Origin of the sequence: Alistipes sp. An31A (assembly GCF_002159425.1) — a bacterium.
Lineage (GTDB): Bacteria > Bacteroidota > Bacteroidia > Bacteroidales > Rikenellaceae > Alistipes > Alistipes excrementigallinarum.
The window spans coordinates 230687-288357 of the sequence record NZ_NFIO01000001.1 but is presented as its reverse complement, the minus strand read 5'-3'; the positions used below and the strand labels follow the sequence as shown (position 1 = coordinate 288357).

The 57671-nt window shown below is 61.8% G+C and carries 49 protein-coding genes and 5 tRNA genes (2 of these 54 running past the window's edge); 20 read left to right on the top strand and 34 right to left on the bottom strand.

Features of this window, described 5'->3' with window-relative positions; translation table 11 throughout:
* Positions 1-639, top strand: partial view of an L-serine ammonia-lyase, iron-sulfur-dependent, subunit alpha gene (locus B5F90_RS01300; RefSeq protein ID WP_087360283.1) — the 3' portion only. It extends 567 nt beyond the left edge of the window; 639 of the gene's 1206 nt are visible here — the last part of the coding sequence; its start codon lies off the left edge, out of view; its stop codon occupies positions 637-639.
* Between the two features lie 292 nt (positions 640-931).
* On the opposite strand, the gene rpoC is transcribed toward B5F90_RS01300, so the two are convergent.
* The 16 genes from rpoC to B5F90_RS01220 all read right to left on the bottom strand — a co-directional run bounded on the left by rpoC (position 932) and on the right by B5F90_RS01220 (position 17416).
* Positions 932-5197 (bottom strand): DNA-directed RNA polymerase subunit beta', encoded by a 4266-nt coding sequence (rpoC, locus tag B5F90_RS01295; RefSeq protein ID WP_087360279.1) that lies wholly within the window; start codon positions 5195-5197, stop codon positions 932-934.
* Positions 5198-5234: 37 nt separating this feature from the next.
* A complete protein-coding gene (rpoB, locus tag B5F90_RS01290; RefSeq protein ID WP_087360276.1) occupies positions 5235-9095 on the bottom strand; it encodes a DNA-directed RNA polymerase subunit beta in 3861 nt (1286 codons plus the stop codon).
* A gap of 239 nt (positions 9096-9334) precedes the next feature.
* Complete coding sequence (rplL, locus tag B5F90_RS01285) at positions 9335-9712, bottom strand: 50S ribosomal protein L7/L12 (protein ID WP_087360273.1); 378 nt, start codon at positions 9710-9712, stop codon at positions 9335-9337.
* A gap of 43 nt (positions 9713-9755) precedes the next feature.
* Entirely contained in the window at positions 9756-10280 is a 525-nt protein-coding gene (rplJ, locus tag B5F90_RS01280; RefSeq protein WP_087360271.1) for a 50S ribosomal protein L10, read from the bottom strand.
* Positions 10281-10296: 16 nt separating this feature from the next.
* Positions 10297-10995 carry a 50S ribosomal protein L1 gene (gene rplA / locus B5F90_RS01275; RefSeq protein ID WP_087360268.1) on the bottom strand — a complete coding sequence of 233 codons (699 nt, stop codon included), beginning with the start codon at positions 10993-10995 and terminating at the stop codon, positions 10297-10299.
* Positions 10996-11008: 13 nt separating this feature from the next.
* Entirely contained in the window at positions 11009-11449 is a 441-nt protein-coding gene (gene rplK, locus B5F90_RS01270) for a 50S ribosomal protein L11 (protein WP_087360266.1), read from the bottom strand.
* 16 nt (positions 11450-11465) lie between these two features.
* On the bottom strand, positions 11466-12026 hold the full coding sequence (gene nusG / locus B5F90_RS01265) for a transcription termination/antitermination protein NusG (protein ID WP_087360263.1): 561 nt from the start codon (positions 12024-12026) through the stop codon (positions 11466-11468).
* Between the two features lie 20 nt (positions 12027-12046).
* Positions 12047-12244: a preprotein translocase subunit SecE gene (gene secE, locus B5F90_RS01260; RefSeq protein WP_087360261.1), complete on the bottom strand. Its 198-nt coding sequence runs from the start codon at positions 12242-12244 to the stop codon at positions 12047-12049.
* 23 nt (positions 12245-12267) lie between these two features.
* Positions 12268-12338, bottom strand: a tRNA-Trp gene (locus B5F90_RS01255).
* A gap of 53 nt (positions 12339-12391) precedes the next feature.
* Positions 12392-13579 carry an elongation factor Tu gene (gene tuf, locus B5F90_RS01250; protein ID WP_087360258.1) on the bottom strand — a complete coding sequence of 396 codons (1188 nt, stop codon included), beginning with the start codon at positions 13577-13579 and terminating at the stop codon, positions 12392-12394.
* Positions 13580-13695: 116 nt separating this feature from the next.
* Positions 13696-13768: transfer RNA gene (locus tag B5F90_RS01245), tRNA-Gly, on the bottom strand.
* Positions 13769-13878: 110 nt separating this feature from the next.
* A tRNA-Tyr gene (locus tag B5F90_RS01240) sits at positions 13879-13961 on the bottom strand.
* 64 nt (positions 13962-14025) lie between these two features.
* Positions 14026-14099: transfer RNA gene (locus B5F90_RS01235), tRNA-Thr, on the bottom strand.
* 430 nt (positions 14100-14529) lie between these two features.
* The gene (locus tag B5F90_RS01230) at positions 14530-15258 is read right to left on the bottom strand and encodes an AraC family transcriptional regulator (protein WP_087360255.1); all 729 of its coding nucleotides are present in this window, start codon (positions 15256-15258) and stop codon (positions 14530-14532) included.
* 759 nt (positions 15259-16017) lie between these two features.
* Positions 16018-16878, bottom strand: a complete 861-nt coding sequence (locus tag B5F90_RS01225; protein ID WP_087360252.1) for a hypothetical protein — start codon at positions 16876-16878, stop codon at positions 16018-16020.
* A 268-nt stretch (positions 16879-17146) separates the two neighbouring features.
* Complete coding sequence (locus B5F90_RS01220) at positions 17147-17416, bottom strand: type B 50S ribosomal protein L31 (protein ID WP_087263064.1); 270 nt, start codon at positions 17414-17416, stop codon at positions 17147-17149.
* Positions 17417-17724: 308 nt separating this feature from the next.
* On the opposite strand from B5F90_RS01220, the gene B5F90_RS01210 reads away from it, so the two are divergent.
* Positions 17725-17798, top strand: a tRNA-Ile gene (locus B5F90_RS01210).
* 243 nt (positions 17799-18041) lie between these two features.
* The gene (locus B5F90_RS01205) at positions 18042-18413 is read left to right on the top strand and encodes a DUF3127 domain-containing protein (RefSeq protein WP_087360246.1); all 372 of its coding nucleotides are present in this window, start codon (positions 18042-18044) and stop codon (positions 18411-18413) included.
* 310 nt (positions 18414-18723) lie between these two features.
* Here B5F90_RS01205 and B5F90_RS01200 read toward each other — a convergent pair whose 3' ends face one another.
* The 4 genes from B5F90_RS01200 to B5F90_RS01185 form a co-directional block, all read right to left on the bottom strand.
* Positions 18724-19851, bottom strand: a complete 1128-nt coding sequence (locus B5F90_RS01200; RefSeq protein ID WP_087360243.1) for an FKBP-type peptidyl-prolyl cis-trans isomerase N-terminal domain-containing protein — start codon at positions 19849-19851, stop codon at positions 18724-18726.
* Positions 19852-19935: 84 nt separating this feature from the next.
* Positions 19936-20646, bottom strand: a complete 711-nt coding sequence (locus tag B5F90_RS01195) for an FKBP-type peptidyl-prolyl cis-trans isomerase (RefSeq protein WP_087360240.1) — start codon at positions 20644-20646, stop codon at positions 19936-19938.
* A 56-nt stretch (positions 20647-20702) separates the two neighbouring features.
* On the bottom strand, positions 20703-22091 hold the full coding sequence (gene nhaA, locus B5F90_RS01190; RefSeq protein WP_087360237.1) for a Na+/H+ antiporter NhaA: 1389 nt from the start codon (positions 22089-22091) through the stop codon (positions 20703-20705).
* 182 nt (positions 22092-22273) lie between these two features.
* Positions 22274-23323 carry an agmatinase family protein gene (locus tag B5F90_RS01185; RefSeq protein ID WP_087360234.1) on the bottom strand — a complete coding sequence of 350 codons (1050 nt, stop codon included), beginning with the start codon at positions 23321-23323 and terminating at the stop codon, positions 22274-22276.
* A gap of 90 nt (positions 23324-23413) precedes the next feature.
* Between B5F90_RS01185 and B5F90_RS01180 the strand changes: the two genes are divergently transcribed.
* The 8 genes from B5F90_RS01180 (at position 23414) to B5F90_RS01145 (ending at position 30169) form a co-directional block, all read left to right on the top strand.
* Entirely contained in the window at positions 23414-24409 is a 996-nt protein-coding gene (locus B5F90_RS01180; RefSeq protein WP_087360647.1) for a 4-phosphoerythronate dehydrogenase, read from the top strand.
* A 64-nt stretch (positions 24410-24473) separates the two neighbouring features.
* A complete protein-coding gene (locus B5F90_RS01175) occupies positions 24474-25529 on the top strand; it encodes a quinone-dependent dihydroorotate dehydrogenase (RefSeq protein ID WP_087360645.1) in 1056 nt (351 codons plus the stop codon).
* A gap of 9 nt (positions 25530-25538) precedes the next feature.
* A complete protein-coding gene (locus tag B5F90_RS01170; protein ID WP_087360231.1) occupies positions 25539-26822 on the top strand; it encodes a competence/damage-inducible protein A in 1284 nt (427 codons plus the stop codon).
* Between the two features lie 139 nt (positions 26823-26961).
* On the top strand, positions 26962-27195 hold the full coding sequence (gene rpmB, locus B5F90_RS01165; RefSeq protein ID WP_087360228.1) for a 50S ribosomal protein L28: 234 nt from the start codon (positions 26962-26964) through the stop codon (positions 27193-27195).
* 16 nt (positions 27196-27211) lie between these two features.
* The gene (gene rpmG, locus B5F90_RS01160; protein WP_087263103.1) at positions 27212-27394 is read left to right on the top strand and encodes a 50S ribosomal protein L33; all 183 of its coding nucleotides are present in this window, start codon (positions 27212-27214) and stop codon (positions 27392-27394) included.
* A gap of 13 nt (positions 27395-27407) precedes the next feature.
* On the top strand, positions 27408-27566 hold the full coding sequence (locus B5F90_RS01155; RefSeq protein ID WP_087360225.1) for a DUF4295 domain-containing protein: 159 nt from the start codon (positions 27408-27410) through the stop codon (positions 27564-27566).
* 138 nt (positions 27567-27704) lie between these two features.
* On the top strand, positions 27705-29084 hold the full coding sequence (locus B5F90_RS01150; RefSeq protein WP_087360222.1) for a hypothetical protein: 1380 nt from the start codon (positions 27705-27707) through the stop codon (positions 29082-29084).
* The gene (locus tag B5F90_RS01145; RefSeq protein WP_087360219.1) at positions 29081-30169 is read left to right on the top strand and encodes a trypsin-like peptidase domain-containing protein; all 1089 of its coding nucleotides are present in this window, start codon (positions 29081-29083) and stop codon (positions 30167-30169) included. The genes B5F90_RS01150 and B5F90_RS01145 overlap by 4 nt, the downstream gene beginning before the upstream one ends.
* A gap of 105 nt (positions 30170-30274) precedes the next feature.
* On the opposite strand, the gene B5F90_RS10955 is transcribed toward B5F90_RS01145, so the two are convergent.
* The gene (locus tag B5F90_RS10955; protein ID WP_162607733.1) at positions 30275-31357 is read right to left on the bottom strand and encodes a hypothetical protein; all 1083 of its coding nucleotides are present in this window, start codon (positions 31355-31357) and stop codon (positions 30275-30277) included.
* A 153-nt stretch (positions 31358-31510) separates the two neighbouring features.
* On the opposite strand from B5F90_RS10955, the gene ftsY reads away from it, so the two are divergent.
* The 5 genes from ftsY (at position 31511) to rny (ending at position 36590) form a co-directional block, all read left to right on the top strand.
* Positions 31511-32524, top strand: a complete 1014-nt coding sequence (gene ftsY / locus B5F90_RS01135) for a signal recognition particle-docking protein FtsY (RefSeq protein ID WP_087360213.1) — start codon at positions 31511-31513, stop codon at positions 32522-32524.
* Between the two features lie 49 nt (positions 32525-32573).
* Complete coding sequence (rimO, locus tag B5F90_RS01130; protein ID WP_087360210.1) at positions 32574-33872, top strand: 30S ribosomal protein S12 methylthiotransferase RimO; 1299 nt, start codon at positions 32574-32576, stop codon at positions 33870-33872.
* Between the two features lie 65 nt (positions 33873-33937).
* Positions 33938-34261, top strand: coding sequence for a hypothetical protein (locus B5F90_RS01125; RefSeq protein ID WP_087360207.1), 324 nt, complete (start codon positions 33938-33940; stop codon positions 34259-34261).
* A 3-nt stretch (positions 34262-34264) separates the two neighbouring features.
* Positions 34265-34570: a cell division protein ZapA gene (locus tag B5F90_RS01120; protein WP_087360204.1), complete on the top strand. Its 306-nt coding sequence runs from the start codon at positions 34265-34267 to the stop codon at positions 34568-34570.
* A gap of 472 nt (positions 34571-35042) precedes the next feature.
* On the top strand, positions 35043-36590 hold the full coding sequence (gene rny / locus B5F90_RS01115; RefSeq protein ID WP_087360201.1) for a ribonuclease Y: 1548 nt from the start codon (positions 35043-35045) through the stop codon (positions 36588-36590).
* Positions 36591-36850: 260 nt separating this feature from the next.
* Here the strand turns inward: rny and B5F90_RS01110 are convergent, their stop codons facing one another.
* From B5F90_RS01110 to B5F90_RS01100, 3 genes are read right to left on the bottom strand one after another with little or no spacing between them, the layout of a single operon-like run.
* Positions 36851-37585 carry a DUF6064 family protein gene (locus B5F90_RS01110; RefSeq protein WP_087360198.1) on the bottom strand — a complete coding sequence of 245 codons (735 nt, stop codon included), beginning with the start codon at positions 37583-37585 and terminating at the stop codon, positions 36851-36853.
* A complete protein-coding gene (locus tag B5F90_RS01105; protein WP_087360195.1) occupies positions 37582-38085 on the bottom strand; it encodes a threonine/serine exporter family protein in 504 nt (167 codons plus the stop codon). The genes B5F90_RS01110 and B5F90_RS01105 overlap by 4 nt, the downstream gene beginning before the upstream one ends.
* Positions 38082-38849 carry a threonine/serine exporter family protein gene (locus tag B5F90_RS01100; RefSeq protein ID WP_087360192.1) on the bottom strand — a complete coding sequence of 256 codons (768 nt, stop codon included), beginning with the start codon at positions 38847-38849 and terminating at the stop codon, positions 38082-38084. Before B5F90_RS01100 ends, B5F90_RS01105 begins: the two co-directional genes overlap by 4 nt.
* A 137-nt stretch (positions 38850-38986) precedes the next feature.
* On the opposite strand from B5F90_RS01100, the gene B5F90_RS01095 reads away from it, so the two are divergent.
* Positions 38987-39616, top strand: coding sequence for an HD domain-containing protein (locus B5F90_RS01095; RefSeq protein WP_087360189.1), 630 nt, complete (start codon positions 38987-38989; stop codon positions 39614-39616).
* Between the two features lie 275 nt (positions 39617-39891).
* Here the strand turns inward: B5F90_RS01095 and gcvT are convergent, their stop codons facing one another.
* Together gcvT and B5F90_RS01085 are read right to left on the bottom strand one after the other, a co-directional pair.
* Entirely contained in the window at positions 39892-40992 is a 1101-nt protein-coding gene (gcvT, locus tag B5F90_RS01090; protein ID WP_087360186.1) for a glycine cleavage system aminomethyltransferase GcvT, read from the bottom strand.
* A 160-nt stretch (positions 40993-41152) separates the two neighbouring features.
* Positions 41153-42361, bottom strand: coding sequence for a hypothetical protein (locus B5F90_RS01085; RefSeq protein WP_087360183.1), 1209 nt, complete (start codon positions 42359-42361; stop codon positions 41153-41155).
* 198 nt (positions 42362-42559) lie between these two features.
* Between B5F90_RS01085 and B5F90_RS01080 the strand changes: the two genes are divergently transcribed.
* From B5F90_RS01080 to B5F90_RS01070, 3 genes are all read left to right on the top strand, one after another.
* A complete protein-coding gene (locus tag B5F90_RS01080; protein WP_087360180.1) occupies positions 42560-45547 on the top strand; it encodes a PEP/pyruvate-binding domain-containing protein in 2988 nt (995 codons plus the stop codon).
* 93 nt (positions 45548-45640) lie between these two features.
* Complete coding sequence (gene gdhA / locus B5F90_RS01075) at positions 45641-46978, top strand: NADP-specific glutamate dehydrogenase (RefSeq protein ID WP_087360177.1); 1338 nt, start codon at positions 45641-45643, stop codon at positions 46976-46978.
* 340 nt (positions 46979-47318) lie between these two features.
* Entirely contained in the window at positions 47319-47906 is a 588-nt protein-coding gene (locus B5F90_RS01070; protein WP_087360175.1) for a DUF4840 domain-containing protein, read from the top strand.
* Positions 47907-48027: 121 nt separating this feature from the next.
* Here B5F90_RS01070 and B5F90_RS11095 read toward each other — a convergent pair whose 3' ends face one another.
* The 8 genes from B5F90_RS11095 to B5F90_RS01035 all read right to left on the bottom strand — a co-directional run.
* Positions 48028-48273, bottom strand: a complete 246-nt coding sequence (locus B5F90_RS11095; protein WP_239307712.1) for a hypothetical protein — start codon at positions 48271-48273, stop codon at positions 48028-48030.
* A complete protein-coding gene (locus B5F90_RS01065) occupies positions 48270-49181 on the bottom strand; it encodes a phosphatase PAP2 family protein (protein ID WP_239307711.1) in 912 nt (303 codons plus the stop codon). Before B5F90_RS01065 ends, B5F90_RS11095 begins: the two co-directional genes overlap by 4 nt.
* Before the next feature lie 248 nt (positions 49182-49429).
* Complete coding sequence (locus tag B5F90_RS01060) at positions 49430-52012, bottom strand: calcium-translocating P-type ATPase, PMCA-type (RefSeq protein ID WP_087360172.1); 2583 nt, start codon at positions 52010-52012, stop codon at positions 49430-49432.
* Positions 52013-52034: 22 nt separating this feature from the next.
* Positions 52035-53477: a rod shape-determining protein RodA gene (gene rodA / locus B5F90_RS01055; RefSeq protein ID WP_087360169.1), complete on the bottom strand. Its 1443-nt coding sequence runs from the start codon at positions 53475-53477 to the stop codon at positions 52035-52037.
* A complete protein-coding gene (locus tag B5F90_RS01050; RefSeq protein ID WP_087360166.1) occupies positions 53467-55293 on the bottom strand; it encodes a penicillin-binding transpeptidase domain-containing protein in 1827 nt (608 codons plus the stop codon). The genes rodA and B5F90_RS01050 overlap by 11 nt, the downstream gene beginning before the upstream one ends.
* Positions 55290-55808, bottom strand: a complete 519-nt coding sequence (locus B5F90_RS01045; RefSeq protein WP_087360164.1) for a rod shape-determining protein MreD — start codon at positions 55806-55808, stop codon at positions 55290-55292. The genes B5F90_RS01050 and B5F90_RS01045 overlap by 4 nt, the downstream gene beginning before the upstream one ends.
* A 2-nt stretch (positions 55809-55810) precedes the next feature.
* On the bottom strand, positions 55811-56674 hold the full coding sequence (mreC, locus tag B5F90_RS01040; RefSeq protein WP_087360161.1) for a rod shape-determining protein MreC: 864 nt from the start codon (positions 56672-56674) through the stop codon (positions 55811-55813).
* A gap of 179 nt (positions 56675-56853) precedes the next feature.
* On the bottom strand, positions 56854-57671 hold the 3' portion of the coding sequence (locus B5F90_RS01035) for a rod shape-determining protein (RefSeq protein WP_087360158.1). The gene runs 202 nt beyond the window's last position; the window shows 818 of its 1020 coding nt (coding positions 203-1020); its start codon lies off the right edge, out of view — the gene reads right to left on this strand; the stop codon is at positions 56854-56856.

The following is a 57671-nucleotide window of genomic DNA, read 5'->3' as shown; positions in this document are numbered from 1 at the left end:
AAGGCGAGCACCTACTGGGTCAAGTCGAAGAGTTACACCGACTCGCTCAAGTCGCGGGCAAAAATCTACGCCTATGCGCTGGCCACCTCCGAGGAGAATGCCGCCGGCGGTACGGTTGTCACGGCTCCGACGTGCGGCTCGAGCGGCGTCGTTCCGGCGGTGCTCTACCACCTGGCCACCTCGCGCGACTTCCTGCGCATCCGCATCCTGCGGGCGCTGGCCACGGCGGGGCTCTTCGGCAACATCGCCAAGACGAACTCCTCCATCTCGGGCGCCGAGGTAGGGTGTCAGGGCGAGGTGGGCGTCGCCTGCGCCATGGCTGCGGCTGCGGCCTGCCAGCTCTTCGGCGGCACCCCTTCGCAAATCGAGTATGCCGCCGAGATGGGGCTCGAACACCACCTCGGACTGACGTGCGACCCCGTCTGCGGACTGGTGCAGGTCCCCTGCATCGAACGCAACGCCATTGCGGCGGCCCGCGCTCTGGATGCCAACATCTACGCCACGCTCTCCGACGGAGCCCATCTGGTCAGCTACGACAAGGTGGTCGAGGTGATGAACGAGACGGGCCACAACCTGCCGAGCCTCTACCGCGAGACCTCCGAAGGGGGCCTTGCCAAGCGCTACTACGAGCGCATATAGGCGCCGCGGCACATTCCGGGCAGGGGGGCCAAGTCCTATCCTGTCCTCTCCGAGCCCGCACCGGACGCCCTGTCCGAATTCTCCGCGGCGGCTCCCGGGTGATTCCCGAGCCACCTACGGACGACTCCCGAACAACTCCCGGGCAACCCTACCCCCCTCCAAGCCAAGCCCTCTGCGGTCCGCCACGCATTGCATAACGCCACAAAAAAAGCCTCCTCCCCGGACGGGGAGGAGGCTTTTTCTAAGCCCTGCGGGCTGCGGTCCCCGAAGGAACCGCCCCGCTCGCGTATGGTTAGCGCTGCGACTGCTGCTGCAGATTCTCGAGGTCGGATTTCAGACCCACCACGAGGTTGTCGTACTCGCGCAGACCCGTACCGCCCGGAATCAGGTGACCGCAAATCACGTTCTCCTTCAGATTCTCCAGCGGGTCGACCTTCGCCTGGATGGCGGCCTCGTTGAGCACCTTGGTCGTCTCCTGGAACGAAGCGGCCGAGATGAAACTCGAGGTCTGCAGTGCGGCGCGGGTGATACCCTGTAGCACCTGCGTCGAGGTTGCGGGAACGATGTCGCGCACCTGAACGAGCTTCAGGTCGCGGCGCTTGAGGCTCGAGTTCTCGTCACGCAGCTTGCGCAGCGAGATAATCTGTCCCGGCTGCAGCGACGTCGAGTCGCCGGCATCCGTAACCACCACCTTGTCGTAGAGCTCGTCGTTCACATCCATGAACTCCCACTTGTCGACAATCTGGTCCTCGAAGAAGCGCGTGTCTCCCGGGTCGATAATCTTCACCTTCGACATCATCTGACGTACGATGACCTCGAAGTGCTTGTCGTTGATTTTCACACCCTGCATGCGGTAGACCTCCTGCACCTCGTTGACGATGTACTCCTGCACACGCGTCGGGCCGAGGATGTTGAGGATGTCCGACGGAGTGATGGCACCGTCCGAAAGCGGGCTGCCGGCCTTCACGTAGTCGTTCTCCTGCACGATAATCTGACGCGACAGGGGCACCAGATAGCGCTTCACGTCACCCTGCTTCGAGGTGATGATGATTTCGCGGTTACCGCGCTTGATTTTGCCGAAGGTTACCTCACCGTCAATCTCCGACACGATGGCGGGATTCGACGGGTTGCGCGCCTCGAAGAGCTCCGTAACACGCGGCAGACCACCGGTGATGTCGCCGCCCGACTTACCGATTGCACGCGGAATCTTGATGAGGATTTCGCCCGTCTTGATTTTGGCGTTGTCCTTCACCACGACGTGGGCCGATACCGGGAGGTTGTACTGCTTGACCTCCTCGCCCTCCTTATTGACAATCTTGATGACGGGGTTCTTCGTCTTGTCCTTCGACTCGATGACCACCTTCTCCGAAAGGCCCGTCTGCTCGTCACGCTCGTCGCGGTAGGTCACACCCTCGATGATGTTCTCGTAGACGGCACGACCGTCGTACTCCGAGATAATCACGGCGTTGTAGGGGTCCCACTCGCAAATCATGTCGCCCTTCTTCACCTCGGCGCCGTCCGCCATGAAGAGCGTCGCACCGTAGGGAAGGTTGTGCGTATAGAGAACGATGTTGGTCTTCGGGTCGACGATGCGGAACTCCGACTGACGCGAGATGACGATGTCAACCGGCTCGCCGGCAGCATTCTTGCCCTTGACCGTACGCAACTCGTCGATTTCCAGACGACCCACGTACTTCGAAACGACGTTGGTCTCGACGGCAGTACCACCGGCCACACCACCGACGTGGAACGTACGCAGAGTCAGCTGCGTACCCGGCTCGCCGATGGACTGTGCCGCGATGACGCCGACCACCTCGCCCTTCTGTACCATGCGGGCCGTGGCCAGGTTGCGGCCGTAGCACTTGGCGCAGACGCCGTGGCGCGACTCGCAGGTGAGCACCGAGCGGATTTCAACCGACTCGAGCGGCGACTTCTCGATTGCCTCGGCAATATCCTCGGTAATCTCCTCGCCGGCCTTGCAGAGCACCTCGCCCGTCAGGGGGTGGATGACGTCGTTAAGCGCCGTACGGCCCAGAATGCGGTCGTAGAGCGTCTGTACCACGTCGTCGTTGCGCTTGATGGCCGTAGCCGTCAGACCACGCAGCGTACCGCAGTCCTCCTCGTTGATAATCACGTCCTGAGCCACGTCGACCAGACGGCGCGTCAGATAACCGGCGTCGGCCGTCTTCAGGGCGGTATCGGCAAGACCCTTTCGGGCACCGTGCGTCGAGATGAAGTACTCGAGCACCGACAGACCCTCCTTGAAGTTCGAGAGAATCGGGTTCTCGATGACCTGCTGGCCACCCTCGACGCCCGACTTCTGCGGCTTGGCCATCAGACCACGCATACCGCTCAGCTGACGAATCTGCTCCTTCGAACCACGGGCTCCCGAGTCGAGCATCATGTAGACCGGGTTGAAACCGTCCTCGTCCTTGACCAGCGTATCAATCACGGCCTTCGTCAGCTTGGTGTTGATGTTGGTCCAGACGTCGATAATCTGGTTGTATCGCTCGTTGTTGGTAATCAGACCCATGTTGTAGTCCTCCATGATGGCGTCGGCACGCTCGTAACCCTCGGCCACGAGCTTCTGCTTCTCCTCGGGGATGATGACCGCGTCGAGGTTGAACGACAGACCGCCCTTGAAGGCCATGCGGTAACCCATGTCCTTGATGTCGTCGAGGAAGTTGGCCACCTTGTCGGCACCGGCCTTCTTCATCACCACGGCGATGATGTCACGCAGCGAGCGCTTGGTCAGAATCTCGTTGATGTAACCCACCTCCTTGGGAACCACCTGGTTGAAGAGGATGCGGCCGATGGTCGTCTCCTTGAGCACGCGCACGGGGTTTCCGTGCTCGTCCAGGTCGTCCACCATGCACTTGACCACGGCGTGCAGGTCGGCGCGCTTCTCGTTGTAGGCGATAATCGCCTCCTCGGGACCGTAGAAGACATGTCCCTCGCCCTTGACGCCCTTGCGCGGCTTGGTGATGTAGTACAGACCGAGGACCATGTCCTGCGACGGCACCGTGATGGGGGCGCCGTTGGCCGGGTTGAGGACGTTGTGCGAACCGAGCATCAGCAGCTGCGCCTCCAGAATGGCGGCGTTGCCCAGCGGCAGGTGCACGGCCATCTGGTCACCGTCGAAGTCGGCGTTGAAGGCCGTACATGCCAGCGGGTGGAGCTGCATGGCCTTACCCTCGATGAGCTTGGGCTGGAAGGCCTGGATACCGAGGCGGTGCAGCGTCGGGGCACGGTTCATCAGCACGGGGTGACCCTTGATGACGTTCTCGAGGATGCCCCAGATGACGGGGTCCTTGCGGTCGATTATCTTCTTGGCCGACTTCACCGTCTTGACGATGCCGCGCTCGATGAGCTTGCGGATGACAAACGGCTTGTAGAGCTCGGCGGCCATATCCTTCGGGATACCCATCTCGTGCATCTTCAGCTCGGGGCCGACGACGATGACCGAACGGGCCGAGTAGTCGACACGCTTACCGAGCAGGTTCTGACGGAAGCGGCCCTGCTTGCCCTTGAGCGAGTCGGAGAGCGACTTGAGCGGGCGGTTCGACTCGTTCTTCACGGCGTTCGACTTGCGCGAGTTGTCGAAGAGCGAATCGACGGCCTCCTGCAGCATGCGCTTCTCGTTGCGCAGAATCACCTCCGGGGCCTTGATTTCAATCAGGCGCTTGAGTCGGTTGTTGCGGATGATGACGCGACGGTAGAGGTCGTTCAGGTCCGACGTGGCGAAGCGGCCGCCGTCGAGCGGCACCAGCGGGCGCAGTTCGGGCGGAATGACCGGGATGACGCTCAGCACCATCCACTCGGGCTTGTTCTTGCCGTTCGAGGCTCGGAACGACTCAATCACGTTGAGGCACTTGAGCGCCTCGGACTTGCGCTGCTGCGAGGTCTCGGTCGAGGCCTTGTGGCGCAGGGCGTACGACATCGAGTCGAGGTCGACCTGCTTCAGAAGCGTATAGATGGCTTCGGCACCCATCTGGGCGACGAACTTGTTGGGGTCGCTGTCGTCAAGCGCCTGGTTGCCCTTGGGCAGGGCGGCCAGGATGTCGAGGTACTCCTTCTCCGAGAGGGTCTGAAGCCGCTCGATGCCCTGCTCGGCAGCGACACCGGGGTTGATGACGACGTAGCGCTCGTAGTAGATAATCGTCTCCAGCTTCTTGGAGGGGATGCCCAGCAGGTAGCCGATTTTCGAAGGCAACGAACGGAAGTACCAGATGTGCACCACGGGAACGACCAGCGAGATGTGGCCCATGCGCTCGCGGCGCACCTTCTTCTCGGTCACCTCCACACCGCAACGGTCGCAGACGATGCCCTTGTAGCGGATGCGCTTGTACTTGCCGCAGTGGCACTCGTAGTCCTTCACCGGGCCGAAGATGCGCTCGCAGAAAAGACCGTCGCGCTCGGGCTTGTAGGTACGATAGTTAATGGTCTCGGGCTTGAGCACCTCACCGCTCGACTGGGCCAGAATCTCTTCGGGAGAGGCCAGGCCGATGGAGATGCGGCTGTAACCATTGTTCGTCTTGTTGTCTTTGGTAAATGACATATTGTGTTCGTTTTTCTTATCTTCCTAATTATACCTCTTACTCGAGTTTGACGGAGAGCGCCAGACCGCGAAGCTCGTGCAGCAGCACGTTCATTGCCTCGGGGATACCCGGCTTGGGCAGGTTCTCGCCCTTGACAATCGCCTCGTAGGCCTTTGCACGGCCCGTCACGTCGTCGGACTTGATGGTCAGAATCTCCTGCAGAATGTTGGCGGCACCGAAGCCCTCGAGTGCCCAGACCTCCATCTCACCGAAACGCTGACCGCCGAACTGCGCCTTACCGCCGAGCGGCTGCTGCGTGATAAGCGAGTAGGGACCAATCGAACGGGCATGCATCTTGTCGTCAATCATGTGGCCCAGCTTGAGCATGTAGATGACGCCCACCGTAGCCGGCTGGTCGAACTTCTCGCCCGTGCCGCCGTCGTAGAGGTAGGTGCGGCCGCTGTGCGGAAGACCCGCCTTGGCCGTGTACTCGTTGATTTGCTCGAGCGAAGCACCGTCGAAAATCGGCGTGGCGAACTTCAGACCCAGCTCGCGGCCAGCCCATCCGAGCACCGTCTCGTAAATCTGGCCCAGGTTCATTCGCGAAGGCACACCCAGCGGGTTGAGGCAGATGTCGACAATCGAACCGTCCTCGAGGAAGGGCATGTCCTCGTCGCGGACAATCTTCGCCACGATACCCTTGTTACCGTGACGACCGGCCATCTTGTCACCCACCTTCAGCTTGCGCTTCTTGGCGATGTAGACCTTCGCCATCTGGATGACACCCGTCTGCGGCAGCTCGTCGCCGTTGGTCAGGTTGTACTTCTCGCGCTTGATGGCCGCGTCGGCCTTCTTCCACTCGATGGTATAATTGTTAATCGTGGTCTCGATGAGCGAGTCGATGTGCGCATCGCCCGTCCACTTGCACGAACCGAGGTTGAGGTAGCCCGTCATGACGCCGGTCTTCTCGTCCGACGACTTGTGGGCCAGCTCCTCGAGCAGCTTCTGCGAGAACTTCGTGCCGGCGGGATAGAGCTCCACGCCGAAGTAGTCGGTGATGCCCGTCGTGGTCTTGCCCTGGAGCAGCGTCCAGAGCTTCGATACGAGCAGCTTGGTCAGGTCGGCAACCTGCCCGGCGAACTTCTCGTCGAGCTTCTCGAGCTGCAGCTTCTCGGCGTTCTTGCTCTTCTTGCCGTCCTTGCCGGCGCGGCTGTAGAGCTTCGTGTCAATCACCACGCCGTGCAGCGAGGGCTGCGCCTTGAGCGAGGCATCCTTCACGTCGCCGGCCTTGTCGCCGAAGATGGCGCGCAGGAGCTTCTCCTCGGGCGAGGGGTCGCTCTCGCCCTTCGGGGTAATCTTGCCGATGAGGATGTCTCCCGGGTGGATGTTGGCACCCACGCGGACGATACCGTTGGCATCGAGGTCCTTGGTGGCATCCTCCGAGACGTTCGGAATATCCGACGTGAGCTCCTCGACGCCGCGCTTCGTATCGCGCACCTCCATGATGTACTCGTCGACGTGTACCGACGTGAAGATATCCTCGCGCTGGATGCGCTCCGAAATCACGATGGCATCCTCGAAGTTGTATCCCTTCCAGGGCATGAAGGCCACCTTCAGGTTGCGGCCCAGAGCCAACTCGCCGGCCTGCGTCGAGTAACCCTCGGTCAGAATCTGACCCTTGGTCACATGGTCGCCCGTGAGCACCGTCGGCTTGAGCGTAATCGAGGTGTTCTGGTTCGTGCGGCGGTAGCGCGGCAGCTCGTAGGTGGTCACCTCGGGGGCGAACGAAGCGATGATTTCATCCTCCGTACGCTCGTACTTGACCTGAATCTTCGTCGCATCGGCGAAGACAACCTCGCCCTCGCCCTCGGCGACAATCTGGATGCGGCTGTCGGAAATCATGTCCTTCTCGATGCCCGTACCGACGATGGGCGCCTCGCACGTGATGAGCGGCACGGCCTGGCGCATCATGTTCGAGCCCATCAGCGCACGGTTGGCGTCGTCGTGCTCGAGGAACGGGATGAGGCTGGCGGCAATCGAGGCAATCTGGTTGGGCGCCACGTCCATCAGGTTCACCTCCTTGTCCGTCACCACGGGGAAGTCGGCACCCTGACGCGCCTTGATGCGGTCGGGCTGCAGGAAGTGCCCCTCGTCGTCGATGGGCATGTTCGACTGCGCAATAATCTTACCCCCCTCCTCTTCGGCGGAGTAGTAGCGGATGTGCGAGTTGTCCATGTCGATGACGCCGTCGGTAACCGTACGGTAGGGCGTCTCGATGAATCCCATGGGCGAAATCTTCGCATAGACGCAGAGCGACGAAATCAGACCGATGTTCGGGCCTTCGGGCGACTCAATCGGGCAGAGACGTCCGTAGTGCGTATAGTGTACGTCGCGCACCTCGAATCCGGCGCGGTCACGCGACAGACCGCCGGGGCCGAGGGCCGAGAGACGACGCTTGTGGGTAATCTCGGCCAGCGGGTTAATCTGGTCCATGAACTGCGAGAGCTGCGAGGTGCCGAAGAAGGAGTTGATGACCGACGACAGCGTCTTTGCGTTAATCAGGTCCACCGGCGTGAATACCTCGTTGTCACGTACGTTCATGCGCTCGCGAATCGTACGCGCCATGCGCACGAAGCCGACCGAGAACTGGTTCGAAAGCTGCTCGCCCACCGTACGTACGCGGCGGTTCGAGAGGTGGTCGATATCGTCCACGTCGGCCTTCGAGTTGATGAGCTGAATCAGGTACTTGATGATGGCGATGATGTCCTCGCGCGTCAGCGTGCGGATGGCCGGGTCGATATCCAGGTTCAGCTTCTTGTTGATGCGGTAGCGACCTACGTCGCCCAAATCGTAACGCTTGTCCGAGAAGAAGAGCTTCTCGATGACGTCGCGCGCCGTTGCCTCATCGGGCGGCTCCGAAGCGCGCAGCTGCCGGTAGATGTAGACGACAGCCTCCTTTTCGGAGTTGCAGGGGTCTTTCTGCAGGGTATTGTAAATAATCGAGAAGTCGATGCCCGACTGATTCTCCTTGTGGAGCAGAATCGTCTTGGCGCCGCTTTCGATAATCTGGTCGATATGCTCCTCCTCGAGCACCGTCTCGCGGTCCACGATGACGTTGTTACGCTCGATGGAGACCACCTCGCCGGTATCCTCGTCGACGAAGTCCTCGACCCAGGTCGAGAGCACGCGTGCGGCCAGCTTGCGGCCTACGGCCTTCTTCAGGTTGGCCTTCGTTACCTTCACCTCGTCCGCCAGGTCGAAAATCTCGAGAATCTGCTGGTCGGCCTCGTAACCGATGGCACGCAGAAGCGTCGTTACGGGCAGCTTCTTCTTGCGGTCGATGTAGGCGTACATCACGTTGTTGATGTCCGTGGCGAACTCAATCCACGACCCCTTGAAGGGGATGATACGGGCCGAATAGAGCTTCGTACCGTTGGTATGCATGCTCTGTCCGAAGAAAACGCCGGGGGAACGGTGCAGCTGCGACACAATGACACGCTCGGCTCCGTTGATGACGAACGTACCGCGTTCGGTCATGTAGGGAATCGTACCGAAATAGACGTCCTGTACGACCACACCGAAATCCTCATGCTCGTCGTCCGTGCAGTAGAGCTTGAGTTTGGCCTTCAGGGGGACGCTGTATGTCAGGCCGCGTTCGAGACACTCCTCGATGGAGTAGCGCGGCGGGTCGATATAGTAGTCGATGAACTCCAGAACGAAGTTGTTCCGGGTATCCGTAATGGGGAAATTTTCCTGAAAGACCTTGTAGAGTCCCTCATTCTTACGGTTTTCGGCCGTAGTGTCCATCTGGAAAAAGTCCCGGAATGATTTGAGCTGTACCTCCAGCAGGTCCGGATAGGGCACCCGGTTCTTGACTGTCGAAAAGCTGATTCTTGGTTGTTGTTTTGCTGCGGACATCGGTAAAATCCAAATTAGTTGAAGTGTAAGTACGCGCGAGTGAGTTACGCTCCCGAAACGGGACTGCTTTATCCCGCTAATGCCCCCAGTGTAACGACATTACATCCCTGAGAGCATTCAAATTCCAAAAACCGGACACAGCTCAGCGGCACTTCCGGTCTTTAGAGCAAAAAGGCATAGAGCTTACAGCGAATGTAAGCCCTATACCTGCATTGACTGAACAGTCGTAAGCGGCAATGCTACTTAACCTCAACTTCAGCACCTGCCTCCTCGAGCTGAGCCTTAATCTGCTCGGCCTCCTCCTTGGAGACACCCTCCTTAACGGCCTTGGGAGCACCGTCAACGAGTGCCTTTGCATCGCCCAGCGACAGGCCGGCGATATCCTTAACGGCCTTGATAACCTGGAGCTTAGCCTGACCGGCGTTCTTCAGGATAACGTCGAACGACGTCTTCTCAGCTGCAGCAGCCTCGCCTGCGCCAGCAGCGGGAGCAGCAACAGCAACAGCTGCAGCAGCGGGCTCAATTCCGTACTCCTCCTTGAGGATAGTAGCCAGTTCGTTTACCTCCTTAACTGTCAAATTTACCAATTCTTCAGCCAGTTTCTTTACATCTGCCATAGTTGTAATTCTTATTAGATTTTGTTTTTAATTCTTGTTGTGATTAGTTGTTTCGCGATTCGAGCGTCTTCACGAGGCCCGCAATCTTTTGACCTGCATTACCCTGCAATGCAGAAATAACATTCTTGGCCGGGGACTGCAGCAGAGCGACGATATCGCCGATAAGCTCTTCCCGACTCTTGATGTTGCACAGTGTTTCGAGCTGCTCGTCGCCAATGTACACGCATCCCTCGGCGTAAGCCGCCTTCAGGACGGGCTTGTCGGCCTTCTTGCGGAACTCCTTGATGAGGACCGCGGGGGCCTTGGCCACCTCCGTGAACATAATCGACGTGGAACCCTCCAATACCTTCACCAAATCGGCATCAGCCTTCTCCACCTTCTCGAGCGCCTTGGCAAGAAGCGTGTTCTTGACAACGACGAGCTTCACGTTGCTCTCGAAGCACTTGCGACGGAGCGAAGCGGTCTGCTCGGCATTCAGCGCCTCGATGTTGGTGATGTAAAAGTGAGGATACGCCTGGAGCTGCTCGGTAAGGCTGTTAATAACAACCAGTTTTTCTTCCTTTGTCATCTCTTACTCTCCTCCTTTATTTGGTTTCAACTGACTTGGCATCAATCTGCACACCGGGACTCATGGTCGTCGAAAGATAGATACTCTTCACATAAGAACCTTTGGCAGCAGCTGGCTTGAGCTTGATAATCGTGCTCAGCACCTCCTTCGCATTTTCAGCGATTTGCTCGGCCGAGAACGAAATCTTGCCTACCGACGTGTGGATGATACCGAACTTGTCGACCTTGAAGTCGATTTTACCGGCCTTCACCTCACCAACGGCCTTGCCGACCTCCATGGTCACCGTACCCGTCTTGGGGTTAGGCATCAGTCCGCGGGGACCCAGGATACGACCCAGGGCGCCGACCTTGCCCATCACGTTGGGCGTACATACGATGACATCGACGTCGGTCCAACCCGACTTGATTTTGTCTACATACTCATCCAGACCTACGTAGTCTGCTCCGGCAGCCTTAGCCTCGGCCTCCTTCTCGGGGGTGCAGAGCACGAGCACGCGCACCTGCTTGCCCGTTCCGTGGGGAAGCGTTACGACACCGCGCACCATCTGGTTGGCCTTGCGGGGGTCCACACCCAGACGAACGTCGATATCAACCGAAGCGTCGAATTTCGTAAACGTGATTTCCTTCAGAAGAGCGGCAGCCTCCGGAAGTTTGTAAGCCTTACCGGCTTCCACCTTTGCGTAGGCGATTTTTTGATTTTTTGTCAACTTACTCATCTTCGTAAATCAATTACAGATTAGGAAATTCTCCCACTACGCTGATACCCATACTGCGCGCAGTACCGGCAACCATACGCATAGCAGACTCAAGCGTGAAGCAGTTCATGTCGGGCATCTTGTCCTGAGCAATCTCCTTGATTTGGTCCCATGTTACCTGACCAACCTTGTCGCGGTTAGGCTGCGCGGAACCGCTCTTGAGCTTGGCTGCTTCCTTGAGCTGAATGGCTACGGGCGGTTGTTTAACAACGAAGTCGAACGACTTGTCCGTGTAAACCGTGATGATAACCGGAAGAACCTTACCAGCCTTGTCCTGAGTACGGGCGTTGAATTGCTTGCAGAAGTCCATGATATTGACTCCCTTGGAACCCAAAGCCGGACCTACCGGGGGCGAAGGATTGGCAGCACCACCTTTAATCTGCAGTTTGATAAATGCAGCAACCTCTTTTGCCATAATTTTCCTTGGTTAATTATTCTTTTTCTACTTGAGTGAAACTCAACTCCATAGGAGTTTTGCGCCCGAATATCTTCACCGATACCGTGAGTTTCTTGCGCTCGTTGTCGACAGTCTCAATGGTACCTTGGAAGCTTGAGAAAGGACCGTCCGTAACCTTGACGGTCTCGCCGACACAGAAGGGTGTTTCGCTCTCCTCCTCCATGGTGCTCAGCTCGTCGACACGGCCCAAGATGCGCGCCACCTCCTGTGGACGAAGAGGCGTGGCAATCATCTTGCGGCTGTCTTCCTTCGTATCGCCGAGGAAGCCGAGCACGTTGGGAGTATTGCGAATTATAATCGGAATCTGACCTACAAACGCTGCTTCAATCAACACGTAACCCGGATAAGAAACCTTCTCCTTCGAAACTTTCTTTCCGTTGCGAATCGTGTATACCTTTTCCGTGGGAATCAGCACCTGGGAGATGTAATCCTCCAGGTGGTTGTGACGAATTTCGGCCTCGATGTACTCCTTGACCTTATTCTCCTTGCCACCGATGGCCCGAACCACGTACCACTGTTTCTTAATCTCGCTCATCGTTCAGCACTCAACACGGATTAACGACCAAGATTTGCCAGGGTCTTGTAGATGACAGCCATCAGATTCTCGAACGACAGGTCCATCGCCAAAACGATGATAGCGAAGATGACCGAAGCCACCATCACTACGACCGTCGAACTCTGAAGCTGCGGAAACGTGGGCCACGTCACCTTGTGCACAAGCTCGTTGTAGGATTCTTTTACGTAGTTGAACATAACTTTCGTCTCGATTTTTATAGCAGGAGCAGAGAGATTCGAACTCCCATCAACGGTTTTGGAGACCGCTATTCTACCCTTGAACTATGCTCCTAAGATGAGGAGCGGTGCGGTTGAACACCGCTCCTCTTATGGTAGATTCGTAAATTACTTGATAATCTTCAGAATCTGACCGGCACCTACCGTACGGCCACCCTCGCGGATTGCGAAACGCAGACCCTCGTTCAGGGCGACAGGGTAGATAAGCTTAACGGTGATGGTTACGTGGTCACCCGGCATAACCATGTCGACACCTGCAGGCAGATGAACCTCACCCGTTACGTCCATCGTACGCAGATAGAACTGGGGACGATAGTTGTTGTGGAACGGCGTGTGACGGCCACCCTCCTCCTTCTTCAGGATGTAGACCTCAGCCTCGAACTCGGTGTGCGGCGTAATCGAACCCGGCTTGGCAACGACCATACCACGCTTAACCTCCTTCTTGTCGATACCACGGAGCAGCAGACCTACGTTGTCACCGGCCTCGCCCTCGTCGAGCAGCTTGCGGAACATCTCCACACCGGTGCAGGTCGAAGTCAGCGTCTTCTCCTCCAGACCGATAATCTCAACGGGGTCACCCACGTGGATAACGCCGGTCTCGATACGGCCCGTTACAACGGTACCACGGCCGGTAATCGAGAATACGTCCTCGATAGGCATCAGGAAGGGCTTCTCGTTGTCGCGCTGCGGAACGGGGATGTACTCGTCTACGGCATCCATCAGCTCCATAATCTTTGCCTCCCACTTCGGCTCGCCGTTCAGGGCGCCCAGAGCGGAACCGCGGATTACAGGGGCGTTGTCGCCATCGTAGTCGTACTTCGAGAGCAGGTCACGAACCTCCATCTCAACGAGGTCGAGCATCTCGGGGTCGTCCACCATGTCGCACTTGTTCAGGAAAACGACAATCTTCGGCACGTTCACCTGACGGGCGAGCAGCACGTGCTCGTTGGTCTGGGGCATCGGGCCGTCCGTAGCGGCAACTACCAGGATGGCACCGTCCATCTGAGCGGCACCCGTAACCATGTTCTTCACATAGTCGGCGTGTCCCGGGCAGTCCACGTGAGCATAGTGACGCTTTGCCGTCTGATACTCAACGTGCGCAGTGTTAATCGTGATACCACGCTCCTTCTCCTCGGGTGCGTTGTCAATCGAGTCGAACGAACGGAGCTCCGAGAGGCCCTGCTTGGCCAGAACAGTCGTGATAGCAGCGGTAAGGGTGGTCTTACCGTGGTCAACGTGTCCGATGGTACCGATGTTCACATGCGGTTTCGAACGGTCGAATTTTTCTTTTGCCATAGTATTAAGTATTTAAAGTATTGTTAAACTTTACTCAAAGTTTTAAGTTCATCCAACAGCCAGCGCGCAACACAAGCAACCGTTCAGTTCCCTGCATCACACGCGCTGCATCGGAGAGCGGAAGACGAGGCTCAAACTCGCGACCCTTAGCTTGGAAGGCTAATGCTCTATCAACTGAGCTACTTCCGCAAAAATATACCGTATCAGAGTCCCTATCCTTCCGACGTCGTCCGGCCAGCGGACCGGCACCTTCGGGATTATGCAACTCCAACCGGCACTCTTTCTTTTCTTCTTTTTTGTGGGAAGTGATGGATTCGAACCACCGAAGGCGTAAGCCAGCAGATTTACAGTCTGCCCCATTTGGCCACTCTGGTAACTTCCCTTGTTTGCGTCCCTCGCGGAACATGCGCCTGCCCTTTTGCTCGGAATCTCTGCGCATCGGACTGAGCCGATGGAGGGATTCGAACCCCCGACCAGCTGATTACAAATCAGCTGCTCTGGCCAACTGAGCTACATCGGCAGAATCGACCTTTTGGACTGCAAAAATAGGTATAAAAAATAGATTCACCAAATTCTCGATAAACTATTTTTTAACTTTTTCGCTCTTCAAAGAACTCGATTCGGCGCCTCGCTCTGTGAGGTCGAATCGGGTGCAAAGATAGGAAAAGTTTTGGACATCGCAACAGGTTGAGCAAAAAATATCGTCCAAAGCGACCTTCCGGCGCATAAAAAGGCAAATCGGGGCACCGAGCGGAAAAATCCGCTGCCGATACCTTAATATATAAGGCCGAAGCGGGTCGGAAACACCCTCGCCCCCTTGCACGGACAGACGCATCCCGGCTGCCGAAAAAAGTGCTCCGGCAGACACGGAGGTCCGCCGGAGCATCTCAAGCCCGAATCGGCGACGAGGCCGGAAGCGTACGACATACAGCCGGACAGACCGGAGTACCTTACCGCCGCTTCATCTCGGCAATCAACTGAGCGGGAGTCGCCTGCAGGTAGTTCTTGCAGAAGCGGCTGAACTGCGTATAGTGACGAAACTTGTATTTCTCCATCAGCGCCTTCGTGCTGTCCTCCCCGTCACGGATATCGGCATAAATCTTCAGCGCCTTCTGACGCATCATCCAGTGGTAGACGCTGTCGTTGAAGTGCTCGGCAAAGCGCCGCTTGAAGACCGAGAGGCTCATTCCGGCCAGCGACGCGAGGTCCGTAACGCCCTGCGCACGCTCGTAGTTGTTGCAGACGAAGGCCCGGAAGTTGTCCTGGGGCTGAATCATCCGCTGGAAGAAATAGGCCAGCTCGGAGGGGGTATGAAGCACTCTGAAGAGCATGAAGAGTTCGCTCACCTTCAACCGGTGGAAGCGCTCGCATTGGGCCAGGGCCGGGAAGTCGAACATGTCGGACAAAAGCCGTTCGACCGCCGGATGGAGTGCCAGCGTGGGCACGGCATCGGTCGGCACGTCGGGGTAACCGGCTACCTGCAGTCCGAAGATATCGGGCTCGCAGATTTCAGCCCTGGGCTCAAGCGAAAGGATAATGACCTCGCTCTGCTCATGGGCCGTGACGACATACTCCTCGCTGCGGGCCAGACAGGCGCACTGCTTCGAGGTGACAAACTTCGTACCCTGCGGCTGGCTGACAAGCAACGTGCCGGTGCGTACAAAAAGAATACGGACCATGCGGCCCGCAGCGAAGGTGACACCTTCGCCCGAAAGAAACGAACGCCGGACAAAGCGACAATATATCGCATCGCCGACCCTACGGAACGGAACCGGAAACGTAGGACAACTGCTACAATCCGCAGGACAATTCTCCTTCAAAGCCGACTCCACAAACTGCGGTTGGGGTTGTAGTTCCATAAAAACAAAAAAATAATGCTACCGAAATCTCGGCCGTCCAAAAGTACGCAAAAAAATTAAAAAACGAAGCGTCCAAGTGGAATATAACGCTATTTTTATGCAGCGATGGAAACAAAAAACACCCTTCAGGTAATTTTCCGTTCCCTCCATACAAGGCAATCGGACATTCATCCATTCAGCCCAGAGACGATTCACTGCCGCTTCGACCCCATCCGGAGGGCCTCCCGGGGACACCGAAGAGTCAGGGAGGAGACATCGAGCCGAAATATAGTCGATTCGGAAACACACCGAGTCGATTTTGTCGTCGATGCATGCCCCTGGCACTCCATACCGCACCGGATACCACCCCGGTCGGGCAAGCCCCTTTCAACGGGCAGTTTCCCCTTTCAACGGGCAGCCCCCCCTTCCGACCGTCATGGAACCGGACCTTCCGGACCTCACAGGAAGAGCGACACGTCCCGGATAAGCACGTCGGCTCCCGACCGAATTACCGTTCGGGCAGCGTACATGCCGGAGCCGGCAGCAACGGCCATAACGGATGCGGCCGGGGATAAAGTCCCCGGCCGCCCCCTACTCAGGTTATTTGTAGCTTACAATCAGAACTTTCGAAGAACCCCAGAACTGCTCCGGGTCAAGTATCACCAGCTTTTCGACCACCTTGTCGGCATTGGTCTGCAGTTCGTAGGAACCGGCCGGATGGTTCGTCACCAGCTCGACCTTCTTGTGTCCGATGGCGATTTCGCGCAGCTCGCGGGCGTCAACCTGGTTGAAGAGCTCAGCGGGAGCATCTCCGCGGGCCACCAGCGTACGGCCGATGAAGCCCTGCTTCTCGACCACGCCCGCATCGAGCAGATTCTTCTGCGAATCGACGATGTAGCGCACGGCACTCATGCGGTTCTCAAGTTCGGTCTTCTCGTTCGAGAGGCTGTCGACACGGGCCGTCTGCTCGGCCACCTGTTCGTGGAGCGACTCCACCTCGATGCCCATCTTCGAGAGGTCCTCCTTCAGGCGAGCTACCTCGCCGTCCTTGTCCACCAGCTGGGTATTGAGGTCGACAATCATCTTCTCGAGGCCGCTGATGCGCAGGTTGGCCTTGCGCAGCTGGGCGGCGGAGTGCTGCAGCGAAGCTATCTTCTTGCGGTTATCCTGCAGCAGGCGGTCGATGGCCGCGATGTCGTTGTTGATTTCCTCGACCGGACGCTTCCGGCTCTCGATGTCGCTTTCGCTCACCGTGAGGAGATTTTCACGGGTCTTGATGGCGGCAAGATTCTCCGATATGGCGTTGATGTCCTCGAACACGGCCTTGATGATGGAGTCCTTCGAGCTGACCACCGTCCGCAGAGAGTCGCGCTGACCCTCAATCTTATCGGCCGTACCGCGGCTGACGCACGATGCAAGGGCAAAGATGACGCCCAGCATCACAAAGACTAATCTTCTCATAACTTTTTCAATTTAAGCATCAAAAATGTTATTGCTTGCCGTCTCCAAATATAGGAAGAAAATCGGTGTGATATACACCCGCACCTCAAAAAAACGCTCTTTTCAGGCCATTTTTCATACTAAAGCCGAACTTTCCCGCCTCTCTACTGCCGAAACCGGCGCCGAACAACTCCTGACGGGGGCACCGTGCACCCCGCCGCGACATCTGAAGCACGAAAAACCGCACCCCCAGAAGGGAGTGCGGTTTTTCGTGGACGTCGGACAAGCACTACTTGTTGGCGTTCTTCTTATCGTAGCGTTTTGCGTAGCGGCTCATAAACTTATCGACGCGACCAGCGGTGTCAACCAACTTCATCTTACCGGTGTAGAACGGGTGCGACGTGTTGGAAATTTCCATCTTATACACGGGATAGGTTTCGCCGTTCACCTCGATGGTCTCTTTTGTCGAAACGGCGGACCGACACAAAAACACGTGGTCGTTGGACATGTCCTTGAAGGCCACTAAACGATAATTCTCCGGATGAATACCCTTTTTCATTGTCGTTGTTTTTGTATTAAACAATTAGCTTAAGCGCGACAAAGGTACAAATTAATTCGCAACATCCAACACCCGGCCCGAAAAAAACGACGATTTTTCCTCCGCCACAGCCCTTTCCAACGACAAAAACCCCTCCGTCCGGGGCTCCTGCGCCCGGGGAGGGCGCAGCCAGAAATCCGGGCGCCGCCCCGCGCGGAACCGGAACGCGCACCCCGTGCAGCCGGCATACAGCCCCTCCCTAAGGAGACTTTGCCGCCGCGGCATTGGAATTCGGGAAAATTTTTCCTATCTTTGTCCCCGCAAACCGAGGACCCATAGCTCAGTCGGTTAGAGCAGCGGACTCATAATCCGAAGGTCGTGGGATCATGCCCCTCTGGGTCCACCGCCGGCAGCCGGAATCACACGATTCCGGCTGTCGTTGTCTTCACCCCCGCCCGCATCCGGACCGTACGGCTCACCCAAAGGCTCCGCACCCACCGCAGACGCCGCCACGTCCCCACCAGAGACCCACCTCAACCGGCCCGGCCCTGTGGCGATGCAAGCGGCGGAAAAAAGTGAAGTGCGGGCTTTTTTTTGCCCCGACTTTACACTATCTTTGCATCACACTAAAAAACAAACCCCAACCATGGAATTCGAAGGAACGGTCTACAAAATAATGCCCGTGACCAAGGGCACCTCCGCACGCGGCGAGTGGCAGCGTCAGGATGTGGTCTTCGACGCCAACGAAGGCTCCTTTACGCGCAAAATCTGCGTAACCTTTTTCAACAAGCCCGATGAGGTGGCCAAGCTCCGCGAGGGTGCCGCCTACACGGTCTCGGTAAACATCGAGTCGCGCGAATACAACGGCCGCTGGTATACCGACGTGCGCGCCTGGCGGATTCAGCCCAAGGCTGCGCAGGCACCCGAGATGCCGCCCATGCCCGACATGCCGCCGATTGCCGAAGAGCCCTCCTACGCCTCGACCCCGGCATCCGAAGTGGATGACCTCCCCTTCTGAGCCGCAGCGCATCTGCAGCGCACCGCAACCGACACACGACGAAAAAGCCCCGACGAAGCCAGCTTCGCGGGGCTTTTTTCGTGGGCAGCGGTCGGCACCGGAGGCCGCCCGCTGCTCACCCTCCACACCGTTCAACATCTCCCCAATGCCTGCCTCAGGCCACCTTCCGCACCGTTCGACCAATTCCGAAGTCCCTCCGCAACTTCCTCCCAACCGTTCGGCCGCCCGCAAAAAAAGGGTCGCCCCCTCACGGGAGCGACCCTCGTCTTCTTGCGGAACCGACAGCGGGTTCCGGACCTTCATCCGTCCGTTATCTCTTCCCTACGGCTGCGGGCTTCACATCCATCTTGAGCGAGTCGTTCTTGAGCGAATCCACCGGAGCGGGAGCCACGTAGGGCTTCACGTCGATGAGCTCCACCTCGAATTCGAGTGCCTCGTTGCCCTCGATTTCACGACCCATGCCGCGGGGACCGTATGCCAGGTCGGAGGGAATCCACAGATGGATTTTGCCGCCCTTGCCCACGAGCTTCATACCCTCGGTCCAGCCGGGAATCACACGGTTGAGCGCGAACTCAACGGGCTCGTTCTTGTCATAGGAGTCCGGATTGCGCTTCTTGAGCATCTCCTGACGCTCGGCGGGAAGGTTCTCGAAAATCGACGAGTCGAAGACCTCACCGTTGCGCTTGCGGCCCGTGTACTGCACCTTCACCACGTCGCGCGAGTCCTTGGGCATGACCGTTTCGTCGCCCATCTTCTCCACCTTGTAGAGCAGGCCCGACTCGGTCTTCTGGACGCCCGACTTCTTCTCAATCTCGGAGAGCCACTGCTCCGAAGCGGCCTTGTTCTCGGCCGGACGCTTTACCATGAAGTAGTACTGCAGGTAGCGGCCCACCTCTTCCTCGGTCATCTTGGCGTTGTCGTCACGCACGTTCTGCATCGCCTCCGAAATCCAAACCAGCTGGATGGGGAGCTTGCTCTCCTTGATGTTGAAGCCGATGTCGTTACCGAAGGCGTACGAAATCTCGGTGCGCTCCTCCTCGCTCTCGAACATCGAGGGGTCGGCGTCGGGATACTCGACCTTCGTCGAATCGCCCCCGGCCAGACGGATGCTGTCGGCCTTGGCACGCTCCTTGGCAATGGCCTGCATGCGCTCGGGGCGTTTCTCCATGAAGTAGGTCTGCAGCTGCTTGATGGCATCGTCGTGGCTGAGCGACGACTTGCCCAGCGCGCTCTCCTGAAGCGCCTTGTCGAGGGCCTTGTAGTCGAACGGAACGTCGCGCAGCTGGTACTTCATGCCCAGGCCGATGTTGGCACCCAGAGCATACGACAGCGAGTCGAACTCCGACAGGCTGCCCATCGTTACGCCGCTTTTGTCTCCGCCGCACGCAACGAGCATCGCAGCGCCGGCAAGCGCTGCTGCAAAAATGGTCTTTTTCATGATTTGTACGTATTATCGTTTTTCAACTGTATCCTGTTTACATCCGCGCGCAAAGTTATAAAAATATCGGCACAACGGTTCACATTAACGGTTTAAATTCGAACGGCGCATCCGATTGGCGTAGCGGTCGACCTTCAGAAGCTCGATTTCGTAGTAGAGCGTCTGGTTGGGCTTCACGCCCAGCGAGTCGCACCCCGCGGCTCCGTAGGCGGCCGACGAGGGCATCCACGCCTTGATGCGGCCCCCCTCGCCCAGCAGCTTCAGGCTCTCGCTCAGGCCCTCGGTTAGGTCGCGCAGCTCGGTGCGCACCGTATCGCCCCGCTCGTAGGAGGAGTAGAGCTCCTCGCCGTCGGCCGTGCGCAGCAGGTAGCGGAACACCACCGAATCGCGCTCGTTGACGGGCGTACGCTCGGCATCGCCCACATCCTCGACCGTATAGGTCACACCCGAAGTGGTCCGGGCGTAGGCGCGGTTCGACTTGCGGATATCCTCGAGGAACTGCTCCTCGTAGGCGCGCGCCTTCTCGGGCAGCGCATAGTTGACATAGCTCAGGAAGAAGGTCTCCGCCTCGTCGGCCGTCAGCCGCGTCTTGCCGCGGAAGTGGTCGCGGATACCCTGGCATACGGCCTCGACGTTGAGCGTCGAGTCCATCCGCATCAGGTTCATCCCCACGTTCATGCCGATGACATAGGCCACCGAGTCGAGGTCGTTGTGCAGCTTCACGCTGCCGCCCTTGTTTTTCGAGCAGGCGGCCAGAGCAAGCGCCGCCAGTGCAATCACTAAAGTTTTCTTCATTTTTCCGTTATCGAAACGGGCGTACACCCTTTATATTATGTCGTAGTTGCGCATTCCTATGCCGTCCGCTGCTTTCCGTGCGCCGAGAAGAGCAGGATGAGCAGGCTGCCCAGAATGGCGGCAGCCGTCGACCCCATCAGGATGGCGATTTTGCCGCGGTCGACAAGCTCCAGGTTGGTAAAGGCGAGCGAATCGACGAAGAGCGACATCGTGAAGCCGATTCCGCCCAGGCAGGCCACGGCCAGCAGCATCCGCCACGAAGCCCCCTCGGGCATGGTGGCCAGCCCCGACTTCACGGCGCCCCAGCTGGCCAGGAAGATGCCGAGCGGCTTGCCCACCAGCAGGCCGAAGAAGACGCCCAGCCCCACGGCCCCCGCATCGGGCGAGGCGGCGAAGATGTCGAGGTACTCCACCGAGACAGGCACGCCAGCGTTGGCCAGCGCGAAGATGGGCATGATGAGGAAGGTCACGTAGGGGCTCAGCGCATGTTCGAGCCGGTGGCTCAGCCCCACCGAGTTGGCCGCCACGTGGCGCATCTGCCTCATGTAGTAGCGCTGCTCCGAGTTGGGGAATTCGTCGCCGGAGGCCTCGGACATGAAGAGCACGGTCCTCAGCGACCGCATCTTGCGCACGAAGTAGGCGCGGCCGTAGCGCGGCCGGTCGGGGATGAGCATCGCCATCGCCACACCCGAGATGGTCGAGTGCACGCCCGAGTAGTAGAAGAGGCTCCAGACGATGACGGCCGGCACGAGGTAGTACATCAGACGCGTCTCCCCCAGCCGCTTCATCCAGTAGACGAAGAGCATGATGGCGACGGCCAGAAGCAGGAAGCCCAGCCGCACCTTCTCACCGTAGAAGAAGGCGATGACCAGAATCGCCCCCAGGTCGTCGGCGATGGCGAGCGCCGTGAGGAAGACCTTCAGCGAGACGGGGACCCGGCGCCCCAGCATCGAGAGGATGCCGATGGCGAAGGCGATGTCGGTGGCCGTGGGGATACCCCAGCCGTTGGCTGCCACGCCCCCGTGGTTGAAGAGGAGGTAAATCAGCGCCGGAGCCGCCATGCCGCCGGCGGCGCCCAGCACCGGAAGAATCGCCTTGCGGAGCGTCGAGAGCTGCCCCGAGATGATTTCGCGCTTGATTTCGAGGCCGACCGAGAAGAAGAAGATGACCATCAGGCCGTCGTTAATCAGCTTCTCGACGGTCATGCCGCGCGGATAGACCCAGTCGATGACCCCGTCGGGGCTGTGGACCGCCAGCGAGAGGTCGGTCTGCAGCAGATGGTGGTAGTACTCCGCCGTGAGGGGGAGGTTGGCCAGCAGCATGGCAATTCCGACGCAGACGAGCAGCACCACGCCGCCCGCCCAGGGCGCCTCCATAAAACGACGGCCCCGCAGCCCTAGCTGATGGCGCCGGCGCACCCATCCGTATTTGAGAAAAATTCGCATATCCAAAAGTTGCATTTATCGTTTTCGGGTGATTTTGCGACCTGCCCGCCCAACGGCAGCGACCGCTCGCCCGGCTCTGCACCCTCCTTCGGCTCCGCGGCCGGGTGCAGCCCGGGACGTCCCCTTTGCCAACGGTCAACACCGGTTGCCTCCGCCACGGGAGCCCCCCGGCGCCGCAAAGCCTACCGCTCCACGGCGGGGTTCGACTTGAGGGTCTGCCCGCAGAGCTTCCAGAGCACGCGGGCCCCCGTAATAGCGTTGATGCGCACCTCGGTGCGGGGCACCACCTCCACCACGTCGAATCCCACGATGCGGCGGCCCGAGCAGACCAGCACGTCGAGCAGGTAGATGGCCTGGTTGAACGAGAGCCCTCCGTTGACGGGCGTTCCCGTATCGGGGCAGTTGTCGAACGACAGGCCGTCGATGTCGAAGCTTACGTAGACGAGCTGCGGCAGCGCCTCGACGATGCGGCGGCACTGCTCGCCCCAGCTCACCCCCTCGAAGCCGGCCGCCGCGAGGGCTCCGTCCTCGAAGCTCACCACGCGCTCCGACCGCTCGGCCAGCTGCGCCTCGCGCTCCGAGAAGTCGCGCACGGCCACCTGCACCAGACGCGTCACCTGGGGCACGTCGCGCAGGACGTTGTACATCACCGAAGCGTGGGAGTACTCGAACCCCTCGTAGGCCTCGCGCAGGTCGCGGTGGGCATCGATGTGAAGGATGCCGAAGGCTTCATGGCGTTCGCCCAGCGCCCGCAACAGACCGTAGGAGGTCGAGTGGTCGCCGCCGACCAGCCCCACGAGCTTGCCGGCCTCGAGCCAGCGGCGCGCCTGCCGGCGGATGTTGGCGTTCATGGCGGCACACCCCTCGTTCACCCGGCGCAACTTGCGTACCACCGACTCGTCGGAGGGGTCGCCCCCCTCCTCGAGGTGCTCGATGATGCGGGCCGCATCGGCGCGCAGCCGCTGCGACTGCTCCTGCAGCGCGTAGTCCACGTCGGCCGTGGCGATGCCGCGCCGCCACTGGCCCGGGGCCAGCGGGTCGTGGAAGTCGAGCTGCGTCGAGGCCTCGATGATGGCATCGGGGGCATAGGCCGCCCCTGCGCCGTAGGAGACCGTCACGTCCCACGGTGCCGAGATGAGCACCAGCTCCGCCTCCTCGGGCTCGAACGGGAAGCCGAAATAGGTCCCCGTATCCACACCGACCCCATCGGGGTCGAACGCTTTCAAATCCATATACGAAACGTGTTTTAAGGAACAAAAGTACACAAATTTTATTTTTTATCTAACTTTGCTCCGATTTTTACCGCAAAACAGACCACCATGCTGAAAATCATCGCCGACAGCGCCATCCCCTTCCTCGAAGGGGTCCTCGACTCCTGGGCCGAGGTGCGCCGGCTCCCCGGAGCCGTCATCACGGCCGCCGACGTCCGCGACGCCGACGCCCTCATTATCCGTACCCGCACGCTCTGCAACGCGGCGCTGCTCGACGGCTCGCGCGTCGGCTTCATCGCCACGGCAACCATCGGCTTCGACCACATCGACCTGGAGTACTGCCGCCGGCGCGGCATCGGCGTGGCGACGGCCGCCGGCTGCAACGCGCGGGGCGTACTGCAGTGGGCCGGAGCGGTGCTGCACTACCTCTCCCGCGAGCAGGGGTGGAGCCCCGCCGAACGAACGCTCGGCGTAGTCGGCGTGGGACACGTGGGGTCGCTCGTCAGCGAGTATGCCCGCCGGTGGGGCTTCCGCGTGGTCTGCTGCGACCCTCCGCGCGAGGAGCGCGAACGGCTCGGATTCCTTCCGCTCGAGCAGGTGGCCGAGCAGGCCGACCTGCTCACCTTCCACACGCCGCTCGACGCCTCGACGCGCGGCATGGGCTCGGCCGCCCTCTTTGCGCGCATGAAGCCCGGCGCCGTGGTGATGAACTCCTCGCGCGGCGAGGTGGTCGACGGACAGGCGCTGCTCGAGAGCGGCCACCCCTTCGTGCTGGATGTCTGGGAGCACGAGCCCGACATCGCACCCGCGCTGCTCGACCGGGCGCTGCTGGCCACCCCCCACATCGCCGGCTACACCGAGCAGGGCAAGGCCAATGCCACGGCGGCGGCCGTCGCGGCCGTAGCCCGCGCCTTCCGCCTTCCGCTCGAGGGGTGGTACCCCCCGTCGGTTACCCCCTCCCGTCCGCGCCCCATCTCGTGGGAGGAGCTCGGACGCACCATCCGCGACGCCTTCGACATCGAGGCCGAAAGCCGCTATCTGAAGGGCCACCGCGGGGAGTTCGAACAGCTGCGCGACCACTACCCCTACCGCCGCGAATACTTCTGAGGGGAAAAACATACGACATCCGGCTTTTTTTCCTATCTTTGGGGCCATATTGAAACGAGGCATGATATACCGCCGAATCATAAAACCCATTCTCTTCTCGCTCAGCATCGAACGAGCCCACGCCGTGGTTCTGCTGCTGCTGCGCATCATCGGCCGGATTCCGGGCGGACGCTGGCTGCTGCGCACGTGCTATGCCGTGGAGCATCCGGCGCTCGAGCGCGAGGTCTTCGGCCGCAAGTTCCGCAACCCGGTCGGTCTGGCCGCCGGCTTCGACCACAACGGCGAGGCGGTGCGCGAGCTGGCCGCGCTGGGCTTCGGCTTCGTCGAGGTGGGCACCGTCACCCCCAAGCCCCAGACGGGCAACCCCCGCCCGCGGGTCTTCCGCCTGCCCAAGGACAACGCCATCATCAACCGCGTCGGTCTCTGCAACAAGGGGCTGGAGCGCGTACAGGAGAATCTGCGCCGCCCCCACGACGAGGTCATCGTCGGCTGCAACATCGGCAAGAACACCGGCACGACGCCCGAAAACGCCCCGTCGGACTACCTGAAGCTCTTCCGCAACCTCTACCAGTATGCGGACTACTTCACCGTCAACATCAGCTGCGACAACGCCTGCAACGAGGGGACGAGCCACACGCGCGAGCAGATTCTGCGCATCCTCGACCCGCTCTTCGACTTCCGCCGCGGCCAGAACCAGTATCGTCCCATCATGCTGAAGATTTCGCCCGACATGCCGGACGAGGTCCTCGACGAAATCACCGACATCCTCCTCTCGACGCCGCTCGACGGCATCGTGGCCACCAACGGCACCCACCGCCGCGGCAAGCTGCACACCAGCCCGGCCTCCATCGCCAAAATCGGCAACGGACGCCTGAGCGGCGCCCCGCTAACGGCCCGCGCCGTCGAAATCGTACGACGCATCCACCAGCGTTCGGGCGGCACCTACCCCATCATCGGCGTGGGCGGACTGATGACCCCCGAGGAGGTGAAGGCGATGCTCGATGCCGGAGCCGACCTGGTGCAAATCTACACGGGCTACATCTACAACGGTCCGGGCTTCGTCAAACAGATTTGCCGAATGCTTGTCGCCGACGCCGAAGCGAAGGCGGCGCAATCATAACTTCCAGCCATGCAAGCCACCATCCTGACCATCGGCGATGAGATTCTCATCGGCCAGATTGTGGACACCAATTCGGTATCCATTGCCAAATACCTCAACGCGGCAGGTGTCGTCGTGCACGAGAAGTGCTCGATAGGCGACGACCGCCGGCAAATCATCGAGACGCTCGAGCGCTGCCTCGCCCAGTCCGACATCGTGATTCTCACGGGCGGCCTCGGCCCCACGAAGGACGACATCACGAAGAAGACCCTCGCCGAGATGTTCCACAGCCGGCTGGTTGTCGACCCGACGGTCGAGGAGCACGTCCGGCGGATGCTCGAGGCGCGCGGCATCGACTTCAACGAGCTCAACCGCGGCCAGGCGCTCGTCCCCGAGTGCTGCACGGTGCTCTTCAACGCCCACGGCACGGCCCCGGGCATGTGGTTCGAGCGGGGCGGCAAGGTGGTCGTCTCGCTGCCGGGCGTTCCCTTCGAGATGGAGCACCTGATGCAGGACGAGGTGATGCCGCGTCTGAAGGCGCACTTCTCGCTCCGCCAGATTGTCCACCGTACGCTCATCACGGCGGGGCTGGCCGAGTCGATGCTCGCCAAGCGCATCGAGAAGTGGGAGGAGGCGCTGCCCCCCTACCTCAAGCTGGCCTACCTGCCCAATCCGGGCGCCGTACGGCTGCGCCTGTCGGCCTACGAGGTCGAGGGCAAGACCGTGGCCCGGGAGATTGAGCGGCAGTTCGACGAGCTGCGCAAGATTATCCCCGAATACATCGTGGGCTACGAGACGGCGACGATGCAGGAGCTGGTACACCACACGCTCACGCGCCGCTCTCTGACGCTGGCCACGGCCGAGAGCTGCACGGGCGGCGCCATCGCCTCGCGCTTCACGGCCATGCCGGGCGCCTCGGCCTATTTCCTCTGCGGCGTGGTCTCCTACAGCAACCGGGCCAAGAGCGAGGTGCTGGGTGTTCCCGCCGAGGAGATTGAGCGCTACGGCGCCGTGAGCGAGCAGGTTGCCCGCCACATGGCCGAAGGGGTGCGCCGCCTGGCCCACGCCGACTACGCCGTAGCCACCACGGGCATCGCCGGCCCGACGGGCGGCTCGGCCCAGAAGCCGGTCGGCACGGTCTGGATGGCCGTGGCCACCCCCCGTGGCACCTACGCCGTGGTGAAGCAGTGCGGTACGGACCGGGGCCAGATTATCGACCGCGCCTCGGCCTTCGCCATCGGCATGCTCCACGAGCTGCTCGACAAGGAGGAGCAGACGGCTCAAACGGAGGCGCAGGCAGAAAAACAGGCCTGACAGGCGCAAAACACAACACGCTGACAAACAGCATATTGCGAAAACAAAAGGAATTATTCCGCACATTTGTGCGCAGATTCCTCGAATTTTGACTATATTTGCACTCCCTTTCGGGGATTTTAACCAAAAAAACACAAAGATGAAAGTTTGCGAAATCACTGGCAAAGTGGCGATTGTGGGCAACAACGTTTCCCACTCGCACCACAAGACCAAGCGCAAGTTCAGTCCCAATCTGAAAACCAAGCGCTTCTGGTCCGAGGAAGAGGGCCGCTGGATTACCCTGCGTGTATCGGCAGCCGGCATGAAAACGATTAACAAGAAGGGTCTTGCAGTGGCAATGCGCGAGGCAGCCGCAGCCAAAACCATCTACTAAAAAAACCGAGTAACACATGGCAAAGAAAGGCAACAGAGTTCAGGTCATCCTCGAGTGCACCGAACAGAAAGAGAGCGGCGTTGCGGGAATGTCCCGTTACATCACCACCAAGAACAAGAAGAACACGCCCGAGCGTCTGGAGCGCAAGAAGTACAACCCCTTCCTGAAGCGTGTCACCGTTCACCGTGAAATCAAATAGTTATTGAAGCGTTATGGCAAAGAAAGTAGTCGCAACACTGAAGACCGGCACGGGCAGACAGTTTACCAAGTGCATCAAGATGGTCAAGTCCGAGAAGACGGGTGCCTACATGTTCAAGGAGGGCATCATCGCCAACGACCAGGTCAAGGCGTTCTTCGAGGAGAAGAAATAAGTATTTCCGGAGAAATCCGAAATACAAAGGGCATCCCGACGGGGTGCCCTTTGTGTTTTTCAGGGGGTCGGGTGGCATCTTCTCGCAAAAAATCGCTATATTTGGGAAAAGAGCGGGGTCCGCTCACACGACACTGCCATGAAACAGACCCTCACATTCACCCCCTCGGTCATCCCCTCGACGGCCAGCCGCCTCGACCCCGACGCCTTTGACCGCAGTCTGGAGGCCTTCAACGAGAAACGCTACCGCGACTCGTTCCTCGCGCTGCTCGACTTCATCGGCAAGGGGCTGCGCACGCGCTACGGCAACGCCGATGCCACCGCATTCGAGATTCCCCACGGCTCCATCGTGGTCCGCATCCGCACCGACGGCGGGCGGCTGCGCATCGAGGCCCCCTTCCTCGAACTGCCCGGGAAGGGGCGCATCCCGCTGCTGCGCCAGGCCGCCGTGCTCAACATCTGCGGCATGGACCTGCCGCGGATTGTACTGCGCGGCGAGCGCCTCTACTTCGAATACGAGTGCCCGATGACGCTCGTCCACCCCGCCAAAATCTACTACGTGCTGCGCGACATCTGCCACACGGGCGACCGCTACGACGACGAGTTCGTCACCAAGTTCCACGCCCGCCGCATCTGCGAGCCCCGCATCGAGCGCTACGACGCGGAGATGGTCGCCCGCCTCTGCGGCGCGATTCGCGCCGCCTGCGACGAGGGGCTGCGCGAAGCCGCTGCCTTCCAGAACGAGCGCAACTACGGCTACGCCTGGAACATCATCGCCACGACGCTGCTGCGCATCTGCTACCTCGCCCGGCCGCAGGGGCAGCTGCTCAACCGGCTCGACCGCGCCATTCACGAGCTCGACCGCGAGGACATACCCCTTCCGGAGGTGGTCTCGCGCGGCTGCTCGTTCGCCCGCACGCTCGGCGCCATGAGCGACGAGGAGCTCGCCGAGGGGCTCTACCGCATCGAGACCTTCATTCCCGAGAAGAGCCGCGCCACACTCAAAAGCATCCAGGACGCCTTCTCGGAGAGCGCCGCACGGTGCGCCGAGGCGCTCGAACGCAAGGATTACGCCGTCTGCTGCCTCTCGACCGTCTACAAGTTCTATGAGATGTACTACAACAGCGACGTGCCGGAGCAGGTCGACGCCGTCATCTCGCAGGCTCTTGCCCAAAGCGCCTCGCGGCCGCTCGAGGAGGCCGCGCCGCTGCTCAACGACGCCATGGAGTGCATCATGGAGGGCGACTTCGGCGAAGAGGAGGATGGCGGCGACGAAGCCCCGTCGGCGAAGGCCTCGGCCGGCGAAGCAGCCCCGTCGGGCGAGGCGTCCGCATCGGAGGCACCCGACACGGAGGCCGGCGCCGCGGAACCCACGCCGCTGCAGCGCGAAGCCATGACCGGCGTCCTGCTCCAGAGCGGTTTTCTGGAGCGCTACATGAAACAACGCATCCACGGAACGGAAGCCCCGGACGCCGCCGGCGCCGCGGAGCGCCCCGACCCTAAACAGACCGAACGATGACTGACCGCAATTCGCTCTATGCCGCCGTGCTGAAGGTCAACCATGCCGGCGGTTCGGGAAGCTGCTTCTACCTGAAGCGCCACAACCTCTTCGTGACCAACTACCACGTCATCGAGGGGTTCCACACGGTCGCCCTGCAGGACAACGACCGCCGCGCGTGGCGGGCCCACGTCGTGCTGGCCAACCCGGCCCGCGACATTGCGCTGCTGGCCGCCGAGGGGGACTTCTCGACGCTGCCCGAGCTGACCCTCGCCACAGAGGAGCCCCTCATCGGCGACAAAATCCGCGTGGCGGGCTACCCCTTCGGCATGCCCTTCACCCTCACCGAGGGGAGCATCTCCTCGCCCGACCAGCTGATGGATGGGAGCCACTACATCCAGACCGACGCGGCGGTCAACCCCGGCAACAGCGGCGGCCCGATGCTCAACCTCCGCAACGAGGTCATCGCCATCACGGTGAGCAAGCTCACCGATGCCGACAACATGGGCTTCGGCATCCCGGTCGATGCCCTCCGCCCGATGCTCGAGCGCACGGGCGAACTCGACGCGACGACCTACCGAGTGCAGTGCCCCGGCTGCGACGAGTTCATCGCCGGCGAGGAGGAGTACTGCCCCAGCTGCGGCGTGCGGCTGCCCGAGGGGGTCTTCCGCGAGCGGGGGCTCACCGACCTGGCGCAGTTCTGCGAAAAGGCGATTGCCGCAATGGGGGTCGACCCCGTGCTGGCCCGCATCGGACAGGAGTCGTGGCGCTTCCACAAGGGGAGCTCCGAAATCCGACTCTTCGTCTACGAGGACTCCTACCTCTTCTGCACCTCGCCCATCAACATCCTGCCCAAACGCGACCTTGAACCGGTGCTCACCTACCTGCTCTCGGCCGACGTGGCCCCCTACAAGCTGGGGCTCGAGGAGAACCAGATTTACATCGCCTACCGGGTCCACCTGACCGACATCTTCTCGGACGAGGCGCCGCGCATCGGCCGCGAACTGACGGGGCTGGCCCTCAAGGCCGACGAGCTGGACGACTACCTCCACGAGAACTACGGCTGCGACTTCTCGGAATACGCCCGGCGCGAGGAGCAGAACTGAATCGAAGCAGGTCGAGGACCGATACGCTGAAAAACAGGAGGTCGGCACACCTTCGGGGTGTGCCGACCTCCGTCGCATCATGCAGACCAGGCCGCCGCAGCCGCATCAGAAGCGGTGGACCGCCCGCACGAGGTACTTCGTACCCTTCTGAATTTCGTTCAAATAGGGCGGTTCGAGCCCCAGATGGCTCATCCATACCCGGCGGGCATCAATCTCGGTCGACGAGAGGTAGTAGATGGAGCGGTCGAGCTTCCGCCCGCCGTGCTCCCGCAGCGTGGTGTTGAAGCGCTCGCGGGCGTCGCGGTCGAGCCGCATGCGCGAGCCGCCGTTGTAGTTGTGCCCCAAGGTGAGCAGCTCGTCGATGGCGGGCAGATACCACCCCTCGCCCTTGCGGTGGCACCACTCGAAGGCCGGGAAGTCGGACCACGCAAGCCCGTCGCGCTCGATGACCCGGGCCACAGCCTCCATGTTCTTGCGCCCGTCATCGCGCGAATCGGCCCCCACCGTCTGCAGCCGCTCCTTGTGCAGCAGGCACCACGGCAGGAAGAGCTCGTCGAGCGAGAGCACCAAACCGTGCAGCCCGTCCTCCGTCACGGCGCATACGACGCCCACGACACCGTCCACTTCATAGTAGTCACCCGGCCGGTAGCTGCGCACCGTGCGCACGCCGGAGGTCTGCTCCGGCTGTGGTTGCGGCTGAGGCTCCGGTTGAGGTTGGGGCTCCGGTTGCAACTGCGGCTCCGGCTGCGGGCCATCCGCCGGCGCAGCCGGAACGGGAGCCGGAGTCGGGGTAGCAGGAGCGACCGGTGTAGAAATCGAAGCCGGGACCGGAGCAGGCACCGTGACCGGGGCGGACGTCGGAGCGGAGTCCGGTGTCGGGGCAGAGTCCGGTGTCGGGGCAGAGTCCGGTGTCGGGGCAGCCGGAGCAACCGGAGCCGGAGTTGGGGTCGGGGCAAATTCATCCCGCTCGCCGTTGGGATATTCGATGTAGCTGACCTCGCCGACGGGCAGCACGTAGGTCGGACCGTCGGGGTTCGTGAAGCGCTTGTAGCGCACCGTTTCGGGTGAAATCTCCGTGACGAGGACCTTCAGCCGCTGTCCGTCGCGACGGACCAGCAGGTCCTGCGCCCCGGCCAGCGAGAGCCCTCCGAAGAGCAGCGCCACCAGGCAGATGAGTGCACGTTTCATCGTTTGCGAATGGTTGTTTCCGACAAAGATAGCGTTTTTTCGCAAACCTCGCCGCCCGGGCCGCCTTCCCGACCGAAAAAGCGGGCCCTCTCGACCGGCATTTGTTTGGTTTTGCGCGCGCAGGGTATTATCTTTGCACAAAACATCTACAGAATGGGATTTTTCGACATTTTCAAGAAGAAACAGTCCGCCGAAGCCGCTCCCGAGCAGGCCGAACAGCAGCGCGAGGAGCTCACCGCCGGACTCGAGAAGACCAAGACGGGCCTCTTTTCGAAGCTGGCGCGCGCCGTGGCCGGACGCTCGACCATCGACTCGGAGGTGCTCGACAACCTGGAGGAGGTGCTCATCACCTCCGACGTGGGGGTGGAGACGACCGTCAAAATCATCGACCGCATCGAGAAGCGCGTGGCGCGCGACAAATACATGAACGCCTCGGAGCTGCAGAAGATTCTGCGCGAGGAGATTGCCGACCTGCTCGAACAGTCGGTGGGCTCGGCCGAGAACTTCGGCCTCGACGTGCGCGAGGGCGAGCCCTACGTGGTGATGGTCGTCGGCGTCAACGGCGCGGGCAAGACCACCACCATCGGCAAGCTGGCCGCCCAGCTCACCCGCATGGGACGCAAGGTCTACATCGGCGCGGCGGACACCTTCCGCGCCGCGGCCATCGACCAGCTGGCCGTCTGGGCCGAGCGCGCCGGGGCGACGATGATTCGCCAGGAGATGGGCTCCGACCCCGCCTCGGTGGCCTTCGATACGCTCAAGTCGGCCAAGGCCAACGGCGCCGACGTGGTGCTCATCGACACGGCGGGCCGTCTGCACAACAAAATCGGCCTGATGAACGAGCTGACGAAAATCCGCAACGTCATGTCGAAGGTCATCCCCGACGCGCCGCACGAGGTGATGCTCGTGCTCGACGGCTCGACGGGACAAAACGCCTTTGAGCAGGCCAAGCAGTTCACCCAGGCGACGAAGGTCACCTCGCTGGCCATCACCAAGCTCGACGGCACGGCCAAGGGGGGCGTGGTTATCGGCATCAGCGACCAGTTCCGCATCCCGGTGCGCTACATCGGCATCGGCGAGGGCATCGACCAGCTGCGCATCTTCGACCGCCGCGAGTTCGTCGACGCGCTGTTCGGCGACGGGAAGCAGGGCGCACCCGCAAAATAGCGCCCGGCCGGCACGCCGGCATGCAAACCCCAATACGAGAGAAACAACGATGCGCAAAATCAACGTCATCACGCTCGGCTGTTCGAAAAATACGGTGGACAGCGAACATCTGATGGCCCGCCTCGAGGCGGCGGGCTACGAAGTGGTCTTCGACAGCGACCGGACCGACGCCAAGGTCGTGGTCATCAACACCTGCGGATTCATCGGCGACGCCAAGCAGGAGTCCGTCGACATGATACTCCGTGCGGCGGCGGCCAAGAAGGCGGGCAAAATCGAGCGGCTCTTCGTCATCGGCTGCCTCTCGGAGCGCTACGCCGACGAGCTGCGGGCCGAGCTGCCCGAGGTCGACGACTTCTTCGGCGCCCGCGACTGGACGGGCATCGCCCGCGCGCTGGGCGCCCCCGAGGGGGAGGAGCTGGCCACCGAGCGTCACCTGACCACGCCGCGCCACTACGCCTACCTCAAGATTTCGGAGGGGTGCAACTGGCGCTGCGGCTACTGCGCCATTCCGCTCATCCGCGGCCCGCACGTCTCGGTGCCGATGGAGCAGCTGCTGGAGGAGGCGCGCAAGCTCGCCGCCGGAGGCGTGAAGGAGCTGATGGTCATCGCCCAGGACACGACCTACTACGGCATCGACCTCTACGGCCGCCGCCGGCTGGCCGAGTTGCTCCGCGAACTCTGCCGCATCGAGGGGCTCGAGTGGATACGGCTCCACTACGCCTACCCCACGGGCTTCCCCGAGGAGGTCATCGAGGTGATGGCCAGCGAGCCGAAAATCTGCAAATACCTCGACATCCCCTTCCAGCACATCTCCGACCGCCAGCTCACGGCCATGAAGCGCCACCACACCAAGGCCGAGGCCTACGAGCTCATCCGCAGGCTGCGCACGCGCATTCCCGACATCGCGCTGCGCACGACGCTGCTGGTGGGCTACCCCGGCGAGACGGAGGAGGATTTCGAGGAGCTGCTGCAGTTCGTGCGCGACATCCGCTTCGAGCGGCTCGGCGTCTTCGCCTACTCCGAGGAGGAGGGGACCTACTCGGCGCTCGAGCTCAGGGACGACGTCCCCGACGAGGTCAAGCAGCAGCGCGTCGAGCGCATCATGACGCTCCAGCGCGAAATATCGCTCGAGAACAACCTCCGCCGCGTGGGCCGCACCGGCCGCGTCATCATTGACTCGCGCCAGGGCGACTACTACGTCGGACGCTCGCAGTACGACTCGCCCGAGGTGGACCAGGAGATTCTGATTCCGGCCGCCGGGGGCCGCATGCTGCGGGGGCACTTCTACCCCGTACGCATCGTCTCGGCAGCCGAATACGACCTCTACGGCGAGCGCGCGGAGGCATAAAAAATTTGCTTTTTCCCGTTCTTTTGCATACCTTTGAATTGCGAAAGTCATCCATTCCGACGACCATGGCCGACAAGAGCGTGATAGTAAACATAGAAGCCCGTGTCAGACAGCTCATGGGCGAGCACCGCGACGCCGTGCGGCTCAACCGGGAGCTGACCGCGGAGCGGGACGCGCTGAAGGCCGAGAACCGTGCGCTGAAGGAGCGCATCCGCGCGCTCGATGCCGAGTTGGCGCGGGCGCAGCTTGCGGAGGGTCTGGCCGGAGGGGATGGCGGCAGAGAGAAGGCGCGGGCACGCGTAAACCGTCTTATGCGGGAGGTAGACAAGTGCATCGCCCTGCTCCGACAACCCGAAACGGGCGCCGAAGAGCGGCAGGCAACGAAATAACCGATGGCACAGCAGGCAATAAAGCTCAAACTGGCAGGCAAAAGCTACTCGTTCAAAATCGAGAGCGAGAAGGAGGAGTTGTACCGGCTTGCCGAGAAGGAGGTCAACCAGTACGTAGCCTCCATCAAGCAGAACAACTTCCAGGGCTGGACCGACCAGGACTACCTGGGGATGGCGGCGCTCAAGTTCGCCATTGCGCTGCTCGACCTGAAGCAGAGCCGCGAAGTGGGCGATGAAGACCTCAAGCGGCTGACGGCGCTCGACAACGAGCTCGACCGCTACCTCAACGCTCTGGAGCCCGAACGCTGACCCCGGGGCCGCAACGAAAGAGCCTCCGGACCACAGAAAGGGACCGAGGGAGTGAATCGAAGAAAAGGGCCGAGGAAGCGGGCCAAGGAAGAGGATCAAGGAAGGGAGCCGAAAAGGGGCCGGAAGGAAGAGCTGAAGATAACGGACGGAGGGGCAAGAGCCACCGGACGACAAGACACAAGACGACAAGCGAACACAAGATAGAAAACCGTTCTTTTACATATTCGGAGGAAAATCTACCCGCATAGATTCCTTAAGCTTTGCGAAACTGAACACTTTTTACATTGGGGCAACTCGTCGGTGCTTCAAAATCAGGCCTTAACCCTTCGGGGTGCATGCATCGGCATGCCGTTGGAAGATTGCGATTCCCGGAGCCCCCACACTTGACTTATCGGCAGATTCGTCAAACGAGACAAGGAACTCTATGCGGTTTTTTTATGACCACAATTAACCTAATTATAAACACAGAGAGATGACAACCATCATTTTGACTGCCTGCATCTCCGCCCTCGTTGCCGTTGGCATCTACATAGCCATCACCAACTTCGTAACGAAAAACACCATAAAGAAACGTTGCGAGGCCGCCGTGAAGGAGGCCGAAGCCGAGGGAGAGATGCTCAAGAAGGAGCGTATTCTCCAGGCCAAGGAGAAGTTCATACAGCTCAAGAGCGAGCACGACCGCCAGGTAAACGAGCGCAACCAGAAGCTCGCCCAGAGCGAGCAGCGGGCCAAGCAGCTCGAGGCCAACCTGCAGAACCAGCAGCGCGAAGCGGAGAACAAGTGCCGCGAGAACGACCGCCTCAAGGAGCAGCTGCAGAACCAACTCCAGCTCCTCGACCACAAGCGTGAGGAGCTCGAACAAATCAAGCGCGAACAGAACGTGCGCCTCGAACAGATTTCGGGCATGAGCTCCGAGGATGCCAAGAACATCCTCATCGAGAACATGAAGGCCGAGGCCAAGAGCGAGGCGGCCGCCTACATCAACGAAACGGTCGAAGAGGCGAAGCTCACCGCCACGAAGGAAGCCAAGCGCATCATCATCGCCTCGATTCAGCGCGTGGCGACCGAAACGGCCATCGAGAACGCCGTCACGGTCTTCAACATCGAGAGCGACGAGGTCAAGGGCCGCATCATCGGCCGCGAGGGGCGCAACATCCGCGCACTCGAGGCCGCCACGGGCATCGAGATTATCGTCGACGACACCCCCGAAGCCATCATCCTGAGCGGCTTCGACCCCGTGCGCCGCGAGATTGCCCGTCTGGCGCTCCACCAGCTGGTCACCGACGGCCGCATCCACCCCGCCCGTATCGAGGAGGTGGTGGCCAAGGTCCAGAAGCAAATCGAGGAGGAGATTGTCGAGGTGGGCAAGCGCACGACCATCGACCTGGGCATCCACGGCCTGCATCCCGAGCTGATTCGCATGATTGGCAAGATGAAATACCGTTCGTCCTACGGCCAGAACCTGCTCCAGCACGCCCGTGAAACGGCCAACCTGGCAGGCATCATGGCTGCCGAGCTGGGCCTCAATCCCAAGCTGGCCCGCCGCGCCGGTCTGCTGCACGACATCGGCAAGGTGCCCGACGACGAGCCCGAACTGCCCCACGCAATCATCGGCATGAAGCTGGCCGAGAAGTACAAGGAGAAGCCCGAGGTATGCAACGCCATCGGCGCCCACCACGACGAGATTGAGATGACCTCGCTCATCGCCCCCATCATCCAGGTCTGCGACGCCATCTCGGGAGCCCGTCCGGGAGCCCGCCGCGAGGTGGTCGAGAGCTACATCAAGCGTCTGAAGGAGATGGAGGACATCGCACTGTCGTACCCCGGCGTGATGAAGACCTACGCCATCCAGGCGGGTCGCGAGCTGCGCGTCATCGTCGGCGCCGACAAGCTCTCGGACCAGGAGTCGGAGAGCCTCTCGCACGACATCGCCAAGAAGATTCAGGACGAGATGACCTACCCGGGCCAGGTCAAGATTACGGTCATCCGCGAAACGCGCGCCGTCTCCTACGCCAAGTAGCGACCCGGCAGCCGCCCAAGGGAGTTTCGATGCGGAATTGCCCGGCAGGCCGGAAGGGCGTCCGGGCCGTTCCATACCGGGCCGTACGAACGGCGGCTTGAAGGATGCGCCGAAACCGGCTGCATGAAATCCTCCCGGGAAGAGCCAACGAAAAGAGCCTCCGACACGCGCGCGTGTCGGAGGCTCTTTTTATCTATTGGAATACGAAGACGCGACCGTCCCAAACGCCAAAAAGGCGGAGCAGAAGCCGCGCGCCGGAATCAGCCGAGCATTCCCGCCACCTGGCGCCAGAGGGTCACGGCGAAGAAGAGCCCCAGCGCTGCGCACATCACCAGCAGCAGGCCGTTCATGACCCGCACGTCGGGCTTCGAATCGCCATGCACATGGGTGTCGATGTATTCGCGCAGGAAGCGGTAGAGGGCCGGCAGCAGCGCACAGGCGAGCAGCAAATCCTCGGGAATGCCGAAGAAATAGATTTTCGAGAAGCCGATAAGCGCCCAGTGGCAGAGGAAGAGGATGACGAAGAGGTTCACCCGCTTCGAAAAGGCGAGCAGCAGCCCAATGGTGAAGACCGCCACCGAGCAGGGCATCACCGGCGAGGTCAGCGCCGGGAACTCCAGACCGCGCAGCAGCGAGAGGAGCGGATAGCAGAAGGGAACGGCGAAGAAGAACCACACCAGCCGGTCGTGGCGGCGCGTACGCTCGAAGGTGGTGTAGCCCACCGCCAGGTCGTAGAGCCAGATGAGGGCCATCACCCCCCAGAAGAAGGCCATCACGCCGCTGTAGGCCCGCTCGCGGCAGGCCACCAGATAGTAGGCCACTGCAATCCACCCGTTGACGAAGACCAGATAGAGCTTCATGGCCAGCTTCGTCGCCCGCGACGGCCGCCGGTAGAGCAGCACCGTGAGGAGGATGCCCGCCGCCAGAATGGCCAGCTGCACGGGCCACGTCGTGGCGTTGTAACGCGCGATGGTCTGCCAGAAGAGTTCGTTCATGATTTGCTGTCGTACTCTTTGCGGCGCGTGAGCGAGTGCGCCCGTTTGTTGAAGAGAAAGATGGGGGCCGCAGCACCCGCCGCAAGCATGAAGATGACGCTGCAGGTGACGAAGCCGTTGCGGACAATCTCAAGCAGATAGGTGCTGCTGGCGGCCGGATTGTCGATGTTCTGCATGAACATAATCATCGAGAAGACCGTCTTGTAGGCATACATGCCGGGAATCATCGGCAGCAGCGCCGGGATGAAGAGCACGGTCATCGGGCAGAGGATGCGGCCGCCGAGCAACAGGCTTCCCACGCCGATGACCACCGAGGCGCAGAGCGAGGCGCTGGCGATGTCGAGTCCCGCCTGCATCAGGGCGAAGCGGAACGCATGGCCGACGGCGGCCAGCAGCGCGATGACCGGGAAGGCGCGCATCGGCGGGTCGGAGATGGCTCCGAAGCCTATGGCGGCAATCGCCGCGAAGAATCCGTCGGAGAGGAGGTCGAGCAGCGTCATAGCAATCCGTTTTTGACAATCATAAGCGTGCACGACAGCCCGACGGCGATGCAGACGATGAGCATCAGCGCCGAGGTGAGGCGGGCGATGCCGTTGAGCACATGCCCCTCGACGATGTCGATGACGCCGTTGATGAGCGGCACGCCGGGGATGAGGTAGAGCACGCTCGTACCGATGGCTATCTCGGAGGTGGTCTCGAAAATCAGCGCCCCCGAAGCGTACATCGAGGCGGTGAACGACGAGGCGATGAAGGTGACGTAGTGGTTGAATCCGCGCGCCTGCATCCGCTGCTTGAGGAAGAAGCCCAGCAGCGTCGCCGTGAAGACGAAGCCCATGGCGCACCAGTCGCCGCCGAAGAGGCGGCAGAAGGAGGCGTTGGCAAAGCCGACGAGCAGCAGCGTGAAGACGGGGTCGAGCCGCGGCCGGGTGATGATGCGCTCGTAGCGGGCGCGGATTTCGGGGAGCGACAGCCGACAGTCGTAGGCCTCCCAGCTCAGGGCGCTCAGCTCGGCGTTGAGCTCGAAGCTGATGGGACGGGGCGGAATGTCGGCCACCTCGCTGTAGACCTCGCGGCTCTCGTCGTCGTAGACCGAGAAGGTCATCTCCTTCTGGAAGGCCGAGACCATCACCCGCACGCCGAGTGCCGCCCCGAGCCGTTTCGAGTTGCGCACCACGCGCGAGGTGTGGACCCCCGAGCCCATGAGCCGCGTGGCATACTCGGCGATGAACTGCGCAATCTCCCTCAACTCCGCACTTGTCTTCATACCGCAATAGTTTCCAGGGGACAAAGATAGTAAAAGGGCCGTGCAAAACGCCATGACGCAGGCAATTTTTGCCCCTAAGGCGCACTCCCGGCGAGGCAAAGCTCCGCAGCGAGCGGATTTTTGGCTATCTTCGCACCATGAAACCCACCCCGAGCCTTGCAACCTACATCGAAGCGGAGATTATCCCCCGCTACGACTCGTTCGACCGTGCACACGACCGGCGGCATGTCCGCTCGGTCATTGACCGCAGCCTGACGCTGGCCCGCGAACTGGGCGCCGACCCCGACATGGCCTACACCGTGGCCGCCTACCACGACACGGGACTTGTGGCCGGACGTGAGCGCCACCATACGGTCTCGGGCGAGATTCTGGCGGCCGACACCGCGCTGCGCCGCTGGTTCGACGAGGAGCAAATCGCCGCGATGCGCTGCGCCGTCGAGGACCACCGCGCCTCGGCCAAGGAGCCGCCCCGCAACCTCTACGGCCGCATCGTCGCCGAGGCCGACCGCCTCATCGAGCCGATGGTCATCCTCCGCCGCACGCTCCAGTACGGGTTTGCCCACTGCCCCGAGCTCGACCGCGCGGAGCAGTATGCCCGCTGCCGGGCCCACCTGCACGAGAAGTACGGCGAAGGAGGCTACCTCCGCCTCTGGCTCTCCGATACGGAGAACGCCCGCGCGCTCGAACGGCTGCGCCGCCTGCTCGACGACGAGGCACAGCTCCGCACGCTCTTCGAGCAGCTCTACGACGAGGAGTCGGGACGCTGAGCCGCCCCCTCCGGAACATTCCGCCCCAAACCAGTCCATCCCAAGGCGTCAGAAGCAGAGCAGCCAGCGGCAGGCAGCAGGGCGTAGACCCGAGACTGCCGGACCCAAGGCGTCCGGACCCGAGGCGCCCCTCCCCGCAGCGCCCTACCCTGCCCCACCGTAAATCCTGCCCCGCCGCAGATGCCGTATAAAATAAAGAAGCGGTCCCGGTTCCCGGGACCGCTTCTTTGTCTCAGCGTGGGCAGCACCCGCTGCGGGCGCCGCACAACGGACCGCTATACGAAGGGGAGCTTCACCACCTCGGCGCGCAGCAGACGGCCGCGCACCTCGACGGCGATTTCCGACCCCGGCTTCGCAAACTCGGGCTTCACGTAGCCCATGCCGAAGCCCACCTTCATGCAGGGGGACATCGTACCCGAGGTGACGTGGCCAATCTCCGCACCGTCGGGCGAGGTGAGCTTGTAGCCATGGCGCGGAATGCCGCGGTCGATGAGCTTGAAGCCCACCAGACGGCGCGTCACACCCTCGGCCTTCTGACGCTCCATGAGCGGACGGTCGATGAAATCCTTGCCGTCGACAAACTTGGTAATCCACCCCAGACCCGCCTCGATGGGCGACGTCGTGTCGTCGATGTCGTTGCCGTAGAGGCAGAAGCCCTTCTCCAGACGCAGCGTGTCGCGCGCACCCAGACCGATGTTCTTCAGACCGTACTCGGCACCGGCCTCCCAGAGCGCCTTCCACAGTCGGTCGGCATCCTCGTTGGCCACGTAGATTTCGCAGCCGCCCGAGCCCGTGTAGCCCGTGATGGAGAGGATGGCATCGCAGCCCGCCACCTTCATCTTGCGGAAGGTGTAGTACTCCATCTGCTCGACCGGCTCGTCGCACATCTTCTGGACGACCTTCATGGCCAGCGGTCCCTGCACGGCCAGCTGGCAGATTTCATCCGAGGCATTGTAGAGCTGCTTGCCCGGACCCGCCTCGAGCCCCATCTTGGCCCCCTCGGCGCAGATGTGGGCCCAGTCCTTCTCCGTATTGGCGGCGTTGACCACCAGCAGGTAGGTCTCGGCGTCGATGCGGTAGACCAGAATGTCGTCGACGATGCCGCCGCGGCCGTTGGGCATGCACGAATACTGCACCTTGCCGTCGTAGAGCTTCGACACGTCGTTGGTCGTGATGTGCTGCAGCAGCGCCTCGGCCTTGGGCCCCTTGACCCAGATTTCGCCCATGTGGCTCACGTCGAAGACTCCCACGCCGTTACGCACGGTCATATGTTCGTCGTTGATGCCCGTAAACTCGATGGGCATGTTGTACCCCGCGAACTCGGCCATCTTGGCCCCCGCCGCGAGGTGGTACTTGGTGAAAGCGGTTGTTTTCATTATGGTTGTTTTAGGTTCGGTCAATTCGTTTTCCTAAGATTTTCCGGCGCGCCGGCATCCTCCGCCGGAGGCCGCCCCCGAAGAGAGCTGCACGGAGAGGACTCTTCCCGGAGCACCGCACGGCCGGCCCGGTGCACGCCGCGCGCGGCGCCCCGCACAGCTACTCGTCGCGCCGCTTGACGCCCAGCCGCGGACAGCGGTGGAACTCCTTCGTGCGGTCGAACAGATAGCGGTAGGTGGTGTGGACCTTATGGCGCGTGGCGCAGACGTAGGTCTCAATCATGCGGTTCATCACCGGATTGAAGTCGCCAATCCACGCCAGCTCGAGCGTCTTGTAGCGCGTCTGCTGCTCCATCATGAAGTGCCAGTACTTGACCATGATGGCCGACTCGACGCCCTTGCCGTGGAACTCGGGCGCGATGCCGAAAATCACGCCGAAGATGCGGTCGCTGCGCTTGCGCACCTTCAGCTCCCAGAGCAGCTGCAGCTTCTGCCACCAGCCGAAACGGCCGTTGAAGCGGCCGATGATGCGGTTCAGGTCGGGCACCGTGATGAAGAAGCCGATGGGCTCGTCGTTGAAATAGGCGAAGAAGATGATGTTGGGGTCGATGAGCGGCTTCATCTGGCGCATCATGTAGAGCGCCTCCTCCTGCGTCATGGGCTTCACCCCCGAGAAGAGCGCCCAGGCCTTGTTGTAGACCAGGCGGAAGTTCTCGGCCTCCTCCTCCAGATTGTTCATGTCGATGGTCTCGACGTGGTAGCCCGGCGTCGAGTAGAGCCGCTCGGCGCGGTCGAAAATCCGGGCGCTCGTCTCCGAGACGTTGGCCCGCCAGATGTAGCTGTTCTGGTTGAAGTAGTTCTGGAAGCCGTAGTTCTCGAACAGCTCCTTGTAGTAGGGCGGGTTGTAGGGGTTGCGGTAGAGGGGCTGGAACTCGTAGCCCTCGACCAGCAGGCCCCACCAGTCGCGCCGCTGTCCGAAGTTGACCGGGCCGTCCATCGCCTCCATGCCGCGGCTGGCCAGCCACATGCGCGAGGCGTCGAAGAGCATGTCGGCCACGCGCTGGTCCTCAATCGACTCGAAGAAACCGCAGCTGCCCGTGGGCTGCTCCTCGAGGGCCGCCTTCTCGCGGTTGTAGAAGGCCGCGATGCGCCCCACCACCTCGCCCGAGGCGTCGCGCACCACCCAGCGGATGGCCTCGCCGTCGGCGAACAGGTCGTTCTTCGCAGGGTCGAAGACCTCGCGGATGTCGACATCGAGGGGGCAGACCCAGTTGCGGTTGCCCTTGTAGATGCGTTTGGGGAGGTCGAGCCACTCGCGCTCGAGGGCCGGCGTGGTGACCTCCTGCAGAACATATTTATCGGAATTCATCTCCTTGGATTTTCGTAAGTCTACGCAAAGATAACAATAAAAACCGATTTGCATCGGCTCCCCCCGATTCATTTCGGGAAAGTCGCCCTTTTGCCGCCCGCAGCGGGTCACAACGCACCGACGAAATGGCTCCTGCTATTGGATATCACGCCCTTTATCTTTATATTTGTATATTCGACAATGTCTAAACCGACTGCCATGGAGAATACCCCCGAAGAGCGGCTGCCCGAGAGCCGGGAGCCCTACCGCTTCATGAAATACCGGATTCACAAGATTCTGCTGGTCTGCTGCAGCTACGACGGCTACATCCTCGAGGAGGACGGCCACATCGAGTCGCAGATTAACCAGGAGTACCTCGAACTCAACCTCTCGAATCCCCCCTCGTTCACCCGCGTGAGCTCGACAGCCGAGGCGCTCGAGCTGCTGGACGAGGATGACTCCTACGACTTCATCCTGACGATGTACAACGTCGGCGAGCCCGACGTCTTCGCCTTTGCCCACATCGTCAAGGAGCGCCACCCGCGCATCCCCATCGCGCTGCTGACCTCCTTCTCGAAGGATATCTACCGCCGCATCGAGGAGCGCGACCGCTCGGCACTCGACTACATCTTCTGCTGGCACGGCAACACGGAGCTCATCATCGCCATCATCAAGCTCATCGAGGATGCCATGAACGCCCGCGAGGACATGCTCCAGGGGGGTGTCCAGGCCATCCTGCTGGTCGAGGACTCCATCCGCTTCTACTCGACCTACCTGCCCGAGCTCTACAAGCTCATCCTGCTGCAGAACACCGAATTTCTGAAGGATGCGCTCAACGAGCAGCAGCAGGTGCTGCGCAAGCGCGCGCGGCCCAAGATTCTGCTGGCCACCTCCTACGAGGAGGCGGTCGACCTCTACGACCGCTACCGCAACAACCTGCTGGGCGTCATCTCCGACGTGGGCTTCGTCCTCCACCGCAACGACCCCTCGCAGAGCGAGAAGCGCGACGCCGGCATCGACCTCTGCCGTCACATCCGCGAGGACAACCCGCTGATGCCCATCCTGCTGCAGTCGTCGCAGACCGAATTCGAGGAGATTGCCCGCCAGCTGGGCGTGGGCTTCATCGCCAAGAACTCCAAGACGCTGCTCTCGCAACTGCACGAATACATCTCCCGGGAGTTCGCCTTCGGCGACTTCATCTTCAAGGACCCCGCCACGGGGGCCGTCATCGGCAGCGCCCGCGACCTGAAGCAGATGCAGGAGATGATTGCCACCATCCCCGACGACGCCTTCGAGTACCACACCTCGCAGAACCACCTCTCCAAGTGGCTCTACTCGCGCGGTCTGTTCCCGCTGGCGGCCGCCATCCGCCGCCACAACAAGAGCCACTTCGCCACGCGCGAAGCGCACCGCCGCGCCATCGTCAACCTCATCAAGGACTACCGCACGCTGCTCGGGCAAGGGGTCATCGCCCGCTTCGACCCAGAGACCTACTCCGACGCGGTGGCCTTCGCCCGCATCGGCGAGGGGTCGCTGGGCGGCAAGGCGCGCGGCCTGGCCTTCATGAACTCGATGCTCATCAAGTACCGCCAGTACGACAAGCACGAGGGGGTACGCATCCTCATCCCCCGCTCGGTGGTCATCGCCACCGACTACTTCGACGAGTTCATCCGTCTGAACGGTCTGAAATACATCATCTCGCAGGACCTGCCCGACGACGTGATTCTCTCGGAGTTCGTCGGCTCGACCGTGCCGGTCAAGCTGCAGGAGGAGCTGCGCGCCTACATCCGCACCACCTCCGGACCGCTGGCCGTGCGCTCATCCTCCAAGCTGGAGGATTCGCACTACCAGCCCTTCGCCGGCATCTACTCGACCTACATGATTCCCCACGTGGACAACGAGGGGCAGATGCTCCGCCTGCTGCTCAAGGCCATCAAGAGCGTCTACGCCTCGGTCTACTTCGCCGCCTCGCGCGCCTACATCTCCTCGTCGCAGAACGTCATCTCGGAGGAGAAGATGGCGGTCATCATCCAGGAGGTCTGCGGCACGGAGCAGGAGGGGCTCTTCATGCCCACCTTCTCGGGCGTGGCCCGCTCCATCAACTACTACCCCATCGGCGACGAGACGCCCGAGGAGGGCATCTGCAACGTGGCGATGGGCCTGGGCAAGCTGGTGGTCGACGGCGGCCGCACGCTTCGCTTCTCGCCCAGCCATCCCCGCAAGGTGCTCCAGACCTCGACGCCCGAGCTGGCGCTGCGCGACACGCAGAGCGAGGTGCTGGCCCTGAGCCTCCGCCCCGAGGAGTTCCGCACCTCGATTGACGATGCGGTGAACCTCCACCGGCTCGACCTCACGCAAATCTCCACGCTGCGCAACGCCCGCTACGTCTGCTCGGTGTGGGACCGCGAGAACGAGCGCATCTCGGACAGCCCCATGGACCCTGGGCGGAAGGTCATCACGTTCAACAACATTCTGAAGTACAACACCTTCCCGCTGGCCGACATCGTCTGCGACATCCTGCGCATGGGCACCGAGGAGATGCGCTGCCCGGTCGAGGTGGAGTTTGCCGTCAACATGGACGTCCCGGCGGGCCAGCAGCGGATTTTCAACCTGCTGCAGATTCGCCCCATCATCGACAACCAGGACAACCGGCCGATGGACTGGTCGACGGTCGACACCTCCGAGGCGCTCATCTACGCCGAGAGCGCGCTGGGCATCGGCGCCATGCACGACCTGGCGGACATCATCTACGTGAAGCCCGAGACCTTCGACACGCTCTCGACCGAGCGCATCGCCCAGGAGCTGCTGGAGTTCAACCGCAGCATGCGCGAGGAGGGGCGCTCCTATATATTGGTAGGCCCGGGCCGCTGGGGCTCGTCGGACCCCTTCCTCGGCGTCCCGGTCAAGTGGACCCACATCTCCGAGGCGAAGGTCATCGTCGAGTGCGGCATCGAACGCTTCGAGGTCGAGCCCTCGCAGGGCACCCACTTCTTCCAGAACGTCACCTCGCTGGGGGTGGGCTATCTGACCATCAACCCCTTCCGCGGCGACGGCAGCTTCCGCATCTCGCGGCTCGACGCCCGGCCAGCGCTCCGCGAAGGGGAGTTCCTGCGCCAGGTGCGCTTCGAGCGGCCGCTGCGGGTCTATATCGACGGACGTTCGAACAAGGGCATCATCGCCGAGTGCCCGGCCGATGAGACCGTGTGACGAATTTGCTAAAATTTTCCATGGAGAGTTACAATCTATCGGAAATAATACTATATTTGTACTAAACAACAACCAACTAAAACTTCACAGACTATGAATGTAAACAAACTGATGGCCGAGCTCGAGAAGAAGCACCCGGGCGAGAGCGAGTACCTGCAGGCCGTTCGCGAAGTGCTGATGACCGTAGAGGAGACCTACAACCAGCATCCGGAGTTCGAAGCCAACCGCATTGCGGAGCGCATCGTTGAACCCGACCGCAGCTTCACGTTCAAGGTGGTATGGGTGGATGACAAGGGCGAAGTGCAGGTCAACACCGGCTATCGCTTCCAGTTCAACAACGCCATCGGTCCCTACAAGGGCGGTTTGCGTTTCCATCCCTCGGTGAATCCCTCGATTCTGAAGTTCCTGGGCTTCGAGCAGATTTTCAAGAACGCGCTGACGACGCTGCCGATGGGCGGTGCGAAGGGCGGCTCGGACTTCAACCCCAAGGGCAAGTCGGACCGCGAGGTGATGCGTTTCTGCCAGGCCTTCATGACCGAACTGTGGCGCCACATCGGTCCCGAGACCGACGTTCCGGCCGGTGACATCGGCGTGGGCGGCCGCGAAATCGGCTACCTCTACGGCATGTACCGCAAGCTGGCGCGCGAGAACACGGGCGTGCTGACGGGCAAGGGCATGACCTACGGCGGTTCGCTGATTCGTCCCGAGGCTACGGGCTTCGGCGCCGTATACTTCCTGCGCCAGATGCTTGAGAAGGCCGGCATGGACATCAAGGGCCAGACCATCGCCATTTCGGGCTTCGGCAACGTGGCCTGGGGTGCCGCTACGAAGGCTACCGAACTGGGTGCCAAGGTGGTGACCATTTCGGGTCCCGACGGCTACATCTACGACCCGGCCGGTCTGGACAAGGAGAAGATTGCCTACATGCTCGAGCTCCGCGCCTCGAACAACGACGTTGTGGAGCCCTACGCCAAGAAGTTCCCCGGCTCGCAGTTCTTCCCCGGCCGCAAACCGTGGGAGGTCAAGGTCGACATCGCCATGCCGTGCGCAACGCAGAACGAGCTTGACGGCGAGGATGCCAAGAAGCTGCTGGCCAACGGCGTGAAGATTGTTGCCGAGGTTTCGAACATGGGTTGCCGTCCGGAGGCCATCGACGCCTTCATCGCGGCGAAGATTCCCTACGGCCCGGGCAAGGCGGTGAACGCCGGCGGCGTGGCTACGTCGGGTCTCGAGATGACGCAGAACGCACAGAAGCTCAACTGGACGGCCGAGGAGGTCGATGCCAAGTTGCACCAGATTATGTCGTCGATTCACCACGCCTGCCTCGAGTACGGCACGGAGAAGGACGGCTACATCAACTACATGAAGGGCGCCAACATCGCCGGCTTCATGAAGGTTGCCAAGTCGATGGTTGAGCAGGGCATTCTCTAATCGACGAAAACTACGGAGCGACCCCTGTCGCTTCGACCAAAGACTCCGAGGAGGTTCGGCATCTGCCGGACCTCCTCTTTTTGCGCGCCCCGGACAGATGCAGCCCGCTTCGGCCCGGCTATCTGCTCCGCCAGAACCGGCTTCACCGGCTGTCTGCTCCACCGGTGTCTGCTCCACCGGCATATGCCGCGGCAAATGCCGGGCAAACACTCCCGCCCCGCAAAACCCTTGTGATGGAAAACCGCCTCCCGGTGGGGAAAATCCGACGGTCCGTTGAATTTATTTGACCAAGAGACCGCCCGTCGCTACATTTGAGCCGTATCACCAAAAACAAACGACTATGAAACATCTGTGCAGATTGACGGCTACGGCCCTTTGCCTCCTTGCGACGGCGCTCTTCACCGCCTGCGGCAACAGCAACAAAAAGGAGTCGCCGACTCCCCTCTCCCTCTCCGACATGACGGGCGAATATGCGGGCACCTTCGACTTCACCCCCTCACCGAGCAGCCTCAACCCCTCACCCGAGGCGCAGAACGGCGTCGAAGTATCGCTCCGCGTGGAGGATGGCCGCATCGTCATTCCCCGCTTCCCGGCCTCAACCCTCGTTACGGCCCTCCTGGGCGAGGAGCAGGCCGCACAGTTGCTCACCATGCTGGGCGACATCTCCTACGAGGTGGAAATCGGCACCCCCACGGCCGACGATACGCAACTCTCGGCCGCGCTGACCGCGCCCCAGCTGCGCATCGACCTGGCAGGCGTGCTCGTCGTCCTGATTGACATCGAGGCCCCCGCAAAGATGACCTTTACCCGGTCGGGGACGCTCGCCTTCACACTCAGAACCACTCGCTGTCAGCTGGGTGAGGGCGCAAGCGCAGGCGAGCCCTTCGAACTGGTCAACGAGCTGAAGTTCAAGCTGACGCGGAAGTAATCCGCGACGCAGCAACCGCACGAAACGGCCGAGTCCCCGAACACCGGAAGGAGTTTGGGGACTCGGTTTGTTTTCAGAAAGCGCCTCTGCGGCGGAGCGGCAGAGTCTGCAGGGCCGCGCCTCAGAAGACGGCCGCCACGGCAAGGCCCAGCGTCACCCGATGCAGCCGTTCGTGCGACGAGCGCAACATCGGCGGCGCCATGTCGTAGTCGAGCAGGAAGCGCACGCCGAAGTTCTGCGAGGCAAGGTAGGTAGCCGACACGCCCGTTCCGAGCTGGAATCCGCCGCAGCCCCCCAGGCGGGTCGTATCGGTGTTGCAGCTCTTGTAGCCCTCATAGCCGCCCAGAGCTTCGACCCCAGGAGTCACCGCACCGAGAAGGGGTAGGAGAGGTAGAGTCCGGCGCTGGCCGAGGCGCACTTGAGGTTCTCGGTCTGCGAGACATTGTTGACGCTCACGCGCAGATACGACGACGAGAGACGTCCGCCGATGCCCCAGTAGGGTGTGCGGAACCACGCCCCCTCGACCCCCACCGAGGGACCCGACATCAGCTCGACGCGCGTGGAGGGTCCCAGCCGGTAGCTGCCCGGCATGGTCGAAAGTCCGAGCGAAAAGCTCAGGAACGAGGGGCAGCGGTAGCGGTCGTAGACAAGCATCGTCTCCTCGACGTTGAGCCCGCGCCGCTTGTAGATGAGGTCGGCGAAGAAGTAGCCCAGCTCCGTGGCAAGGATGCCGATGCCGGCCCCCACCATCACGTCGCTCACCCAGTGGCGGTTGTTGAGCTGGCGAGAGACGCCCGTCAGCGTGGCCACCGTATAGCCCCCGACACTCACCCAGGGCGAGAGGTGGCCGTACTCCTTGTGGAGCATCGTGGCCGCCATGAAGGCCGTCGCCGTATGTCCCGAGGGGAAGGAGTTGCGCGTCGAGCCGTCGGGGCGCATCACCTTGCAGGAGTACTTGAGCGAGTTGACCGCCGTGGCCATCAGCGCGGCGGAGAAGGCATCCGAGACCAGCATGCGCCCCCACGAACTGCGGCTTCGCACGCCGAAGGCCTTCATACCGAACATGGTGGCCATGGGGAGGTACTGCACGTAGTCGTCGTAGTGGTAGTCGAACGAACGGGCATGGTCGTTGCGCAGCTCGCGGAAATCGTCATCGAAGGGCTTCATGACCAGGCCCCCGACGATGAGCGGCATGGCGACGAAGGTCATGCGGTAGGCGCGCGTCGAGCGGCGCCGGTCGATGCGGCGCTCGTAGGAGGGCCGAGGCGGGGACAAGGCAAGTGCGGCCGGTGCTGTCGGCAATCTGGCCGCATGCGTGCCGGGGTGCAAAGAGCACCGCCAACACGAGCAGTAAAAGGGCTCGTGTCATCACTGTTTCGAAACCTGTTTACCGGATATCCGCGTTTTGTCTCCGGTCGGGACAATACCGCAAACCGGGGCCAAACCTCCCCGCAACACACACATCCGCACATCAAACATTCGGGCTGCAGGCTCCGGAGGGTATCGGAACCCCGACCCGCAAACTACCGCGCCCGGCGGCGCCGGCCGAGGGTACGAACCACCTCGCCGCCGATGGCAATGAGCGACGTGGAGCCGATGACGGCGGCCCACTCGCCCCACGAGAGCGGCACGGTACGGAAGACCGCCCCGCCGAACTCGACAATGAGCACCTGCCCGACGGCAATCACCAGCAGGATGAGGAAGAATTCACGACAGCCGTGCCAGTCCTTGAAGACCGAATGGCGCGTCTCGAAGCCCTTCGCATTGAACATATTCCAGAGCTGCATGAAGACGAAGGTCGAGAAGAAGAGCGTCAACTCGCGGACGGTCATCTCACCGCTGCCGAACGACCAGTAGAAGAGCATGCCCAGCAGCACGACCACCATCACGCCGCCGCACGTGAAGAGCGTCCGCGCCATGGCGGGCGTAATGATGAACTCGTTGCGCGGACGCGGACGGTCGCGCATCACCTCGGGGTTGGGCGGCAGCGAGGCCATCGCCATGGCGGCGAAGGTGTCCATGATGATGTTCACCCAGAGAATCTGCACCACCGTGAGGGGCATGTCGGTGCCGAAAATCGCCCCGACGAAGCAGATGACAATCGCCGCGAAGTTGATGGTCAGCTGGAAAAGGACGAAGCGCTGGATGTTGCGGTAGAGCGACCGTCCCCACATGACGGCCGTGGCAATCGAGGCGAACGAGTCGTCGAGCAGCGTGATGTCGCTGGCATCCTTTGCCACCGAGGTGCCCGACCCCATCGAGAGGCCGACGTTGGCGAAGTTGAGCGCCGGGGCGTCGTTCGTACCGTCGCCCGTGACGGCCACCACCTCGCCGCGCTGCTGCAGCAGACGCACCAGCCGCTGCTTGTCGAGCGGGCGGGCGCGCGACATAATCTTGAGCTCGCCGACGCGTTCGAGCAGCTCCTCGTCGCTCATGGCGGCGAACTCGGTGCCGGTCATGTGGTTGTGCTCGCCGTCGACGGCGTCGTTCCACAGGCCGATTTGGCGGGCAATCTCACGCGCCGTGGCCGGCGTGTCGCCCGTGACAATCTTGATGGCGATGCCGGCCCCGAGGCAGCGCGCGACGGCCGCCGGAACATCCTCGCGCACGGGGTCCGAGATGGCCGCCACGGCCGCAAAGCGGAGTCCGCCCGCCTCGACGGCCTGAAGGGCATCCTCTTCGGTGCACTCGCGCCAGGCAATGCCCAGCGTACGCATGGCGCGGTTCTGGAAGGCCAGCAGCCGCGTCTGAACCTCCTCGTCGCGCCCGTCGGGCAGCGACATCGAGCGCACAATCTCGGGGGCACCCTTCACGCAGAGGATGCGGCGCCCCGAGAGGCCGCTCTCGATGATGGTCGCCATGTACTTGCGCTCGGTGGAGAAGGTGAGGCGGTCGATGATTTTCGCCCCCTCGCGCAGCTGCTCGTACGACACGCCGCGACTGCGCATCCACTCGAGCAGCGCCCCTTCGGTCGGGTTGCCGATGATTTTGCCCTCGGCATCGAGGAAGGCGGTCGAGTTGAGGGCAATCAGCTCGTCGAAGGCCTGCTCCGGCAACTCGTCGTAGCAGACCAGCTCGTCGACGTGCATCTTGTTCTGGGTCAGCGTACCGGTCTTGTCGGTGCAGATGACCGTCACGGCGCCCATCGTCTCGCAGGCGTGCATCTTGCGCACCAGGTTGTGGGTCTTGAGCATGCGGCGCATCGACATGGCGAGCGAGAGGGTGATGCTCATGGGGAGCCCCTCGGGGACGGCCATGACGATGATGGCCACCGAAATCATGAAGATGTGGAGCACATGCTGCGAAATCTGCAGCCAGTCGCCCTCGAGCAGATGGCCCGCAAAGAGGGCCTTGCCCAGCATGACGCAGAAGATGGCGCACGAGAGGCCGATGCCGAGCTTGCCGATGAGGCGCGAAAGACGCGTGAGCTGGCGGTTGAGCGGCGTCTGCTCGTCGCTCTCGATGGTCGACTGCTCGGTCACGCGCCCCGCCTCGGTGCGGTCGCCCACGGCCGTCACGACCATGCGGCCGTAGCCGTCGACGACCGTCGTGCCGCGCATGGCCACGTTCGACGGATAGGTGGCCTCGGCATCGAAGTGGGCCTCGTCGGTGGTCTTGTCGACCGACGGCTCGCCCGTCAGCGTCGACTCGTTGATGCTCAACGACACGGCCTCGACCAGCTCGCCGTCGGCCGGTACCGTCTCGCCGCTCTCGATGCAGACCACGTCGCCCACCACCACGTCGCGGCGCGGCACTTCGCACACCGCACCGTCGCGCACCACCTTGACCGGGATGTCGTCGTTGACCTGGTTGAGCCGGCGGAAGCGCCGCATGGCGTCCCACTCGAACCAGAAGCCGACACACGTGGCCAGGATGATGGCGCAGATGATGCCGATGGATTCGGTGAAGTTCTTCTCGACGAAGGCGATGGCCAGCGAGAGCACCGCCGCGAAGAGCAGCACCTGAATGATGGGGTCACGGAACTTGTCGATGAAGAGTTTCCACGCCGAGTCGTCCTTCGGCGGCGTGATGACGTTGTCGCCGTGGCGCTGCCGGCTCTCGGCGACCTGCTGCGGGGTAAGTCCCCGGGGGTTGTAATCTTTCATTCGGGAGGAGGTATTTGTGGGTTCAGAACTTGTTGAGGCCGAACTGCCGCGTCGAGGCATCGAGCCGCACGGCGATGAAGAGCAGGATGGTGAAGGCGATGAGCGACGAGCCGCCGTAGCTCATGAAGGGGAGCGGAATGCCCATCACGGGCATCAGCCCCACCGTCATCCCGACGTTGACCATCACGTGGAAGAGCAGGATGGCCGCCACGCAGTAGCAGTAGATGCGGCCGAAGGGCTCCTCCTGCCGCTCGCCCATCCGCATCAGCCGCAGGATGAGCAGACAGAGGAGCGTCAGCACGACCATCGTCCCCACGAAGCCCCACTCCTCGCCCACCGTGCAGAAGATGAAGTCCGTATGGCGCTCGGGCACGAAGCCGTACTTGATTTGCGTCCCCTCGAGGAACCCCTTGCCGAAGAGGCCGCCCGAGCCGATGGCGATTTTCGACTGGTTGACGTTGTAGTCCACCCCGCGCGGGTCGCTGATGATGCCCAGGAAGCTGAGGATGCGGTTGCGCTGGTGCTCCTTGAGAATCGAGTTGAAGATGTAGTCGGTCGTCGGCAGGAAAATCATCGAGCAGACGAAGAGCCCCATCGTGATGAAGATGTTGCGCAGGTTGGCGCGGTAGGCGTAGACGGCGACGAAAATCAGCGAGAGGAGCGTCACGGTGAGCAGGCAGTGGTAGAGGTCCATCGCGCCGGGAGCCACGAGCGACAGGATGACGTAGAGCAGCCCCGAGGCGAGGGCCAGCGCGGCGAGGAAGACCAGACGCGAGCGCCACCGGCCGTTCATCATCGCCTCCGAGAGCGTGCAGACCAGAATCATCAGCACGAGCAGCGTCATCGGCGCCAGCAGGAACGAGAGGATGAAGAGGGCGGCGACGAAGAGCACCGGGATGCAGAGCCACTTGTTCAGCCCCTCGCGGTAGAGGACGAAGAGGAACGAGCAGAGCACGACACCCGAGCCGGTGTCGTTCTGCAGGATGATGATGAAGAGCGGGATGCAGATGACCATCCCCACCTTGAAGAGGTTGCCCGGACGGTCAATCGAGAAGGAGTAGGCGCTCATGACGCGCGCCACGGCCAGCGCCGTGGCAATCTTGGCGAACTCGACGGGCTGCACGCGGAAGGAGCCGAACTCGAACCACGCCTTGGCACCGTTGACCTCGCGGCCGAAGAGCAGGGCGGCGACCAGCAGCCCAAGGCCGATGAAGTAGGCCGGATAGGCGAACATGTGGAAGTAGCGCACGTCGAGCAGCAGCAGCACGACGGCCGTGGCCCACGCCACGCCGACCCAGATGAGCTGCTTCATGTAGAAGTGCGAGAAGGAGAAGAAGTCGCTCGTCCCCTCCTCGTACGACGCCGAGGTAATCGAGAGCCACCCCGCGATGACGATGAGCACGTAGAGCAGGACCGTACCGAGGTCCACGCCGTAGAAAATCGAGTTGGTCCGGTTAGCGGTCATATGCGGGGTAGTAGATTTTCATGTTCTTGATATACTCGACCAGTTGCGGGCGCTTGACCGTATCGGTCAGGTAGTACTCCTCGAGCAGGCTGGCGATGGGCAGGGCGGTCGTGGCGCCGAAGCCGCCGTTCTCGACATAGACCGAGATGGCGATTTTCGGGTTGTCCTTCGGGGCGAACGAGAGGAAGGTCGAGTGGTCGCGGCCATGGGGGTTCTGCGCCGTACCCGTCTTACCGCAGACGTCCCACCCGTCGAGACGCGCCATGCGCGAGGTTCCGTCGACATGCACGCCGCGCCACATGCCCTCGACAATCGGTTCGAAATACTTGGGCTCGACCATCGTGTAGTGGCGCTCGTAGAAGCGGCGGTCAATTGAATCCTGCCCCTCGATTTTCTTGACGATGTGGGGGATGTAGTAGTAGCCGCGGTTGGCGATGATGGCCGCCAGGTTGGCCATCTGCAGCGGCGTGCAGCCCAGCTCGCCCTGGCCAATCGAGAGCGAGAGCACCGTGAGCGAGTTCCACGAGCCGCGGTAGACGCGGTCGTAGTAGGCGCGGTCGGGCACGTAGCCGTTGCCCTCGCCCAAGAAGTCCGACCCCAGCTTGCGGCCGAAGCCGAAGCTCTCGACATACTTGCGCCAGACGTCGAAGCCCTCCTTCACGCTGCCGTACTTCGGGTTGTCCAGAATGTCGCGGAAGACGTAGCAGAAGTAGGCGTTGCACGAGGTCGAAACGGCAAAACGCAAATCGAGCGGCGAGGGGTGGGCGTGGCAGCGCATCTTGAGCCGGCCGGCCGAGTAGCCCTGGTTGCAGATGTGGCGGTCCGACGGCTTGAGCACACCCTCCTGCAGACCGATGAGGCCCTGCACCAGCTTGAAGGTGGAGCCCGGAGGGTACTTCGCCCGCACGGCGCGGTTGAACATCGGGCGCCGCTTGTTGCGCACCATCTCGGCGTAGTGCTTGCTGCGCTCGCGCCCCACCATCTGGTCGGGGTCGTAGGTCGGCGAGGAGACCATCATCAGAATCTCGCCCGTCGAGGGCTCGATGGCCACCGCGGCGCCCACCTTGCCGGCCATCAGCTCCTCGGCGAAGAGCTGCAGGCGGGCGTCGATGGTGCTCACCAGATACTTGCCCGACTCGGGCAGCGTGTCGTACATGCCGTTCATGTAGGAGCCCTTGATGGCGCCGTGCGTGTCGACCTCCTGGATGCGCACCCCCTTGCGGCCGCGCAGCAGCGGCTCGTAGGCCGACTCCACGCCGCTCATGCCGACATAGTCGCCCGGCTTGTAGGAGGGGTTGCGGCGAATCATGTCGGCGTTGACCTCGCCCACGTAGCCCAGCAGGTTGCCGCCCACCTTGCGCGGATACTGACGGACGGTGCGGTAGACGGTATAGAAGCCCCGGAAGTTGCCCTCGTCGAAACGCAGCTTGTCCTCCTTGGGGATGAAGTTCATCACCAGCCGCGCGGCACGGGGCCAGCGGCGTGCGGCGGCGAGCTCCCGCTCGAGCTTCTCGCGCGGAAGGCCCAGCACCGAGCAGAGGCGCGTCGTATCGAAGCCCGCCTTGTCGATTTCGCTGTAGACGACCATCAGGTCGTAGCACTCGCGGCTCTGGACCAGAAATTCGCCGTTGCGGTCGAAGACCTCGCCGCGCGTCGGGTACTCAACCACATGACGCAGGGCGTTGGCCTTGGCCAGCTCGACGTAACGACGGTCGAAGAGCTGGATGTAGGCCAGCCTCAGGGCAATCACCCCGAAGATGACGAGCACCACCGCCTGCAACACCCGCATGCGGGCCATTCCTTCACCACCGGTCATACGCGTACGGAGAGTTTCGAGGTGAATATGCGGGCGATGAGCCAGATGAAGCCCACCGATACGGCGCCGCTCACCGCAATGCGCACCACCGTATGCAGCAGATGGCTCCACGAGAGCGACTCGAGCAGAAAGAAGAGGGCGTGGTGTACGGCCACCATCGTCACCAGGTACTCCAGGAAGCGGCGCGAGCCGAAGCGGGCCACCGAGGGGATGCCCCCCTCGCGGGCGTTCTCATGGCCGTAAAACGAGTCAATGAGGGCCGGACGCAGCAGCGCCACGGGCAGCGTGGCGGCGGTGTTGAGCCCCGCACCGCCCGTAGCCCAGTCCATCGTCACCCCCGTCAGCAGTCCGAGCAGCAGCAGCGCGACGGGCGGAATGTCGAGCGGCAGCAGGATGATGAAGGCGACATATATGAGCGGATTGAGGTAGACGCTGATGGCCAGGTTGTCGAACAGAAAGACCTGGAGCAGTGCCGAAACGGCAAACAGGGCGACATAGGGCAATGTTCTGTACATGGCTATTCGCGTTCGTTTCGTTCGTTTTGTTGTTTGACACGCTCGCTCTCACGCAGACGGCGCGTCTCGGCAAGCGAGGTGTTTTCGACCAGAATCACATCCGAAAGGCTCGAAATCTCGGCCGCCAGACGCACCCGCACCCGGTAGGTGGTCTTCGTGTCGTCCAGCTCGGCCTGCTCAACCCATCCGATGAGGATGTCGGCGGGGAAGTACTCCGAGAAGCCCGTCGAGACAACCTCGCGTCCGGGCTGCGGGTCGGCATACTTCGAGAGTTCGTCCATCACCACCTCGTACTGGTTCCGGCCGTCCCAGTAAATCGAGCCGAAGTACTCTTCGCCATCGAGCTTTCCGCTGGCGCGGAACGAGGTGTTAAGCGCCGACATGGCCACCGAATAGTGCTCCGAGCAGTCGATGACGTAACCCGCCATCGCACCGTCCGACGAGAGGACGGCCATGTCGGGCACCACGCCGTCGCGCAGTCCCTTGTCGAGCGTGATGAGGTTGCGGCGGCGGTTGACCGTATTGGAGACCACGCGCGCCGTCATCAGCCGGTAGGGCGACTTGGGCAGCGAATCGACGCAGGAGGCCTGCCACGCCTGCTCGTCGGCCGCCTCGTAGCGGGCCAGACGCGTTTCGAGCTCGACGACGCGGTCGAGCAGGCGGCGGTTTTCGCCCCCCAGCGTAAAGTAGTGGCGGATGCCGGCGAAGAATCCCTGTACGCTCCCCACGACCTGATTCGAACGCGAAAGCAGGCGGGCCTGGGTGTAGGCCGTCGAGTGGGCGTAGTAGCGCACGGCAAGACCCTCCAGCAGCAGGAAGAGCAGCACTACGTAGATGCTCCGTATGAAGGCCAAAAGTTTATGCAAGGTTCCGTCGTTTTAATCAAGATTGCGGACAGCAATTGCCCGCAATCCATAGGTTTGACCCTAAGCAGGTTACAGCGACGCCCCATTCGGGAGCGGCTCTGCGGCCCGCATTTTCCCGCGCACCCGTCCGGCACACCCCGCCGCCTCGCGGCACGGCCCGCCCCGGGAGCGTTTTCCCGTTACCGCATGAGGAACGAGAAGCGGTTGATGTTCTTGAGCGCGATGCCCGTACCGCGTGCAATGGCGCGCAGCGGGTCCTCGGCGATGTGGAACGGAATGCCCGTCTTTTCGCTCAGACGACGGTCGAGCCCCTTGATGAGGGCGCCTCCGCCGGCCAGGTAGATGCCGTTCTTCACGATGTCGGCATAGAGCTCGGGGGGCATCGACTCGAGGACAGTCATCAGCGCCGCGTCGATTTTCGTCAGCGACTTCTCGAGCGCATAGGCGATTTCGCGGTAGCTGAGCGATACGGTCTGCGGCAGGGCCGTCAGCATGTTGGGACCCGTCACGACGAAGTCCTCGGGCTCCTCCTCCAGGTCGGAGACTGCGGCGCCGATGGCGCACTTGATGGCCTCGGCCGTACGCTCGCCGATGCGGATGTTGTGCTGCTGGCGGACGTAGCTCTGGATGTCGCTCGTGAAGACGTCGCCGGCCACGTTGATGGACTCCGAGCAGACGATGCCGCCGAGCGAGATGCAGGCAATCTCCGACGTACCGCCGCCGATGTCGATGACCATGTTTCCTTCGGGGGCCTCAACGTCGAGTCCGGCGCCCAGCGCCGCGGCCATCGGCTCGTAAATCATGTAGACCTCGCGGCCGCCGGCATGCTCGGCCGAGTCGCGCACGGCGCGAATCTCGACGTTGGTCGAACCCGACGGGATGCAGATGACCATCCGCAGCGAGGGGGCGAAGAGGCTGCCCGAGGTCTTCACCTTCTTAATCATGCCGCGCAGCATGAGCTCCGTGGCGTTGAAGTCGGCAATCACGCCGTCCTTGA

Coding starts and splice junctions, on each gene's coding strand:
- rpoC (WP_087360279.1), bottom strand. CDS start 5,197: ATGTCATTTACCAAAGACAACAAGACGAACAATGGTTACAGCCGCATC.
- rpoB (WP_087360276.1), bottom strand. CDS start 9,095: ATGTCCGCAGCAAAACAACAACCAAGAATCAGCTTTTCGACAGTCAAG.
- rplL (WP_087360273.1), bottom strand. CDS start 9,712: ATGGCAGATGTAAAGAAACTGGCTGAAGAATTGGTAAATTTGACAGTT.
- rplJ (WP_087360271.1), bottom strand. CDS start 10,280: ATGACAAAGGAAGAAAAACTGGTTGTTATTAACAGCCTTACCGAGCAG.
- rplA (WP_087360268.1), bottom strand. CDS start 10,995: ATGAGTAAGTTGACAAAAAATCAAAAAATCGCCTACGCAAAGGTGGAA.
- rplK (WP_087360266.1), bottom strand. CDS start 11,449: ATGGCAAAAGAGGTTGCTGCATTTATCAAACTGCAGATTAAAGGTGGT.
- nusG (WP_087360263.1), bottom strand. CDS start 12,026: ATGAGCGAGATTAAGAAACAGTGGTACGTGGTTCGGGCCATCGGTGGC.
- secE (WP_087360261.1), bottom strand. CDS start 12,244: ATGTTCAACTACGTAAAAGAATCCTACAACGAGCTTGTGCACAAGGTG.
- tuf (WP_087360258.1), bottom strand. CDS start 13,579: ATGGCAAAAGAAAAATTCGACCGTTCGAAACCGCATGTGAACATCGGT.
- B5F90_RS01230 (WP_087360255.1), bottom strand. CDS start 15,258: ATGGTCCGTATTCTTTTTGTACGCACCGGCACGTTGCTTGTCAGCCAG.
- B5F90_RS01225 (WP_087360252.1), bottom strand. CDS start 16,878: ATGAGAAGATTAGTCTTTGTGATGCTGGGCGTCATCTTTGCCCTTGCA.
- B5F90_RS01220 (WP_087263064.1), bottom strand. CDS start 17,416: ATGAAAAAGGGTATTCATCCGGAGAATTATCGTTTAGTGGCCTTCAAG.
- B5F90_RS01205 (WP_087360246.1), top strand. CDS start 18,042: ATGGAATTCGAAGGAACGGTCTACAAAATAATGCCCGTGACCAAGGGC.
- B5F90_RS01200 (WP_087360243.1), bottom strand. CDS start 19,851: ATGAAAAAGACCATTTTTGCAGCAGCGCTTGCCGGCGCTGCGATGCTC.
- B5F90_RS01195 (WP_087360240.1), bottom strand. CDS start 20,646: ATGAAGAAAACTTTAGTGATTGCACTGGCGGCGCTTGCTCTGGCCGCC.
- nhaA (WP_087360237.1), bottom strand. CDS start 22,091: ATGCGAATTTTTCTCAAATACGGATGGGTGCGCCGGCGCCATCAGCTA.
- B5F90_RS01185 (WP_087360234.1), bottom strand. CDS start 23,323: ATGGATTTGAAAGCGTTCGACCCCGATGGGGTCGGTGTGGATACGGGG.
- B5F90_RS01170 (WP_087360231.1), top strand. CDS start 25,539: ATGCAAGCCACCATCCTGACCATCGGCGATGAGATTCTCATCGGCCAG.
- rpmB (WP_087360228.1), top strand. CDS start 26,962: ATGAAAGTTTGCGAAATCACTGGCAAAGTGGCGATTGTGGGCAACAAC.
- rpmG (WP_087263103.1), top strand. CDS start 27,212: ATGGCAAAGAAAGGCAACAGAGTTCAGGTCATCCTCGAGTGCACCGAA.
- B5F90_RS01155 (WP_087360225.1), top strand. CDS start 27,408: ATGGCAAAGAAAGTAGTCGCAACACTGAAGACCGGCACGGGCAGACAG.
- B5F90_RS01150 (WP_087360222.1), top strand. CDS start 27,705: ATGAAACAGACCCTCACATTCACCCCCTCGGTCATCCCCTCGACGGCC.
- B5F90_RS01145 (WP_087360219.1), top strand. CDS start 29,081: ATGACTGACCGCAATTCGCTCTATGCCGCCGTGCTGAAGGTCAACCAT.
- B5F90_RS10955 (WP_162607733.1), bottom strand. CDS start 31,357: ATGAAACGTGCACTCATCTGCCTGGTGGCGCTGCTCTTCGGAGGGCTC.
- ftsY (WP_087360213.1), top strand. CDS start 31,511: ATGGGATTTTTCGACATTTTCAAGAAGAAACAGTCCGCCGAAGCCGCT.
- rimO (WP_087360210.1), top strand. CDS start 32,574: ATGCGCAAAATCAACGTCATCACGCTCGGCTGTTCGAAAAATACGGTG.
- B5F90_RS01125 (WP_087360207.1), top strand. CDS start 33,938: ATGGCCGACAAGAGCGTGATAGTAAACATAGAAGCCCGTGTCAGACAG.
- B5F90_RS01120 (WP_087360204.1), top strand. CDS start 34,265: ATGGCACAGCAGGCAATAAAGCTCAAACTGGCAGGCAAAAGCTACTCG.
- rny (WP_087360201.1), top strand. CDS start 35,043: ATGACAACCATCATTTTGACTGCCTGCATCTCCGCCCTCGTTGCCGTT.
- B5F90_RS01110 (WP_087360198.1), bottom strand. CDS start 37,585: ATGAACGAACTCTTCTGGCAGACCATCGCGCGTTACAACGCCACGACG.
- B5F90_RS01105 (WP_087360195.1), bottom strand. CDS start 38,085: ATGACGCTGCTCGACCTCCTCTCCGACGGATTCTTCGCGGCGATTGCC.
- B5F90_RS01100 (WP_087360192.1), bottom strand. CDS start 38,849: ATGAAGACAAGTGCGGAGTTGAGGGAGATTGCGCAGTTCATCGCCGAG.
- B5F90_RS01095 (WP_087360189.1), top strand. CDS start 38,987: ATGAAACCCACCCCGAGCCTTGCAACCTACATCGAAGCGGAGATTATC.
- gcvT (WP_087360186.1), bottom strand. CDS start 40,992: ATGAAAACAACCGCTTTCACCAAGTACCACCTCGCGGCGGGGGCCAAG.
- B5F90_RS01085 (WP_087360183.1), bottom strand. CDS start 42,361: ATGAATTCCGATAAATATGTTCTGCAGGAGGTCACCACGCCGGCCCTC.
- B5F90_RS01080 (WP_087360180.1), top strand. CDS start 42,560: ATGGAGAATACCCCCGAAGAGCGGCTGCCCGAGAGCCGGGAGCCCTAC.
- gdhA (WP_087360177.1), top strand. CDS start 45,641: ATGAATGTAAACAAACTGATGGCCGAGCTCGAGAAGAAGCACCCGGGC.
- B5F90_RS01070 (WP_087360175.1), top strand. CDS start 47,319: ATGAAACATCTGTGCAGATTGACGGCTACGGCCCTTTGCCTCCTTGCG.
- B5F90_RS01060 (WP_087360172.1), bottom strand. CDS start 52,012: ATGAAAGATTACAACCCCCGGGGACTTACCCCGCAGCAGGTCGCCGAG.
- rodA (WP_087360169.1), bottom strand. CDS start 53,477: ATGACCGCTAACCGGACCAACTCGATTTTCTACGGCGTGGACCTCGGT.
- B5F90_RS01050 (WP_087360166.1), bottom strand. CDS start 55,293: ATGACCGGTGGTGAAGGAATGGCCCGCATGCGGGTGTTGCAGGCGGTG.
- B5F90_RS01045 (WP_087360164.1), bottom strand. CDS start 55,808: ATGTACAGAACATTGCCCTATGTCGCCCTGTTTGCCGTTTCGGCACTG.